55 protein-coding genes (2 of these 55 cut by a window edge) are annotated in these 57,671 nt (G+C 48.5%); 10 read left to right on the forward strand and 45 right to left on the reverse strand.

The annotated features are described in order from the left end of the window. The 11 genes from flgK to VN23_RS09835 form a co-directional block, all read right to left on the reverse strand. Nucleotides 1–358 carry the beginning of a flagellar hook-associated protein FlgK gene (gene flgK / locus VN23_RS09785; protein WP_052746515.1) on the reverse strand. The gene continues 1,880 nt to the left of window position 1, outside the view, so 358 of the gene's 2,238 nt are visible here — the first part of the coding sequence; its start codon is at nt 356–358; its stop codon lies beyond the left edge, outside the window. Between the two features lie 94 nt (nt 359–452). Beyond that, nucleotides 453–1,310, reverse strand: a complete 858-nt coding sequence (flgJ, locus tag VN23_RS09790) for a flagellar assembly peptidoglycan hydrolase FlgJ (protein ID WP_046351276.1) — start codon at nt 1,308–1,310, stop codon at nt 453–455. Between the two features lie 168 nt (nt 1,311–1,478). Continuing rightward, nucleotides 1,479–2,570 carry a flagellar basal body P-ring protein FlgI gene (locus VN23_RS09795; RefSeq protein WP_046351275.1) on the reverse strand — a complete coding sequence of 364 codons (1,092 nt, stop codon included), beginning with the start codon at nt 2,568–2,570 and terminating at the stop codon, nt 1,479–1,481. Nucleotides 2,571–2,621: 51 nt separating this feature from the next. Beyond that, complete coding sequence (locus VN23_RS09800; RefSeq protein ID WP_046351352.1) at nt 2,622–3,305, reverse strand: flagellar basal body L-ring protein FlgH; 684 nt, start codon at nt 3,303–3,305, stop codon at nt 2,622–2,624. A gap of 16 nt (nt 3,306–3,321) precedes the next feature. Further along, nucleotides 3,322–4,107: a flagellar basal-body rod protein FlgG gene (gene flgG / locus VN23_RS09805; RefSeq protein WP_046351274.1), complete on the reverse strand. Its 786-nt coding sequence runs from the start codon at nt 4,105–4,107 to the stop codon at nt 3,322–3,324. Nucleotides 4,108–4,230: 123 nt separating this feature from the next. Further along, nucleotides 4,231–4,971 (reverse strand): flagellar basal-body rod protein FlgF, encoded by a 741-nt coding sequence (flgF, locus tag VN23_RS09810; RefSeq protein WP_046351273.1) that lies wholly within the window; start codon nt 4,969–4,971, stop codon nt 4,231–4,233. Between the two features lie 59 nt (nt 4,972–5,030). Beyond that, nucleotides 5,031–6,323 (reverse strand): flagellar hook protein FlgE, encoded by a 1,293-nt coding sequence (gene flgE, locus VN23_RS09815; protein ID WP_046351272.1) that lies wholly within the window; start codon nt 6,321–6,323, stop codon nt 5,031–5,033. Between the two features lie 65 nt (nt 6,324–6,388). After that, nucleotides 6,389–7,060, reverse strand: a complete 672-nt coding sequence (locus tag VN23_RS09820) for a flagellar hook assembly protein FlgD (protein ID WP_046351271.1) — start codon at nt 7,058–7,060, stop codon at nt 6,389–6,391. 21 nt (nt 7,061–7,081) lie between these two features. Then, entirely contained in the window at nt 7,082–7,495 is a 414-nt protein-coding gene (flgC, locus tag VN23_RS09825) for a flagellar basal body rod protein FlgC (protein WP_046351270.1), read from the reverse strand. 11 nt (nt 7,496–7,506) lie between these two features. Further along, nucleotides 7,507–7,911, reverse strand: coding sequence for a flagellar basal body rod protein FlgB (gene flgB, locus VN23_RS09830; RefSeq protein WP_046351269.1), 405 nt, complete (start codon nt 7,909–7,911; stop codon nt 7,507–7,509). An 826-nt stretch (nt 7,912–8,737) separates the two neighbouring features. Then, nucleotides 8,738–9,061, reverse strand: coding sequence for a DUF2325 domain-containing protein (locus VN23_RS09835; protein WP_046351268.1), 324 nt, complete (start codon nt 9,059–9,061; stop codon nt 8,738–8,740). Nucleotides 9,062–9,532: 471 nt separating this feature from the next. Here VN23_RS09835 and VN23_RS09840 point away from each other — a divergent pair, with 471 nt between their 5' ends. The 3 genes from VN23_RS09840 to VN23_RS09850 all read left to right on the forward strand — a co-directional run bounded on the left by VN23_RS09840 (nt 9,533) and on the right by VN23_RS09850 (nt 12,478). Continuing rightward, complete coding sequence (locus tag VN23_RS09840) at nt 9,533–10,699, forward strand: Re/Si-specific NAD(P)(+) transhydrogenase subunit alpha (protein WP_046351267.1); 1,167 nt, start codon at nt 9,533–9,535, stop codon at nt 10,697–10,699. A gap of 64 nt (nt 10,700–10,763) precedes the next feature. Next, nucleotides 10,764–11,111: a proton-translocating transhydrogenase family protein gene (locus VN23_RS09845; RefSeq protein WP_046351266.1), complete on the forward strand. Its 348-nt coding sequence runs from the start codon at nt 10,764–10,766 to the stop codon at nt 11,109–11,111. Further along, nucleotides 11,111–12,478, forward strand: a complete 1,368-nt coding sequence (locus VN23_RS09850; protein ID WP_046351265.1) for an NAD(P)(+) transhydrogenase (Re/Si-specific) subunit beta — start codon at nt 11,111–11,113, stop codon at nt 12,476–12,478. Before VN23_RS09845 ends, VN23_RS09850 begins: the two co-directional genes overlap by 1 nt. 264 nt (nt 12,479–12,742) lie before the next feature. Here VN23_RS09850 and VN23_RS09855 read toward each other — a convergent pair whose 3' ends face one another. Beyond that, a complete protein-coding gene (locus VN23_RS09855) occupies nt 12,743–14,053 on the reverse strand; it encodes a dicarboxylate/amino acid:cation symporter (protein WP_046351264.1) in 1,311 nt (436 codons plus the stop codon). A 305-nt stretch (nt 14,054–14,358) separates the two neighbouring features. Continuing rightward, nucleotides 14,359–15,573, reverse strand: coding sequence for a multidrug efflux MFS transporter MdtH (mdtH, locus tag VN23_RS09860; RefSeq protein WP_046351263.1), 1,215 nt, complete (start codon nt 15,571–15,573; stop codon nt 14,359–14,361). Between the two features lie 93 nt (nt 15,574–15,666). On the opposite strand from mdtH, the gene VN23_RS09865 reads away from it, so the two are divergent. Next, the gene (locus tag VN23_RS09865) at nt 15,667–16,554 is read left to right on the forward strand and encodes a LysR family transcriptional regulator (protein ID WP_046351262.1); all 888 of its coding nucleotides are present in this window, start codon (nt 15,667–15,669) and stop codon (nt 16,552–16,554) included. A gap of 36 nt (nt 16,555–16,590) precedes the next feature. Here VN23_RS09865 and VN23_RS09870 read toward each other — a convergent pair whose 3' ends face one another. From VN23_RS09870 to VN23_RS09905, 8 genes are all read right to left on the reverse strand, one after another. After that, a complete protein-coding gene (locus VN23_RS09870; RefSeq protein ID WP_046351261.1) occupies nt 16,591–17,142 on the reverse strand; it encodes a dual specificity protein phosphatase family protein in 552 nt (183 codons plus the stop codon). 31 nt (nt 17,143–17,173) lie between these two features. Continuing rightward, entirely contained in the window at nt 17,174–18,298 is a 1,125-nt protein-coding gene (locus tag VN23_RS09875; protein ID WP_046351260.1) for an MGDG synthase family glycosyltransferase, read from the reverse strand. Nucleotides 18,299–18,456: 158 nt separating this feature from the next. Continuing rightward, nucleotides 18,457–18,945 carry a retropepsin-like aspartic protease family protein gene (locus VN23_RS09880; RefSeq protein ID WP_046351259.1) on the reverse strand — a complete coding sequence of 163 codons (489 nt, stop codon included), beginning with the start codon at nt 18,943–18,945 and terminating at the stop codon, nt 18,457–18,459. Nucleotides 18,946–18,967: 22 nt separating this feature from the next. Beyond that, nucleotides 18,968–20,845 carry a diguanylate cyclase gene (locus VN23_RS09885; protein WP_046351258.1) on the reverse strand — a complete coding sequence of 626 codons (1,878 nt, stop codon included), beginning with the start codon at nt 20,843–20,845 and terminating at the stop codon, nt 18,968–18,970. A 204-nt stretch (nt 20,846–21,049) separates the two neighbouring features. Next, a complete protein-coding gene (locus tag VN23_RS09890; protein ID WP_052746514.1) occupies nt 21,050–22,243 on the reverse strand; it encodes a hypothetical protein in 1,194 nt (397 codons plus the stop codon). 121 nt (nt 22,244–22,364) lie between these two features. Next, complete coding sequence (locus VN23_RS09895; protein WP_046351350.1) at nt 22,365–24,308, reverse strand: helicase-related protein; 1,944 nt, start codon at nt 24,306–24,308, stop codon at nt 22,365–22,367. A gap of 128 nt (nt 24,309–24,436) precedes the next feature. Continuing rightward, nucleotides 24,437–25,399 (reverse strand): TerC family protein, encoded by a 963-nt coding sequence (locus VN23_RS09900; RefSeq protein WP_442905434.1) that lies wholly within the window; start codon nt 25,397–25,399, stop codon nt 24,437–24,439. Between the two features lie 73 nt (nt 25,400–25,472). Next, nucleotides 25,473–26,291 carry a zinc metalloprotease HtpX gene (locus tag VN23_RS09905; RefSeq protein ID WP_197433076.1) on the reverse strand — a complete coding sequence of 273 codons (819 nt, stop codon included), beginning with the start codon at nt 26,289–26,291 and terminating at the stop codon, nt 25,473–25,475. A 401-nt stretch (nt 26,292–26,692) separates the two neighbouring features. Between VN23_RS09905 and nhaR the strand changes: the two genes are divergently transcribed. Beyond that, complete coding sequence (nhaR, locus tag VN23_RS09910; protein ID WP_335339393.1) at nt 26,693–27,625, forward strand: transcriptional activator NhaR; 933 nt, start codon at nt 26,693–26,695, stop codon at nt 27,623–27,625. Nucleotides 27,626–27,631: 6 nt separating this feature from the next. Here the strand turns inward: nhaR and VN23_RS09915 are convergent, their stop codons facing one another. The 5 genes from VN23_RS09915 to VN23_RS09935 form a co-directional block, all read right to left on the reverse strand. Further along, entirely contained in the window at nt 27,632–28,201 is a 570-nt protein-coding gene (locus VN23_RS09915) for an NAD(P)H-dependent oxidoreductase (RefSeq protein WP_046351255.1), read from the reverse strand. A gap of 54 nt (nt 28,202–28,255) precedes the next feature. After that, the gene (locus VN23_RS09920; RefSeq protein WP_046351254.1) at nt 28,256–28,630 is read right to left on the reverse strand and encodes a MerR family transcriptional regulator; all 375 of its coding nucleotides are present in this window, start codon (nt 28,628–28,630) and stop codon (nt 28,256–28,258) included. Nucleotides 28,631–28,741: 111 nt separating this feature from the next. Then, nucleotides 28,742–29,518, reverse strand: a complete 777-nt coding sequence (locus VN23_RS09925) for a ferredoxin--NADP reductase (protein ID WP_046351253.1) — start codon at nt 29,516–29,518, stop codon at nt 28,742–28,744. An 88-nt stretch (nt 29,519–29,606) separates the two neighbouring features. Further along, on the reverse strand, nt 29,607–30,533 hold the full coding sequence (locus VN23_RS09930) for an electron transfer flavoprotein subunit alpha/FixB family protein (protein WP_046351252.1): 927 nt from the start codon (nt 30,531–30,533) through the stop codon (nt 29,607–29,609). A gap of 1 nt (nt 30,534) precedes the next feature. Next, nucleotides 30,535–31,281 (reverse strand): electron transfer flavoprotein subunit beta/FixA family protein, encoded by a 747-nt coding sequence (locus VN23_RS09935; protein WP_046351251.1) that lies wholly within the window; start codon nt 31,279–31,281, stop codon nt 30,535–30,537. A 323-nt stretch (nt 31,282–31,604) separates the two neighbouring features. Between VN23_RS09935 and VN23_RS09940 the strand changes: the two genes are divergently transcribed. Both VN23_RS09940 and VN23_RS09945 read left to right on the forward strand, forming a co-directional pair. Continuing rightward, nucleotides 31,605–32,525, forward strand: a complete 921-nt coding sequence (locus tag VN23_RS09940; RefSeq protein WP_046351250.1) for a LysR family transcriptional regulator — start codon at nt 31,605–31,607, stop codon at nt 32,523–32,525. 86 nt (nt 32,526–32,611) lie between these two features. Then, nucleotides 32,612–33,073: a type II toxin-antitoxin system RatA family toxin gene (locus VN23_RS09945; RefSeq protein WP_046351249.1), complete on the forward strand. Its 462-nt coding sequence runs from the start codon at nt 32,612–32,614 to the stop codon at nt 33,071–33,073. 78 nt (nt 33,074–33,151) lie between these two features. Here the strand turns inward: VN23_RS09945 and VN23_RS09950 are convergent, their stop codons facing one another. Beyond that, nucleotides 33,152–33,517: a hypothetical protein gene (locus tag VN23_RS09950; protein WP_046351248.1), complete on the reverse strand. Its 366-nt coding sequence runs from the start codon at nt 33,515–33,517 to the stop codon at nt 33,152–33,154. A gap of 389 nt (nt 33,518–33,906) precedes the next feature. Continuing rightward, complete coding sequence (locus VN23_RS09955) at nt 33,907–34,389, reverse strand: GNAT family N-acetyltransferase (protein WP_046351247.1); 483 nt, start codon at nt 34,387–34,389, stop codon at nt 33,907–33,909. Between the two features lie 156 nt (nt 34,390–34,545). Between VN23_RS09955 and VN23_RS09960 the strand changes: the two genes are divergently transcribed. Both VN23_RS09960 and VN23_RS09965 read left to right on the forward strand, forming a co-directional pair. Further along, entirely contained in the window at nt 34,546–36,204 is a 1,659-nt protein-coding gene (locus VN23_RS09960; protein ID WP_231743391.1) for an electron transfer flavoprotein-ubiquinone oxidoreductase, read from the forward strand. A gap of 68 nt (nt 36,205–36,272) precedes the next feature. Continuing rightward, the gene (locus VN23_RS09965; RefSeq protein ID WP_046351246.1) at nt 36,273–37,007 is read left to right on the forward strand and encodes a dienelactone hydrolase family protein; all 735 of its coding nucleotides are present in this window, start codon (nt 36,273–36,275) and stop codon (nt 37,005–37,007) included. Nucleotides 37,008–37,060: 53 nt separating this feature from the next. Here VN23_RS09965 and VN23_RS09970 read toward each other — a convergent pair whose 3' ends face one another. The 12 genes from VN23_RS09970 to VN23_RS10025 all read right to left on the reverse strand — a co-directional run bounded on the left by VN23_RS09970 (nt 37,061) and on the right by VN23_RS10025 (nt 51,632). Then, entirely contained in the window at nt 37,061–37,726 is a 666-nt protein-coding gene (locus VN23_RS09970; protein WP_156455174.1) for a substrate-binding periplasmic protein, read from the reverse strand. Nucleotides 37,727–37,888: 162 nt separating this feature from the next. After that, nucleotides 37,889–39,301 (reverse strand): lipid II flippase MurJ, encoded by a 1,413-nt coding sequence (locus VN23_RS09975; RefSeq protein WP_046351244.1) that lies wholly within the window; start codon nt 39,299–39,301, stop codon nt 37,889–37,891. Between the two features lie 20 nt (nt 39,302–39,321). Further along, a complete protein-coding gene (locus tag VN23_RS09980; protein WP_046351243.1) occupies nt 39,322–40,143 on the reverse strand; it encodes an acyltransferase in 822 nt (273 codons plus the stop codon). After that, complete coding sequence (locus tag VN23_RS09985) at nt 40,140–41,540, reverse strand: O-antigen ligase family protein (RefSeq protein ID WP_062654871.1); 1,401 nt, start codon at nt 41,538–41,540, stop codon at nt 40,140–40,142. Before VN23_RS09985 ends, VN23_RS09980 begins: the two co-directional genes overlap by 4 nt. Beyond that, on the reverse strand, nt 41,540–42,646 hold the full coding sequence (locus VN23_RS09990) for a glycosyltransferase family 4 protein (RefSeq protein WP_046351241.1): 1,107 nt from the start codon (nt 42,644–42,646) through the stop codon (nt 41,540–41,542). Before VN23_RS09990 ends, VN23_RS09985 begins: the two co-directional genes overlap by 1 nt. After that, the gene (locus VN23_RS09995) at nt 42,630–43,898 is read right to left on the reverse strand and encodes a glycosyltransferase family 4 protein (protein WP_082752914.1); all 1,269 of its coding nucleotides are present in this window, start codon (nt 43,896–43,898) and stop codon (nt 42,630–42,632) included. Before VN23_RS09995 ends, VN23_RS09990 begins: the two co-directional genes overlap by 17 nt. Continuing rightward, nucleotides 43,898–45,187, reverse strand: a complete 1,290-nt coding sequence (locus VN23_RS10000) for a cellulase family glycosylhydrolase (protein ID WP_046351240.1) — start codon at nt 45,185–45,187, stop codon at nt 43,898–43,900. Before VN23_RS10000 ends, VN23_RS09995 begins: the two co-directional genes overlap by 1 nt. After that, entirely contained in the window at nt 45,174–46,373 is a 1,200-nt protein-coding gene (locus VN23_RS10005; RefSeq protein WP_046351239.1) for a glycosyltransferase, read from the reverse strand. Before VN23_RS10005 ends, VN23_RS10000 begins: the two co-directional genes overlap by 14 nt. A gap of 9 nt (nt 46,374–46,382) precedes the next feature. After that, nucleotides 46,383–48,353, reverse strand: a complete 1,971-nt coding sequence (locus VN23_RS10010) for an exopolysaccharide transport family protein (RefSeq protein WP_046351238.1) — start codon at nt 48,351–48,353, stop codon at nt 46,383–46,385. Continuing rightward, a complete protein-coding gene (locus tag VN23_RS10015) occupies nt 48,350–49,123 on the reverse strand; it encodes a polysaccharide biosynthesis/export family protein (RefSeq protein WP_046351237.1) in 774 nt (257 codons plus the stop codon). The genes VN23_RS10010 and VN23_RS10015 overlap by 4 nt, the downstream gene beginning before the upstream one ends. Nucleotides 49,124–49,129: 6 nt before the next feature. Continuing rightward, nucleotides 49,130–50,044 carry a glycosyltransferase family 2 protein gene (locus VN23_RS10020; RefSeq protein ID WP_197433077.1) on the reverse strand — a complete coding sequence of 305 codons (915 nt, stop codon included), beginning with the start codon at nt 50,042–50,044 and terminating at the stop codon, nt 49,130–49,132. Between the two features lie 697 nt (nt 50,045–50,741). Then, nucleotides 50,742–51,632: a DMT family transporter gene (locus VN23_RS10025; protein WP_046351236.1), complete on the reverse strand. Its 891-nt coding sequence runs from the start codon at nt 51,630–51,632 to the stop codon at nt 50,742–50,744. A 179-nt stretch (nt 51,633–51,811) separates the two neighbouring features. Between VN23_RS10025 and VN23_RS10030 the strand changes: the two genes are divergently transcribed. Next, nucleotides 51,812–52,234 (forward strand): GFA family protein, encoded by a 423-nt coding sequence (locus VN23_RS10030; protein ID WP_046351235.1) that lies wholly within the window; start codon nt 51,812–51,814, stop codon nt 52,232–52,234. Between the two features lie 49 nt (nt 52,235–52,283). Here VN23_RS10030 and VN23_RS10035 read toward each other — a convergent pair whose 3' ends face one another. The 5 genes from VN23_RS10035 to lpdA all read right to left on the reverse strand — a co-directional run. Next, the gene (locus tag VN23_RS10035) at nt 52,284–53,024 is read right to left on the reverse strand and encodes a substrate-binding periplasmic protein (RefSeq protein WP_046351234.1); all 741 of its coding nucleotides are present in this window, start codon (nt 53,022–53,024) and stop codon (nt 52,284–52,286) included. 104 nt (nt 53,025–53,128) lie between these two features. Continuing rightward, nucleotides 53,129–53,887 (reverse strand): substrate-binding periplasmic protein, encoded by a 759-nt coding sequence (locus VN23_RS10040; RefSeq protein ID WP_156455176.1) that lies wholly within the window; start codon nt 53,885–53,887, stop codon nt 53,129–53,131. A 109-nt stretch (nt 53,888–53,996) separates the two neighbouring features. Beyond that, on the reverse strand, nt 53,997–54,881 hold the full coding sequence (sucD, locus tag VN23_RS10045; RefSeq protein WP_046351232.1) for a succinate--CoA ligase subunit alpha: 885 nt from the start codon (nt 54,879–54,881) through the stop codon (nt 53,997–53,999). A 22-nt stretch (nt 54,882–54,903) separates the two neighbouring features. Further along, a complete protein-coding gene (gene sucC / locus VN23_RS10050) occupies nt 54,904–56,073 on the reverse strand; it encodes an ADP-forming succinate--CoA ligase subunit beta (protein ID WP_046351231.1) in 1,170 nt (389 codons plus the stop codon). Nucleotides 56,074–56,311: 238 nt separating this feature from the next. Further along, a protein-coding gene (gene lpdA / locus VN23_RS10055) for a dihydrolipoyl dehydrogenase (RefSeq protein WP_046351230.1) crosses the window boundary here: on the reverse strand, nt 56,312–57,671 show its 3' portion. Its footprint extends 77 nt past the window's final position; only the last 1,360 of its 1,437 coding nucleotides appear in the window; its start codon lies beyond the right edge, outside the window — the gene reads right to left on this strand; the stop codon is at nt 56,312–56,314.

Consider the following 57,671-nt stretch of genomic DNA (forward strand, 5'->3'; position numbering starts at 1 on the left):
CTTGAACCGCACTAAAAAACGACTGCAAAACAGGCGATACACCCGCTGCCGGATCGGCCACCAGATTATCCACTTGCTTAATTTCGGCCTGATACGTGCCGTAATAGCTGTCTTGCGATACGGCAGTCTGCACTTGCTTAGTTAAAAACTCATCATAAGAGCGCTGCACCGTATCCACACGCACACCAAGCCCAGTGAAACCACTGCCTGTATATTGCGGATATGGCGCACTTTGCTTAATGCTCTGGCGTGAATAGCCTTGCGTATTGGCATTCGCAATATTATGACCTGTCGTACTTAAACCCAAGCTAGCTGCGTTTAAGCCACTTAAACCGATACCAAATACACTGGCGCCCATGATGCAACTCCTTTGCTACTATTTATCGGCATAAACTGCCAATACTTAAAGGCAGCTCAAAACTTGTGGTTTTTGCAGCCGCAGGTTTAATTGCTTACGCAAGCTGGCGACGTAATTGCTCGGCCACTTGCGCTAATTTGTTAGCATATTGCGGATCGGTAGCATAGCCGCCCGATTGCAAGGCTTTGGCATAGCCCTGCGCATTCGCCCCTTGCCCTACAGCATCACTATAGCGGCGCTTAATCAGGCTGGCATAATCATGAAAAGCATCGGCATAAGAATCATAAACACGGAAAGTCTCTACCCGTTTTTGTGCCTGCCCACCCACAAACTCTGTTGTCACAATATCTGTGGTTTTGCCCTTCCAGTCTTTGGTAGCTTTAATGCCAAATAAGTTATGGCTATCGCTCCCGGCAGCATCTTTGATCGGCTTTTTACCCCAGCCCGATTCTAAAGCGGCGTGTGCCACAAGCACATGCGGTGACACGCCCAGCGATGCCGCAGCACCTTCTGCATTAGCCGCCAATTTAGAAGCAAAAGAATCACCGCTTAAAACGGCACCTTTTGCCGAAACTTCGGCGGCTTTTGCCGCAGGCAAACTGTTATGAAATGAAGGCGAAGATTTTTGATAGAGCGAAGGATCACGCTGCAATTCAATTTGCCGCACAATCGACTCAGCAAAGCCAACCCCACCCTGCTTAGACCACATTTGAGAAAGCTGCTGATCATGCATGCCACGGAACATATTGGCCGTACCTGATTCCATCTCATCGTATTGAGGTGTGGCTTCCCGCATAGATTTAAGCATCTGATTAGTCAGCAATGCTTCAAACTCACGCGCTACCGCCAGTGCAGCCTTGCCTGGATCTTGACGAGCCAGCTGGCGCAGGCTGTCTACACCGCGCACATCAATGGCAAGCTCATTACTGGATGGGGTAGCAGAGGAGGTCATACGGGACCGCGCTTAATAAAAGATTAAGCAGATATGAAGCAATAACTATGCCGGAGTCGGGAGTTGGGAGTTGGGAGTTGGGAGTTGGGAGTTGGGAGTTGGGAGTTGGGAAAGTGTAATTCAATGCATTCCTCAATCAAGTAGTGATTAAGGAATGCTCATCAGCTATCAAATCACTTCCAGCTCTGCTTTTAAAGCGCCGGAAGCTTTCATGGCCTGTAAAATCGCCAATAAATCCTGCGGCGTTGCCCCTACCGCATTCAGCGCCCGCACCACATCGCGCAAAGTACTGGATTTTGGCAATCGCACGATAGGCCCTTTATCAGACTGAATCTGAATATCGGCGTTTTGCACTTTAGTGGTTTTACCGCCAGCCAAAGGATTAGGCTGCACCACCGTATTTTCTGCCGTAATGGTCACAGTTAAATTGCCATGCGCAATGGCGCAGCTATCCAGCTTAACCGCCTGATTCATCACAATCGAGCCCGTGCGCGCATTGATAATCACCTTAGGGCTGGATTCTGCGGGGGTGACATCGATGTTTTCTAGGCGTGATAAAAACGCCACACGTAAATTATTATCCTGCGGTGCACGCACTTGAATCACTCGCCCATCCAAAGCCACAGCCGTGCTTGGATACTGCGCATTCACCGCATTCACCACGCGATTGGCGGTCGTAAAATCGGTCGTCAGTAGCTCAAGCTGAATAAACTCGCCATTGCCTAATAAAGTAGGCACTGATTTTTCAACTGTCGCCCCCGATGGAATACGTCCTGTTGCCAGCTGGTTAACCTGGGTGCTTGATCCACCCGCCGATGCGCCCGCTCCAGCCACAATAATATTTCCCTGTGCCATGGCGTAAATTTGCCCGTCGGCCCCTTTCAGCGGCGCCATCAGAAGTGTTCCGCCGCGCAAAGACTTGGCATTACCAATCGAGGAGATCGTCACATCCAAGGGCTGACCCGGCCTTGCAAAAGCAGGCAAAGTGGAGGTAACGGTCACCGCTGCCACGTTTTTTAACTGTAAATTGCCACCGCTAGGCACTTGAATCCCCAGATTGGTCAGCATATTCACCACCGACTGCACGGTGAACGGCGTTTGCGTGGTTTGATCGCCACTGCCATCCAGACCTACCACGAGGCCATAGCCCACCAACTGGTTATTACGCACGCCTGCAACCGATGCCAGCTCTTTAAGCTTTTCAGCATGAGCAGGTACAAGCGTAAATAAAAAACAGCAGATCAGGGCAAAACGAGACATACACACAACCTATTTAAAGCAACCAAACATGAAAGAAGTATCACTAATCAATTAAAACGGCATCACATTTAAGAAAAACCGCTGCAGCCAGCCTATGGTATTGGCGTCGGCCATAGAGCCAACTCCCAATTGCTCGATACGTGCATCCGCTACTTTATTAGATGAAATGGTATTGCCAGCCTTGATGTCAAGCGGGTTAATCACGCCTGTAAAGCGTAGCGTATTAATTTGATTATTCACTGCAACTTGTTTTTCACCACCCACAATCAAATTGCCATTTGCCAGCAAATCAACCACCGTCACTGAAATCGTGCCTTTAAACGTATTAGTGCTATTAGTCGCGCCCTTCCCTTCAAATTTATTCGTTCCTGCCAACTTGACCGCAGCATCACCCTCACGCGCAAAATATTTTTCAATATCGAAAGGCAACAGGGGAATATTGCCCTGGGTGCTGTAATCAAGCGATCCCGCTTTATTACTGCTGCTATTGGAGGTATTGACGGCAGAGAGGTTTTCTTCGATGGTGATATTGAGCAAATCACCGATATTGCGGGCCACTCTTTCTTCAAACAATAATCGTGAGCTATTAGGCTGAAAAATAGAGCCATTATTGATGCTGGCCACTACCGGCTGGGCAGGCCTTGCCGTAGTCGGCTGAGTAATCACTGAGGGTGGCGTAGTACAAGCGGCAAGCAACACGGCAATCATTGCCGCAACGGCAAGACGAGCAATCATTTCAATCCTTTTAAAACTAAAGCTGCGTAAGTTTTTGCAGCATTTCATCAGATGTTTTAATCGCCTTCGAGTTAATCTCAAAAGAGCGCTGAGCCTGAATCATATTAATCAGCTCTTCAGTCACATTCACGTTCGACGTTTCTACATAGCCCTGATTAAGCGCGCCCAAGCCATTAGTGCCCGGCGTACCGACCGTTGGCGCACCCGAGGCGGTGGTTTCCATATACAAATTTTCCCCAACCGATTGCAAGCCGGGCGGGTTAATAAAAGTAGCCAGCTGAATATTGCCCAGCTGCACTGGGGCCGCGCCATCATTATTCACAATGGCTGTAACCGTACCATCTTTAGCGATCGTCAACTTAGTCGTGCCGGTTGGCACTTGCAAAGCAGGCTGCAAAGCATAGCCACTGGATGTCACCACCGCGCCCTGGCTATCTACTTGAAAAGAGCCATCGCGGGTATAGGCCGTTGTGCCATCGGGCATGGAAATCTGCAAAAAACCCTGGCCATTAATCGCCACATCCAACGTGCCGTCAGTCAGCTGCAAATTACCCTGCATATGAATACGCGCAGTTGCCACTGGCCGCACCCCGGTTCCTAACTGCAAGCCAGTAGGCTGCTGGGTTTGCGCGCTGGTCGAGCCGCCGGGTTGGCGTAAATTCTGGTAAAGCAAATCTTCAAACACCGCACGTTCGCGCTTATAGCCATTGGTGCTGACGTTGGCCAAGTTATGCGAGATAACATCGACATTCATCTGCATGGCATCCATGCCGGTTTTAGCAATCCACAGCGAGCGCATCATGATGCGTACTTCCTATTATTTTTAGTTTGATATGCGATGGTGCGCACTAGGCAGCACCACGCTTTTTTTAATCTGTGAAACACGCTGTTTAATAAATTTTTCTATGAGCGACTTGAAATCCAATCAACCTGTCAGCGTTAATAGCTGCGAGGCACTTTTTGCATTTTGATCGACGGTTTGCATCATTTTAATTTGCAAATCGTATTGGCGCTGCGCGCTAATCATTTGCACTAATTGATCTACCGGGTTCACATTACTCACTTCCAGTGATTCTGAAGCAAGTTTTACGCCAACATCCGCCTGCGCCACTTCGCCATTTCTTTGGCGAAACAAACCATCACTGCCTTTTTCCAGCTCGCTTTCAACGGGGTTGACCAATTTTAGCCGGCCAATTTCTACTGCCTGAGCTGGGTTATCAAACGGTGCACCATTGATCGTGCCATCTTTTGCAATGGTAATACGCGTATTTTCTGGAATAGTCAGCGGGCCATTTTCACCCTGCACTACCAAGCCACTACGCGTTTTTAAGAGGCCTGCCGCATCAATTTCAAAGCCGCCATTGCGGGTATAAGCCTCCCCTGTTGGCGTTTGCACGGCCAGCCAGCCCTCGCCATTGACCGCCACATCTAAAGCACGGCCTGTTTGCTGCACAATACCGGGAGTAAAATCAGCGCCCGTAGTCTGCTCCACCACATAAGCACGGCTAGGTACACCTATGCCGCCAATCACCGGTACCGCACGGGCAGCGGTGAGCTCTGCCCTAAAACCCGGCGTGGCTACATTAGCTAAATTATTAGCGACAGACGCTTGCCTTAGCATAGTTTGCTTGGCACCCGTCATCGCTACATAGAACATTCGATCCATTGATTTTCACTTTTCATGTAAGGCGGCAAAAACGCGGGTTGCACCCGCCCTACAAATTATTAACGCAGATTTACAATCGTTTGCAAGATAGTGTCTTGTGCTTTAATCGTTTGCGCATTGGCCTGATAAGTACGCTGTGCGGTAATCAAATTAACCAGCTCCCCGGTGAGATCAACGTTTGCATCTTCCACCGAAGCCGATTGCAAAGCCCCCAGATCACTAGTACCTGGATCATTGGTTCTGGGCTGGCCCGAGGTAAAGGTTTCTGCCCAACGATTGTCGCCTAAGTTTTGTAAACCCTGCACGTTTGCAAAGTTAGTTAAAGTGACTTGCCCTACCGACCTGGACTGACCATTTGAATACTTACCTTGCACAACGCCATCGCGGTTTACCGAAATGCCGGTCAAAGTACCATCAGGGTAACCATCTTGCTGAATAGAATTCACCCCAAAAGGGCTGCCATACTGGCTGGTACCATCCAGAGAAACGTGAAATGCAAAGGGTGTTGTTGCGCCAGAGGTCAGCACGGTTGAAAACGCTAAGGGCGTATTACTCACTAATTTACCATTCGAATCAAAAGTCACATCAGGGTAAGGCAAGCCAGCCACATTAGGCACAGAAACCAGATCGCTATCAAAACGTGTACGCACTTCCCAAGTATTAGGTGCCGTCTTGGTAAAATACATGGTGAGATTGTGTTCAACACCTTGCGAATCATAGACTTTTGCCGAAGTTGAATTCGTAAATGTCTTAGGATCTGCTGGATTAAGCGCCCCTACATAATTAGTGGCCAATGGGTTGGTTCTGTCTTTTGCTAACTGGCTGGCATCTAAATTCATACCCAGAGAAAGACCTGCACTTACACCGCCGCCTGCTACCTCAGTCCAGCCTGTGGTTTTAGCACCGATATTGCCCACTGATAACTGCAAAGGAGAAGGTGTGCCACCTTTTTTCAAGGTATTGGCATCAATATCATAGGGCCAGCCAGTGAGCTTTTTACCGCTGGCACCTACGATATAGCCATCTTTATCCACTTGAAACTGGCCATTACGGGTGTAGCTCACCGAAATATCGTCAACCATGCGAAAAAAACCATTCCCTGTAATCGCAATATCCAGCGGATTACTGGTTGAGGTGATATTCCCCTGGCCAAACTGTTGAGTGACCGCAGCAGTGCGCCCACCCATCCCGGTAATCGTCGAGGAGGTAGCGAAAGAATTAGCATACATATCAGCGAATTCACTTCGGGACTGTTTAAAACCAACAGTACTGGAGTTGGCAATATTATTACCAATTGCGTCCAGGCTCTTGGACGACACACTCAAACCACTCAAGCCCTGCTGGAAACCCATAACCTTACCCTCAAATTGTTCTATTCCACGACTAACAGCCCGGCTGATTTAACAGCAAACTAGCGCTAGCGGATTTGTTTCACATCACCAAACGCCACTGTTGTCTGGTTGGATAGCATGACATTCACACCAGTTTTTGCCAGCTCAACGCTACTTGCTGTTTGCCAGGTCAGGGTATTTAAAGCAATTTCCTTGCCATCTTGCACGCCGCGCGCAGAAATAAAATAATCGCCAGCTGGAGCCTTCTCACCGTTTTCTAACTTACCATCCCAAAGTACACCCGCAGCACCGGCAGCTTGTTGGGGCAACGTAAGGTTGTCTACCACAGCACCGTTTTTATCTGTGATCGTCACTTTAATATTGCTCACGCCCGCAGGCAGATCCACTCTGGCATCGGCCGATTTTGTGCCATCAAATTTCATTTGATTACCAACAGTCAGCACTTCTTTACCAATCAAGGCCGCTGCTTGGAAGCTTTGCGCCGAAGCAAAACTCGCCATCATAGACTGCATGGTGGTATTGAGTTTTTCGATGCCGGTCACGCTGCTGATCTGCGCCATCTGGCTGGTGGTTGCTGCGTTATCCATCGGATTCATTGGATCCTGGCTCTGCAACTGCTTGACCAGCAACTTAAGAAAACGATCTTGCTGCTGATCTGCAGCAGAGGCCTTGTTCTCTGTTTTTTTATTAATTGCCGAATAATCAGTCGTCGAATTAATCGTTGTGCGGGGAACCATGATGCGTCTCCAGAGCGTTTATCAAGACTGACCGAGCGCTAACGTGCGCAGCAGCAGGGTTTTGGCCGTATTCATCACATCGGCATTGGTTTGATACGAGCGTGACGCTGAAATCATATTAGCCATTTCTTCAACCACGCTCACATTAGGCATCGCTACATAGCCATTGGTATCGGCCAGCACATTTTTAGGGTCATAAACAAGCTTAGGCGGTGATTGATCTTCGATCACGTCGCTTACCTGCACGCCCACTGCCCCTTTTCCGCCGCCTGCAATCGGAGCCGATTGAAACACCACCTGCTTGGCACGATAAGGCTGGCCATTTGAGCTGGTAATCGATTCTGCATTAGCCAAATTAGACGCCACCGTATTCAAACGCGTGGTTTGCGCATGCATTGCAGAAGAAGCAATATCAAACACCCTAAACATCGACATGATTTAATCCTTTATTGGCCCGTTAGCGCAGTGCGCATGCCTTCAATCCGCTTTTGCATAAACGTAACCCCAGCCTGATAACGAATGGCATTATCGGAAAACGCGGCCATTTCTGCATTCATATCCACCGTATTGCCATCAATACCTGATTGTCTTGGATTACGGTAAAGCAAAGCTCTTGATAAGGGATCAACGCTGTCTTTAGGCTGCAAATGACGCGGATCCGTACTTTGTAAGGGCTTAACTGGATTTTTTTGCAGGGCGGCTTCAAACGATTTTTTAAAATCAAAATCGCGCGCCTTGTAGCCTGGCGTATCGTTATTAGCGATATTTGAAGCCAAAACTTCCTGCCGCTGGCTGCGCAGCGACAACGCCGTTGCTTGCGGGCGGAAGTAATCGTCCAAACGTCCTAACATAGCCAAACTCCTTATTTGATCCCAGCCACACAATACGCGGCTTCACACTATCTGTAAGCAGGAAGCGTGCCAAGCAAAAAGCCCGCATTCAGCGGGCTTCAGAAGGAAATCAGGCAAGGCTTCGGCAATTATTGCCGCCTTATAATGCAACATCAGTAAAAAAACACGCGCAGACAATAACCCGAAAAAACGTTTACTTCTTATTTTTCACCTATTACTGCAGCATGCCGCTGCCGCTCGGCACTCATGCCAACAGCATTGGCACGTAAAGCCTCTCCATAGCTCTGAGCACTTATTTACCCTTGTTGATAGCGCTGAGCCTAAAAGTTGCGCCTGACGAATCACCCCGCAGCGCTCAATGGCGCCGCCATTGGCATTGGCCACAGGTAAAACAATCGGCAGACCAAGCAGTGATTTAAGCTCTAAAGCTCTAAAGCACCATCGGGTGACAAGCAATCGATCTGATAACGGTAAGCCTGATTAATCCCCTCGCTGCCCGTCACACGCTGAGGCAAAAGCTGCTCGCCCCAAGCTGCACCATCACCTAATTAGAAGAGAAACAAGACGCTGATCTTGATTAAAAGCGGCTGCGAATGAGGCGAGCAAATCTGTGGTGCTCATAGCAACAACCCACTGATGGCTGAAACCACAACATTACACCACGCTTTGCGCTTACGCACTCCATGATTATACATAGCATGGCGATATGTAAGTTAAACCACTTACCCATATTTCGGTAATGGGTAATTGCATACCGCAGCGACAAAAGGCGACCGGGCACCAGCAGCGATCCAGCACTCTTAATTGGAGCAGTTACACACGTCTTTTAGTGCGTCTTTCTATTCGGGCAGGCATCACACACTTTCGTACACTCTATTTTATCGAGCGATTGACTCAAAGCACAGACAGAGCGTCGGCAAGCGACAAAACGCACGTTTTCTTCATGAGCCAGATCGCGATAGGCGCGCATCACATTGTGGCTTAAAAAATCAGTAAACAAAATCAGTAGATCAGCGCCTTTTAAGCTGGCTGGTTTACGCTGATGTGCTGCATTACGGCCTGAAACGTGTTTATGCACCTTAATGCCATAGCTCGATAAAAGATCAGGAATATTGCCCAGTACATCTGCGCCAACCAAATATGCATTCATGATTAATACCCTAGGTGAGTGAATAAATTCATTCTCCTATAGTTGATAATGATTATCAATAGCATTTTTATTACAAGCTACATGTAAGCAAATAGTCCTTCCTTAGTCCCTCCTCCAAGCCAAGGTCATAGACTGTCATGCTCTTTAAAAAAATCTAAATAAATCATCTAAATAAAGATGATTTATTTCATACAATCATTTGAAAACTGGCCATTCCAAGCAAGAAAATGCTCAAAAATTGGGTTACCTTAGTTGTAAACATAAGGTAAACAACTTATGAAAATGAGGGTTTATTAAGCTGTTTTCACGCTAAATACAACACCTTCAAAGTAATTCATCATCCAACCCGATAAATTAATGTTGCACTGCGATAAGATCAAAAGCGGTCTTATTGACACAGACCAACACTAAGCCCGACATAAGCCTCCATTGTTTGCCTATTGCCCCATCTATAACCATGAGGAAACAGACATGCTGATTGCCATTCCCGCCGAAGCTTATCCTGGGGAATTCCGGGTCGCTGCCACGCCGGAGACGATAAAAAAACTGATCAAAGCCGGGCATACAGTCAGAGTAGAAAGTAAGGCAGGCTTGCACGCCGCCATTAGCGATGCCGCCTATACCGAGGCTGGCGCAGAAATAGCATCGAACCCGGAAGCGCTTTATCAAGGCGCCCAACTTATTCTTAAAGTTCGTGCGCCCCAAATGCATGAACTTCCGCTCCTGCCCGACCATGCAGCCCTTATCGCTCTGTTTGATATTCATCGCTACGCCCACCTGGATGCGCTCAGCAGCAAGCACATCAGCGCCTATGCCTTAGAGCTGGTGCCGCGCATTACCCGCGCCCAGTCTATGGATGTTTTATCGTCCCAAGCCAATATTGCAGGCTATAGAGCGGTGCTGCTGGCCACGCAATACTATCCACGATTTATGCCGATGCTGATGACCGCCGCTGGCACAGTTAAACCCGCTCGTGTATTGATTTTGGGCGCGGGCGTGGCTGGCTTACAAGCCATCGCCACCGCCAAGCGGCTCGGTGCGATTGTAGAAGTCTTTGATGTGCGCCCAGCCACCCGTGAACAGGTGGAATCCTTGGGCGGCAAGTTTATTGAAGTGCCGTTAAATGATGCCGAAAAAGCCGCCGCAGAAACTGCAGGGGGTTATGCCCGCGAGATGTCGGAAGACTACAAGCTGCGCCAAAGCGCGCTGATTGATCAACAAGCCCGACTTGCCGACATCATCATCAGCACAGCACAGATCCCTGGCAAAGCTGCGCCGGTATTGATCCCCGCAAACACTGTACTCGGCATGAAAGCAGGCTCGGTGATTATTGATCTGGCCGTGGATAGCGGTGGCAACTGCCCCTTATCCAAGGGCGGCGAAGTGGTGCATAGCGAAAACGGCGTGATTATTGTGGGGCACGGCAATCTGGCTAGCTTGCTAGCGGCAGATGCATCTGCGTTGTATGCCCGCAATATGCTGACTTTCCTCAGCCTTTTGCAAGATGCAGAGGGCGCTTATGCCCCGCACTTTGACGATGAAATCATCAAAGCCACGCTGATTAGCCATCAGGGCGAGCCTTTATTTGGCCAAGCGCCTACGCCCGCACACAACGTGACTCAAGCTCAAGCCGCTTGATGTAAATCCTGCCTAGCACTGCGGCGGGTTTCACCCGCCCTACAAATGACTTAAGGAGTACGCGATGTTTATTGAATCTGCCTCTGCCGTTGCAGAAGCAAGCAGCCACGCGCTGGCGGCTGATCCTTTTATTGGCAGCCTGACTATTTTTATTCTGGCTATTTTTGTGGGTTATCACGTCGTCTGGAATGTGACGCCTGCCTTACATACCCCGCTCATGGCGGTGACTAACGCGATCAGCGGCATTATCGTCGTCGGGGCCATGCTGCAAGTGGTGGATATCAATGCACAAGTCATCAGCGTGACCAGCATCTTGGGGGCGGTCGCGATTTTTCTGGCCAGTATTAATATCTTTGGCGGCTTTTTAGTCACGCAACGCATGCTAGCGATGTTTAAAAGGAAGGCCAAATAATGCAAAACTTCACCGCCATCCTTTATTTAGTTTCCGCCGTGCTGTTTATCTTATCGCTTAAAGGCCTGTCTTCACCCCTCTCGGCAAGACGCGGCAATTTATTCGGCATGCTCGGCATGGCGATTGCCATCGTCACGTCGTTCTTTGTGGCCGATAAACCGGTGATTTGGTTGATTTTAGCCGCCATGTCGGCAGGTGCCGTGGTCGGCGCTTACAAAGCCCGTACCGTCGCCATGACCGCCATGCCCGAGCTAGTTGCCGCCATGCATTCATTAGTCGGCTTATCTGCCGTCTTGATTGCTGTTGCGGCGATTTTCCATCTGGGCGTTAGCCACAGCAGCATTCAAAAAATCGAGCTATTTATTGGCGCATTTATTGGTGCCATCACCTTTAGCGCCTCGGTGATTGCCTACGGCAAGCTATCGGGAAAATTTGGCGCAAGGGCGATTAACTTTAAAGGCCAGCATGGTTTAAATCTGGTACTCGCCCTTGCCATGCTGGGCTTTGGCACGCTATATGTGGTGAGCGATAGCCAATCTTCCTTTCTGATCATGGTAGGGATTGCACTGGCGCTGGGTGTACTACTGATTATTCCCATTGGTGGTGCAGACATGCCCGTCGTGGTGTCGATGCTCAATTCCTATTCAGGCTGGGCGGCGGCAGGGATTGGCTTTACGCTCAATAATCCGGTGCTAATTATTGCCGGAGCCTGCGTCGGCGCATCGGGAGCGATTTTGTCCTATATCATGTGCAAAGCCATGAATCGCTCGATTATCTCGGTGCTTTTAGGCGGCTTTGGTGCAGCTGTGGTGGCTAACGGGCCAGCGGGCTCTGCGCAAAAAAACTATCGCACCGGTAGCGCGGATGATGCCGCTTTTCTGATGGAAAACGCAGAAAAAGTCATCATTGTGCCAGGCTACGGCCTAGCCGTTTCTCGTGCCCAACATGCTTTGCAAGAGCTGAGTGATTTGCTTACCGCGCGCGGCGTAGACGTTCGCTACGCCATTCACCCTGTGGCTGGCCGCATGCCAGGGCATATGAATGTGCTGCTCGCAGAAGCCGAAGTGCCTTACGACAAAGTGGTGGAGATGGAAGAAATCAACAGCGAGTTTTCTACCGCCGATGTGGTACTGATTATTGGCGCAAATGATGTGGTCAACCCTGCAGCTAAAAACGATCCGGCCAGCCCGATTTACGGCATGCCGATTTTAGAAGCCTATAAAGCCAAAACAGTGATGGTGGTCAAACGCTCGATGAACGCAGGCTACGCCGGGCTAGATAACGATTTGTTTTATATGGACAGAACCATGATGGTGTTTGGCGACGCTAAAAAGGTCGTTGAGCAGATGTTGCAGGCGGTGCATTAAGCGATTGCGAGGTATTGAAATACTTCGCAATTTTCAGTTTTAAGCTTCGTCAGCCAAACCTTGAACCACAGAATAAAACGAGGACACAGAGTGCCACAACCGCTTAAGCCTCATTTCTCTCTGTGCTCTCTGTGTCATCGAGGGTTCAAGGTTTAGCTCTCTATCAAGGCAAGCTGAAGAATCTTGTTAATCAGAAACCACTAACCAGCAAATAAAAACGGCCCAGAAAATCATCTGGGCCGTTTTTTTGTAACGCTCAAACCATCAAACCGTCACAGGCTTATCCAAAACCGGCGCAGGTTGAGCCACTCCTTCTGGCTCTGCCTCTTCCGGTAAGACATCCTGCTCTTCGCCCAGCTCGTTTTCCCATTTGCAAACCACACCGGTTGCCACGGCATTGCCGAGTACATTGGTAGCGGAACGGCCCATATCTAGGAAGTGATCTACACCGAGGATCAGCAAGAGACCCGCTTCAGGAATATTAAACTGTGACAGGGTTGCGGCAATCACCACCAAAGAAGCACGTGGTACGCCGGCCATGCCTTTTGATGTCAGCATCAAAATCAGCAACATCATGATTTGTTGCATCAGTGTCAGCTCAATGCCGTAAGCCTGAGCAATAAACAAAGTGGCAAAGGTGCAATACATCATCGAGCCATCAAGGTTAAACGAGTAACCAATTGGCAAGACAAAACTGGATATTTTCTTATTACAGCCAAATTTTTCCAGCTGCTCGAGCGTTTGCGGATAAGCCGCTTCGCTGCTTGCCGTGGTAAAGGCCAACAAGATTGCCCCGCGAATGCGGCGCAACAGACCAAATACACGCGTTCTCAGGAAAACAAAGCCCAGTAAAGTAATCACGCACCACAGAGCAAAAATACTTGCGTAAAAACCGACCACAAACTTGCCATAGACCGCCAGCACTTCAATCCCCTCCTTGGCAATCACGGCAGCCATCGCGGCAAAAACGGCCACGGGTGCAAAATTCATGATGTAGGTGGTGATTTTAAGCATGACATGCGCAACCACGTCGATCACATCAATCAAGGGTGTGGCCCGCTCGCCCAAAGCCGCGCCTGCTACACCAAAGAACAGAGAGAACACTACGATTTGCAGAATTTCATTCTTTGCCATTGCATCAAAAATGCTGGTTGGGAAAGCATGATGCAAAAAGTCTTTTAAATTCATTGCCCCTTTTGCGATACCGCTTTCGGCGCCAACTGCAGGTAAAGCCAAGTTCAGGCCAACACCCGGCTCCAGCACGGTCACCATCACCAAACCCAATACTAATGATGTAAGCGACATAAACATAAACCAGCCCATGGTCTTTAAACCAATCCGGCCAATTGCACCGCTATCACCCATTCTGGCAATACCCACCACCAGGGTCGAAAACACCAGTGGCGCAATAATCATTTTGATAAGACGTAGAAAAATATCACTGAGCAGCGATATGTAAGAGGCAAAAGAAACAAGGGATGCAGAATTATCCGCATATTGATTCACTGCATAGCCACAGATAATCCCCAGCACCATGGCGAGGATAATAAACAAGGTTAAATTTTTAGACTGCATAAAAGCCCTTTGTACTCTTACTAAGTAAACCAGTACAAAAACGGAGCACCACGGGAGTATATAAAACCCATGGTTTGATGCCCCCACCTTTTGAAGAGGTAGAAATGAGCGACCCCATTTAGATCTGAAACTTACTTAATTTTCTATTTTTAATCGGTGAAACGTTCTCATTCTCACCATGCGTCTTAAATTTCACGCCATTACACCGCAAGTCTTACTTGCACGCATGTGCAATATTTACATAGAGAGAAGTTAAGCGGCCGTTTCAGGCAATTCAATCCTACTGAAACATGCCGCCAAAACACTTATACAGACTGGGCTTTTAGCCAGTGCCAAAGCATTTTATGGGAAGGAAAAAATTGCTTATACAAACCCAGCAGCGTTACACACCCGATCAGAGCCAATACCAGCCAGGGCAAGCTTGGCATATTTAAGCTACGTGCATGATCCAGCAAAAAACCACCGCCGGTATAGCCAAACAGCCCGCCTACAGCCAGCCCCATACGCCCCATGCCCATATAGCTGGCGCGTGCTTTTGGCTGCGCATAGCTGGCTAACAAGGCCTCTCTGGCAGGCTCTGTAATTAAAGTGCCCAAATAGAAAAATGCCAGTACCACAAAAGCGCCCACAACCCCAGTGACCAAGACCATTGCGGCCATACTAACCGTCATCAACGTAATGCCTGCCAAGACCCGCACTTGTAAGCTAAAGTAGCGCTCCCCCAAGCGGGCCAGAGGATAAAGTAAGCACAATGCAAGCATAGCATCAAGGGTATACATCCAGCCCACGGCTTGCGCAGTGCCTGCTAACTGCTTTATCACCACTGGCAGGAGCAACATAATCTGCACACAGAGCACGTAATAGCCGCTCAAGGTAAACACAAACAAGAGAAAAGGTTTATCCGCCAAAACCACACGAATCGCCGTTAATGCTGCCGTACGTTTGGCCGCCACGCGATAAGCAGGCAAAAGTACCGCGTTGACCAGAGCAGCCAAAACAAATACCGCAGCCCCTCCCATCGCCACCCAGTAAAAATCAAAAGCCAGCAACCACGATCCAAACAAAGCCCCCACCATGGCTGCGGCACTCTCCTGCATCATCAGCAGCGAATAAAAACGATTGCGCTCATGCGGGCGAGTCAGCTTAATAATCAGAGCGCTCCTTGGCGGATCAAACAAAGTGCCACCAAGACCTGATAAAACACAGGAAAAAACCAAAATACTAGGATGAGTCGCCAGCGCCATCACCGCAAAGCCAGCGGCGCGCAGCAACATGCCAGACACAATTAATGGCTTGGCCCCAAAGCGATCCGCTAAAGAGCCGCCCAACAGGCCCAAGCCCTGCTGCGACAATTGCCTTATCCCCAAAGCCAGCCCCACTGCCGCAGCGGCCCAACCCAACTGATCGACAAAATGCAGGCTAATCAGTGGAAAAACCAGAAAAAAACCGCAAACAACCAACATATTGTCCAGCATAATAAAACGCCGCCCCAGCCGCCTTGCCCGCTCTGCCCCAGCCATTTTGCATCTCCCTTCATGATTAATGCATATTCTCAACTGTGGCCAGTTATTATAGAAGCCGTGAACTGCTAATATTTAATATGGATTTTACTTATGGCTCTGAATATTGATGATTTGCAATTACTGATCGATATTGTGGCCTGTGGCAGCTTTAGTCAGGCAGCAGCAAGGCGCAGCTGGTCTCAGCCCCAAGTCAGCCAACGCGTCAGCTTGCTCGAAGCCGATATTGGCGCGCAATTATTTCAACGCCACCGCCGAGGCGTGATTCCCACCGCGGCTTGCCTGTCTTTTTTGCCCGCTGTACAAGAAGCACTGGCCGCGCTGGAAGCAGGCAGAACAGCCATCCAGGGCGCACCAGCCCTACCCAGAATGACGCTCGCCTGCATGCCCTCTTTAGCTTCTGTGGTATTTGGCCCTATCTTGGTGGCCCTTGCCAAAGCACCGATGGAAATCCGCTGCAGCACCGATCACTCGCAAACCATTATGGAAAACCTGCTCAGCGGCAAGGCGCAGCTGGGCTTTATCATCAAATGCCCCGCCGTGGCTGGCATCCAAATGGAGCGCATCTGGCGATCGCCGATTATTGCCGTAGTGCATAAACGCCACCCTCTGGCCAAATCTGGCCAGCTAGTACTAACCGATATCGCCAACGAGCAATTAGCACCACAGTTTTGGGGTGATGGCTGTGATCAGCTGATTAGCCAGCTACGCAGCTTACGTAGCGTAAGCGGCCCCATTCACGCCATTCAGCCCGCCAGCGCCGCGCGTGAAATGGCAATGGAGCATGGTTTTTTAACTTTTATGCCCGAAGTGGCCGTAAAACGGGATTTACGCGAAGGGCGGCTGATTAAGCTAAACATCAGCGATTTGCCGCTTTGGGAATGGGAAGTGATGATGGCCTGGCGTAGCGGCAAGCGTGCAGATATAAGCAAGCAGCGGGTGATTGATACGGTCAGGGCGATGGCGCCAGATTGGGCCTAAGCCGCTAAATTAACCTAGACAGCACAGGCCCCACTATTATTTTTCAACAGCAAGACGTATTTTTTCTATATCTACGGTGTTTAAATACTTTGGAATATTGGTCCACATTGAATGATAGCCATAAGCCCCATTCATTAATTCCTCCAAAGCCTGCTCTTTGCTCCAGCCCTGATAAAGAATGCGGTACATGGCCGAAATCAAACCGGTACGATCAGCACCATGTAGGCAATGCAATAAAACAGGCGCCTCTGCCTGTTTTATTGCACGTAAAACAGCAATCACGTCTTTATCTTCAATATCCCAGGTATTCATCGGCACACGAACAGATTTCAGGCTTGTATTCTTTAATATTTTTTGATCAGAATGAAAAGCCCGCAAACTCACCACCGTTTTCACACCTAAAGACTGAATCAAGGCCACATCTTTAACATCCAGCTGAGCGCTGCGATAAAACTCGGGTGTTACCCTGAATAAATTGACCGAATGCTCAATAGGCGTCGCCCACTCGGCTTTACGTGCTGGCTCCACAGCATAGGCAGGCAAAACCAATAACATCACCATCAATAATTTAAATACCGCATTGAACATTACTCAGCCTTTCTTAAAAGAAAAATAAAATTTATGGCCGTTGGGCCAACACCGTATCAAGCACCTGCTGGCCTGCGGCAGGCCGCCCCAAAGCGCGTGCTTTTATGCTCATTTCAGCAAGCTTGGCAGGGTTGTCTAATAAATACCGAATCCGATACTCCAAAGTCACCGCATCAAATGCCTTCAAGGCCACACCTTGCTCTAGTAAGAAATCCGCATTGCGCTCTTCCTGCCCCGGAATCGGTGCATTCACAATCATCGGCAACCCCATCGCCAGGCATTCAGAAGTAGTCAGGCCACCGGGCTTAGTCACCACCAAATCCGCACATACCATCAGCCGCTCTACTTTATCGGTAAAGCCTTGTGGTAAAACGCGGCCCGAATAGCGCAGAGACAATGCCTGCAATGCCGCCAAAGCCGCCTCATTTTTACCCGCCATCGCGATCAGCTGAAAATCTCCTTCCATTGCCAATAACCTTGCCGCAATCGCATCCAGGCTACCCAAGCCTGCACCGCCGCCCATTAATAAAATGGTCGTGCGTTTGCCATCTAAGCCAAACTCGGCAGCGCATTGCTCGCGGCTGGCTACAGCAGTAAAACTTGGCATAATTGGTATGCCTGTTACGCTAATTTTTTCAGCTGCAATGCCTTGCGCCTGCATGCGGAAAGCCACCTCATCATTTGCAGCAAAATACCCTGCCATCCCCTCGTGTACCCACATTCGGTGCAAATCAAAATCAGTCACCTGCACCCACACAGGGCAATTTAATACTTCTTTTTTGAGCTGCCTGGATAAAATCTCGGCGGGCAAAAAATGAGTGCAAATAATGGCATCCGGGTTAAATGCCGTTATTTCTTTTAATAGTGCACGCGCATTCATCCGCTCTAGTTTTTGCCGCAATTTTTCTATTGAGCTGTCAACCTGAGCATCATTGCTAAAGTTATATAAATATCCCCATAGCGCAGGTGCTTTATTCACCAATTTAATATAAAAATCGGTATATATTTTTCTAAACCCTGCCGTTACATATTGCATCACATCTAAATGCAGCACTTCCAGATGGGCATCGCCGATATTTGCATAAGCGCGAATGGCCTCAGCCGCACGCACATGCCCGGCACCAGCAGAAACACTCAGTAATAATATTTTTTGCATAGGTTTAAGAAACACTGATTAAAAAAACAGAATAACGAGCATAGCACTTTAAAAGTACTGCTGCGAATAATCACTACACTCTATAAAAAAAGTGAAATTAAAGAAAAACCATGCGTATCATTTTTTTACAATCTAAAAGCTCGCCTAGGCCGGGCCAATCAGTGATTCATTTTAAGGATCATCTGATCGTCTTTTAGCGTCACCTCAAAGCGCTTAATCACATTCATACCGAGTAATATTTCATCACCCAGCTGCGGCACTACGCCTACGGTCACCTGATTAAACTCAAAAGGCCCAAATGAAAACTGCTCAAGCTTAGACTGGTATCCCTGCACCACGCCATTTGCAGTTTGCGACATAAAAGGCTGGCCTTCCTTAAGCTGTAAGCGCTTTGCCAGCGACGCGCCCAAAGTCATTGCTGTTGCGCCTGTATCAATAAGCAACACCACAGGTTGGCCATTTATGCGGCCATTTAAACGAAAATGCCCATCTCTGGAGCGCTTTAAAATAAGTTGCTGCCCCTGCCCTGAACTTAGGGATGTCCGTGTATTGGGATTGTATTGATACGCTAAAAAAGCATTAAATCCCCAGTAAATGCCACCTGCCACCAATAGCCACACTAAAACAATAGACAACGTCGAACGCATACCTTCCCTTATTACATACGATTTAATAATTATTTAAATCAAGCACATCGCCCATATAGCTGAGCGTATGCCGTCCTGCGGCTTTGGCCTGATACAAAGCGGCATCTGCGGCGGCTATCACCTCATCTATATTTGATCCGTTTTCAGGAAACCAAGCCAGACCAATGCTCATTCCTGTTTTAACTTGCTGTCCGTCAATAAACACAGGTTCATCAAAGCCCTGTAAAAGACGCTGACAAATGCCAATTGCATCGTTCCGGCTAATGGGCCCGGCAAAGATCATGGCAAACTCGTCCCCGCCCAAACGCGCCACCGTATCGCACTGGCGCAAAGCATCCATTAAGCATAAAGCAACCATTTGCAGCAGCTGATCCCCGGCACCATGGCCCATACTATCGTTGATTCGCTTAAAATGATCCAAATCAATGAGTGCCAATGCAAACTCGCCCCCCTGCTGCTGGGCTTTGCCAAACACGTGCAATAAGCGTTCTTGAAACATTCGCCGGTTAGGCAAGCCTGTTAAGGCATCGCTATACGCCATTTCTTCAAGCTTGCTTTGGCTGGCCCGTAACTGCTCAAATGTTTGCTGATGTTTTAATATTTCAAGCGATAGCTCTTTTGTTCTTTGATTTACTTTTTCTTCCAAAGTAGCACGATATAATTCGGCCTCTTGTAAACGCGCCGTTTTTTCTGCAACAGCCATATTAAGCGCAGCCGTTGTGGCTTTTTTAAGGCTATTTACTTTTTCAGCTAAAGCCTGCGAAAATAAAATGGCACTCCATGCCCCTGCAATAAAATAAAATATCATATTAAAGCGATTAGCTTCAATAACGCCCTGAGTCAACAATACCAATAAAGTGCTACCAATCAGCGTAGGCCCTTCACCCAGTAAATAGTATCTGGCCCATATCGAGCCCTGATAGCTAAGATATGCAGACATCGCCAATACCAAAGGCAGCCATACCGCCCCCGCCCATTGAGTGAACAGCTCAGCCCAGGAATATTCGTGGATAAATACCAGAAGAAATGCACATAAATAGACAACAACAACGCCATACAAAACATAATCAAACCATTTTCTTTTTTCTGCATCACCCAATAAAGAAATAGCAAATAATATCGAGAAAATACCCGCAGCTGCACTGATACATGAAGATAACCCCTTGTAGCGATGAAACTCACTCGTCCATAAAACATTTAAATCAAGACCATTCACATTGATCGCATAAAACATATAACTGAGTATGGCGAAAAAATACAATAAAAACATTTTATCTTTCAATCTTAAATAAATAAGAAGATTATAGAAAGACAACCCAAGCATAATTCCAAGCAATATGCCGTAAAAAAGATACTCACTCAAAGTTAAATCTATCCATTGTTCCTGCTGCCATATTTTCACAGGAAAAACAAAAGCACTATGCACGGTTGAGCGCCAATAGATCACCATGCTTTGATGTTGATTAAATTCAATAGGATAAAAAAATGGCCGACCGGACAAAGGGTGAGCCGAAAAAGGCTCATATTTTCTTGAGATATGCTCAATATACTGGCCATTTTTATCCGGCGCATAAAACAATAACTCAACAGGGCTAAATGTCTGGTAATCCAACCACCAGCGTTTTGGCGCATCGTGGCTAAGCTGCAGCTGAATACGAAACCAAACCGGGTGACGAATCTGCGCCAGCACATTACGCCCCCCCGCAGAGACAAACTCAGCGTGGCTACGCACATCGCCCAGCTTCATTTTTCCTGAAGTATCAATAAAGTATTCAATATTTGAATTGATATATTCAGCGCTACTTTGGCGATGCAAAAGAAAAGACGAGGTGGGGTCACTCGCCTGGCCCACAGAAAACAGGCCAAATAAACAAACAATGAGTATGAAGACTTTAAGCATTCTTAGTGGCTACACGTTTTAGAAAACATAAGTTCAACACTCTATAGACAGGTAATTGGTGTAAATATAACAAAACTCCACACAAATTTCTGTCTTTGTTCTTACTTGACAAGATAGAATTACTAAAGCACAAAGTTATGCCAACACACTAAACACGGCCATTAGCCCAATTACCTGCTCACTCAGATGCAGGTAAACCATCCATCACAAACCAAAAATCCCTTTTAATAAATCCACCGCATCCGGTGACTTTGGCTTGTCCTGTGGCGGCCGCTCGCCAGGGGCTTGCTCCATCCCTAGCATGCCCACCATGCTAGTCGCCATTGATTTCAGCCGTATTTTTGCCGCCCACTGTGGATTCCACACGGCTTTGGGATCTTTAGGGCGAGGAGGATAAGCAAGATTGAGCTCATCACCGTAAGCAATCAGCCGCAGCATGCCTTGGCCTAGCGCTTCTTTGGGGGCTTTGCATTCTGTACTTTGGGCGGGAAGTAATACTTTTTCTTTCAGCCAGCGATCTATCGCGGCATTAGGCTGGTAATCGAGCAGACCAAAGCCCGCATCGGGCAGCTCGCTAGACGTCCAAAACACCATTTCATCTTGATTCTTCATACTCATACTGGCCATAAACCACGCCCTAGCTTGCGGCATGGCCTGCCAGTTAAACACCACCGCCTGCCCTTCATCCCGCTGCTTTAAATCAATCGCGGGCATTAAATCATGCTGGGCATCCAGATTAAACTTAAAGCCTTCCGGCACACCATCGCCACTCAATTCATGCTCACCTTGCAAAGACGCACCATCGGGAATCATGCGGCTATCGCTTTTATTGGGCCAGACCGGGCGACCCGGTGTGCTGTGCGTACCCCGTGTTGTGGCACGGCGGCTTTGAAAGACCTTGGCAAACTCGGCCATATTCGCCGTCGCCATATCTAGTACACGCGGCTGGCCTTTACGCACCTCGCTACCACAGCCCCAATAGAGAAAAATTTTACCCTTAGGGCGTTGAAACTCGGGAGGAGGAAGCTCTTCCTCTGATTCAGTCAGCGGCACAGGCTTGCCTTCTTGTGGACTTAGCAAACTCAGCTGCGGCGCAAGCTGGCTGCCCTGCGGCACTTTTTGCACGCCCTCTTGCAAGCTTGGATTTTTACGGGTGGAAAGCGTGACATCCATCCAGCGCCCTGCTGAAGCGCCTTGAGTATTTCCAAAAGTATTCCCCCCCTTGCCCTGCATCCCACCAAGCAAGCTACCTACAGATCCCATACCAATAGGCATCATGGAGCCAGAATAAGTGGCTAAATCAATCCAGACTTGAGCGACAGGTGGTGTAGATTTAGGCGGCGTGGCAGCAAACGTCATGCCTACACAGCCCAGTACACAAAAAGAGATGGCACGCATAAAGACCTCGACTCAAGAGCAGGGATTGCTCCTAGTTCTAGTCGAGAATAGGCAGGGGGTAAAGAGAATGCTCAGGGGGCATGCCGCTTACCCCCTACAGATCACCAGCTAGAGCGCAAGCTCACTTAGCCCAAGCGCCACGCCGTGCCTTGCCCACCTTGGCGGGTTTGCGGCTGGTGTTTTGCTTTTGCAAGAGCTTATCGATCTCTTCAGAGGTCGATTGCATCAGTGACTCGGCCATTTCGCCACTAGGGAAGGTATCTGGCATTCTGAAACCCAGCCATGCGTAGGCAGAATACAGCTTGCAAGTGTCTTCCAAGTATTGCAATTCATTACGCCCACCCATACCATCCATGCGTAAGAGTGGCACGGCACGGCACTTGGCACGGGCTTGCGTCCAGTCTTTAAACGCCGATTCCAGCATGGCAAACTTAGTGGAAATAGGGCAAAGGCTGAATACAAAGCGATCGGTCAGCGGCAGAGTCAGCGTATCCAACCAGCGGGCTTTTTCTATTTGCTCGCTTAGATTAGCAGGCAAGAAGAATTCATCGTGCACATTAATATGCTTGGCAAATAACTCCAGCAGGGGTTGCAATTTGGTCTCGCCGGTTGCACCAGAAATTTGCTGCAGATAATCCAGATTTGGCGACACAAAGAAGCCGGTGCTGGGCAATGGCTCTGGCGCTTGCTTGAGTAATGCGGCAATCATCTGGTGCGTTTTCGCGTCCAGCCCTGCCACAAAGCCAGATTCGTGCTCGCCAAAGCGCCCTGCCCGCCCGGCAATTTGCTTCGCCAGCGAGGCGGCAATGGTGCCTTCGGCGTAGCCATCCCATTTATTGGCCGTGGTAAAAATAATCCGTCTAGCGGGCGTGTTGAGGCCCATGCCGATAGCGTCTGTACCCACGACAATTTTGGTGGTCCCATCGATAAATCGCTCAGCCTGCGCTTGGCGCACTTCAGGGGATAAATTGCCGTAAATCGCCGACACTTTAAAGCCCTGCTCAATCGCCTGATCGCGCCAGTTCAATACTTCTCGGCGCGAAAATGCAATCAGCACATCGCCAGCCTGCAAATTAGATAAAGAACCTAGCGGTTTTTTCTCCATTTCCAGCGGCGACATGCGCTGCAATTTGCGCACTTCTAATGTGCCGCCCACCCGCTTAACCAAAGATTCAATCGCGGGCTGTGCCTCCAGCGCGCCAAGCAAATACACGGTGCTAGCGGGCACGCCACACACCGCTGCCGTCCAAGCAGCGCCTCGGTCTTGATCTTCTAAGAGTTGGATTTCATCGATCACCGCGACTTCAATCACACGATTAGGGTTGAGCATTTCTACTGTGCTGGCCACATGGGTGGCTTCGGGGTGCAGCTTTCTTTGCTCGCCAGTAATCAGGCTGACCGCCACACCCGCGTCTGTTAAACGACGGTAATTTTCTAAAGCCAACAAACGCAGCGGGGCCAGATATACGCCAGACTTGGCTTTCATCAAATGCTGCATGGCCGCGTGGGTTTTACCCGAATTGGTCGGGCCAAGAATGGCAATAAAGTGCCGTGGCATGGCTTGCGCTACGGTAAATGATTCGGGATACAGCGATAAATTCACTGCATTATGGGTTTTGTCTGCCTGGCGCGTGGCCGCCTTGCCGCCTTTCAGCGCATCGATCCGATCCAGTGCCAGTTGGCAACGGAAACGCGCCAGCTCGTATTTAGCCTGAAACGCCGTCAGCGTTGCGGTGGGGTCGAGATCAAAATCGCGGGCAATCGCCAGCACTTGTTCGGCACAGTGCGCAAGCTGCGCTTCTAACTTGGCGCGGGCCTCGTCATTCCAGCGCGCTTTAAGCATGGCAAAACGTGCGGCAGTATCGAGCTTGCGCCACTTGCTGCTTTTTCCCAAAAAGCCTTCATCAGGAACCAGATGATAAGCAATCTGCCGCCCAGCCAGCTCGATTACCCCCTGCACCGAAACAGCGTAACAGCCATCAGTCGTCACCAAGGTAGCGTGATAGCTTTGTAGATAATCGTTAATTAAGGAAAGGTCCGGGGAGTCGATCAGGGATTCAGTCATGGCTTCGCTATGGTCATATAAAAGGTGGCTAAGAGCCTTGACCGCAGTATACAGCAGCAAAGACGGCGGCTCTGTATGAGCCGCCGTCAGTTTCACATCCAATCTAGCGCCTTAAATCAAGGCGCTACTTACTTGGCCTGATTACGTGTCATATACAAACTAGCAATCACGCTACCGCCAATTAAGCCCGCAACCACCGTTAATGAAACGGCAATAGGCATATGGAACCAAGGCATGATCAGCATTTTGGTACCGATAAAGGCCAGCACCAAGGCCAAACCATATTGCAATAAGTGAAAGCGATCGGCCATATCCGCCAATAGGAAATACAAAGCTCGCAAACCCATAATCGCGAATATATTAGAAGTAAAGACAATAAATGGATCGGTTGTAATTGCAAAAATAGCCGGAATAGAATCAACCGCAAATACCACATCCGAGATTTCAACCAAGATCAGCACCAAAAATAGCGGCGTGAAATAGCGAATGCCATCTTTCTTCACTACAAACTTTTCGCCATGATGGTCATCAGAAACACGCAGATATTTACGCGCAATCTTAAGCACTGGGTTCTTAGTCATATCCGGCTCTTCTTCTGCCACAAACAACATCCGAACACCTGTTACCAGCAAGAATGCGCCAAACAGATAAAGCACCCAGCTAAATTCTTGCACAACCCATGCGCCAGCCAAAATCATCACTGCCCGCATCAGCAATGCGCCCAGCACGCCATAAACCAAGACGCGGCGCTGAAATTCAGCAGGTACATTAAAGGCTGTAAAGATCAGCAAGAAGACAAAGACATTATCAACAGAGAGCGATTTCTCGATCAAATAGCCAGTAAAGAATTCTAAAGCCTTGCGATCAGCAATCTCTGCCCCTACCGTGCCATTTAAATACCACCACATGCCGGCATTAAACAGCAGCGCTAAGCTCACCCAAACCAAAGACCAGCTTAAAGCTTCTTTTACGCTGACTTTATGTACCTTGCTGCCGCCAAAAACAAATAAATCAAGGGCAAGCATCACCAGCACAAAACCTATAAAGGCGGCCCACATCCACGGCTCACCTATTGAGATGGCTGCATTCACATTGATACTCCTCTTTAAAATACATTATCAAAAAGGCCGGAAGGCCCTTACTCAAACCACACCTAACTGCAATTTAATACCCACGTTTAAGCAGGCTAATACGCTCACCCAGCGTGGAGTGCGACATCAATAAATGTCTTAGCCCGCTACTGATGCTGCCTTTAATGCCACATACCGCCATTTTTTCCGGCGGAGGCCACCAGCGCTCGCTATTTAAGCGCTCCAGCGCTGCAATCATTGCAGCTCTTTTGGATAGCGCCGCTCCTCCTGCATCAGCCCGAAACTCCAGTTGGCGGGAAAAGCGCATCAGCAGCAACACCACCAAGACACTAAAAAACAGCTCAGCACCTAGCATCATCATCAGTAAGGCCATTTCGCCAGTCTGATTAAAAAACAACCCTGATATGCCGTAAGCACTTAATACGGAAAAATAAAACAGGCCTAGGTTTAGCGCCCCCTGATACGCAATCAGCCTAGACATATCATGTCGCGCAAGATGGCTGATTTCATGCCCTAGCACCGCTTCGGTCTCATCCCTTGGCATAAAGCACAACATGCCGCTTGATACCGCAATCATGCTGCGGTTTATGCCTGAGGCAAACGCATTGATATCCACAGAATCATAAATACCCACTTTGGGGCTGCGAATTCCAGCCTGCCTGGCTTGTTGTGCAACGATGCCTAACAACCAGTCTTCCATCGGGTTACGGGGCGTTTCGATAAATTTCGTGGCGAGTGATTGCCGGGCTTTGTATCTTGAAATAAAAAAAGCACAATAAGCGCAGAGCAAAGACGCTCCAGCCAAAGCAATAAAATTCAATAGTGATGGTAGTGCAGACCCGTATAAATCAAGGCGAAGGGCGTAAAAAGCAAGCACAAGCAAAAGCATCATAGCCAAATTGCTTAAAAAAAATGCCCCCATCCTTTTCATGGATAACCCCTTACCTCTCCTCTGCATGCTTTTATCAGACAAGCCAACACAGAGCAGCTTTAATTCACATAGCCAAACGTAACTCAAGCCCAACAATAAGATTTACGCTTTCCCCTTACCCCATCAATAAACCTGCCTGTAGCAACAAGCACGATTCCACACATAGGCTAAGCTGTAAGCTTACCGCGTTTATCCTTCCCCCTTACAAGCCATGCCTTCGGATATACGACCGGTCATTTCAAGCATCCGCCAGATTAAGGCCTCTGTATCAGAGCGGACCCTACTGCGGCCTTAAAAGTAATAAAGGAAAACAACTTAGTCATTCTAGCCTTGCTTTTACACAAAGAAAAACAGATTATTCTTTGCGTATTAATCGTAAAAACTTGATGGAAAAAGCCATTATGCTCAACTATAAGCAGCTTTATTACTTCTGGAGCGTTGCCAAAGCAGGCAGCATTACCCGTGCAGCCGAACAGCTACACCTCACCCCGCAAACCATCAGCGGCCAGCTGGCAGAGTTAGAACGCTCCTTAGGCACAGATTTATTTCGCCGCACCGGTCGCCGACTAGAGCTGACTTCAGCCGGAAAAATGGCCAATGAGCATGCCCGGGAGATTTTTCAGATTGGTAACGAGCTAGAGCAAACACTCAAGAGAGGTAGCACCGAGCAATCATTTCGAGTCGGCGTGGCCGATGCCGTACCAAAATCCATCGCCTATCAACTCCTCGCCCCCGCCATCGCCTTGGCTGAGCCGGTGCGGCTGATTTGCTATGAAGACAAGCTGGAGCGCTTATTTGCCGAGCTCGCCATCCATAAATTAGATTTAGTCATCGCCGATCAGCCATTGCCATCCGAGCTGGGCGTAAAAGGCTATAACCACTCACTTGGGCAGTGCGGCATTGCCCTCTACGCGGTGCCAGAGCTTGCGGCCCGTTATCGTGAAGGGTTCCCTCGCTCGCTCAATGGCGCCCCCTTGCTACTACCAGGCGATAAAGTAGCGGTGCAAACGCCGCTGCTGCGCTGGTTTCAAGAACAAGATCTGCAGCCGCGAATTGTCGGGCAATTTGATGATAGCGCCCTGATGAAAGCATTTGGCAGAGCCGGTGCAGGTGTGTTTCCTGCTCCGGCCATCATGGAAGAAGAAATCCAAAAACAACAAGGAGCCGAGCTAATCGGCCATATCAAGTCTGTAGTCGTAAATTACTACGCTATTTCAGTAGAAAGACGCCTCACTCATCCGGCGGTGCTGGCGGTTAGCGAAGCCGCCAGGCAATCCATATTTGCAAAAAAATAACTTAGCCTAGGCGGCAGCTGCACGCCGCACCTCGCCCAGCCATTGTTCTCGCCGCTTAATGGTCGAACCCACCACAGGCCCAAAGCTAGAAATGCGCACTGGCTTGACACCGCTAAACTCCAGGATGGTTTTCTTCATCTGATGATGGCCAGGCATGCGGTAAATCCAGCGAAAATACCAAGGCGGTGAATCCATCGTCACTAATAAATGCGCGCTGCGCCCTGCCAGCAATTTATCCCATTGCAATGAATTGACTCGATACTTGAAAGCGAATCCCGACAAGAAAATTCGATCGATAAACCCTTTCATCAAGGCAGGCATGGCCCCCCACCAAATCGGGTAAACAAACACCAAATGCTCAGCCCAAAGTAGAACTTGCTGCGCCGCCAGCAAATCAGGCTCCAGTGGCTGAATCTGCGTGTAGCCTTTATGTAGCACGGGGTCAAATTGCAAATCGCCCAGCCTAATCTGCCGCACCTCTTTGCCCGCCTGAAGCGCTGCCTGTGTATAGGCCTCGGCCAAAGCGCCGCACAAACTATCCGCTGAGGGATGACCAAGAATCACTAAGGTTTTCATTGCACTGCCCTTTTCAAAAAAAGGACATGCTAAAGCTTGCCCTCAGGGGCAGAGTCAAGCAATACAATCTGCTAGGCTAGCCTGTATTTCCGGGCAGGCGCTGATTTCCAAACTAAGTGCCTCTAGCTGGCTATCCAGCTGCTCAAGACGCTTTATTTCAGCAACAATACTAAGCCGCTTACTGGCCAGCAATTGCTCTAATTGCTGCCAATCTGGCTGACTTTGAGTGCTTTTTAAAAAATGTAGCTCAGACAACTTAAACCCCAGCCCCTGCGCCTGCCTGATTAAACGAAGCAACAACACATCGCGATCAGCATAAACCCGATAAGCCCCAGAGCGCTGTACCGCACCCAGCAAACCCAGCGCCTCATAGTGCCGGATGGCCTTGGGCGATGCACCCGTCAACTTAGCAAGCTCTCCAATATACATAAGCGACTCATCTTAAATAAATTATCAGTAGGCTAGATGATAAGCCCCTCTTTGTACGCCACAAAAAAAATGGCCACAATGTGGCCATTTTATCTCTGCTTTAAATCCTGCTTACTTCTCTACAAAAGCACGCTCAATCACGTAATCACCAGGCTGGCCGATGCGCTTAGAGACTTGGAAACCACGCGCATCGAGTAACGCGCAAGTGTCTTTCAGCATGGCTGGGCTGCCGCAAAGCATGGCGCGGTCTGTTTCTGGGTTGAGCGGTGGCAGGCCGATATCGCGTTCCAATTTACCCGATTCAAACAAATCAGTTAAACGACCTTGGTTACGGAATGGCTCACGCGTCACCGTTGGGTAGTAAATCAGCTTCTCTCTTACGGCATCGCCAAAGAACTCATTGTGTGGCAGCTCTTTTTCAATAAAGTCGGCATAAGCCAGCTCGCTCACTGTGCGCACACCGTGTACCAAAATGATTTTTTCGTATTGCTCGTAAGCGTCTGGGTCTTGAATCAAGCTCATAAATGGCGCAAGACCGGTACCTGTTGAAAGGTAATAGAGATTCTTGGCGGGCTTTAAATCGCTCAGCACCAAAGTACCTGTCGGCTTACGGCTAACTAGGAGTGGGTCGCCTTCTTTCAAGTGTTGCAGACGGGACGTCAGCGGGCCGTCTTGCACTTTAATACTGAAAAACTCCAAAGTTTCGGAGTAATTCGGGCTAGCAATCGAGTAAGCACGCATCAGCGGCTTGCCGTTTACTTCTAGGCCAATCATCACAAACTGGCCATTCTCAAAACGCAGCGAATCATCGCGCGTAGTGGTAAAGCTGAACAAGGTATCGTTCCAGTGGCGAACCGATAACACGTGTTCGGTAGCAAAAGCGCTCATGTTTTTCTCTTTTCAATAACGTAGGGCGGGTTGGAACCCGCCGTTTCAAATAAGTAATACGCTGGCGGCTTGCTCCCGCCCTACACGTTTAAGCCAGCGCAGCAGTCAGCGCAGGCACGGCTTCGAATAGATCGGCAACTAAACCAAAATCAGCCACTTGGAAAATCGCTGCATCAGGGTCCAAATTAATCGCCACAATCACTTTACTGTCTTTCATCCCGGCTAAATGCTGGGCTGCGCCCGATACACCTGCGGCAATATATAGCTCTGGCGCAACAACTGTGCCGGTCTGGCCAACCTGAATCTCATTCGGTGCATAGCCTGCATCCACAGCGGCACGCGTTGCACCAATGGCAGCGCCTAGCTTAGCGGCCAGCGGGTTTAAAATCGCATCAAAGCGTGTTTCTAGCGGACGGCCGCCGGTAATCACCACCCGAGCAGAAGTCAGCTCAGGGCGATCGCTCACTGTATGGGTTGCAGATACAAAACGCGCTTGTGTTTGAGCAGCAGGTGCAGCGTGATCCACAATATTTGCGGCAGGGCCATTGCCTGCGGCATCAAAACTTGTTGCCCGCACAGTAAGTACTTGCACCCCATCGCTGCTTTCTACCGTAGTGAGCACACTACCGGCGTAAGTTGGGCGGATATAAGTCGCTGGGGCGCTAATGCTGATCACATCAGAAATCATGGCCACATCAAGCAGCGCAGCCACACGTGGCAGGGCATTTTTTGCGGCAGCTGAATGCGGCGCTAAAATCACTTGGTACTTTGGAGCCAAATCAAGCAGCAGCGCTGCCACATCTTCGGCCAGCGCGTGCGCCAGAGCAGGTGCATCCACACGAATCACTTCGCTGACGCCTGCGATGCTAGCGGCTTCTGCCGTTACTGCATCCAAGCCATGACCCAGCACTACCAGATGAATAGGGGCGTTCCATGCCGCCGCAGCCGTTACGGCTTGGCGAGTGGCTTTTTTAATTTGCTTGCCGTCGTGTTCGGCCAGAATCAATACAGTCATTTTAGATAGCCCCTACTTCACGCAACTTGCTGACTAATTCAGCCACATTGGCAACTTTAATACCCGCTTTACGCTCCGCTGGCTCAGCGGCTTTAAGCAGCTTTAAGCGCGGCGCGGCGTCCACGCCCAGATCGCTAGCGGCAATGGTTTCAATCGGCTTTTTCTTCGCCATCATTAAATTAGGCAGTTTTACAAAGCGCGGCTCGTTCAAGCGTAAATCTGCAGTAATCACCGCAGGCAATTTAAGCGCCACGGTTTCTGTACCGCCATCCACTTCACGCACTACCAGCGCTTCGCCATCGGCTACGGTAATGCTGGAAGCAAACGCGCCTTGGCCTGCATTCATCAATGCCGCCAGCATCTGGCCAGTTTGGCCCGCATCATCGTCAATCGCCTGCTTGCCTAAAATCACGAGGCTTGGCTGCTCTTTATCGACGATTGCTTTTAATAATTTGGCCACGCCTAGCGGTTGCAGCTCAAGATCACTCTCAAGCAAGATCACCCGATCTGCACCCATCGCCAAGGCATGGCGTAATACATCCTGACATGCGACCGTACCAATAGTGACGGCCACAATTTCTGTAACCACACCGCGCTCTTTCAGGCGCAATGCTTCTTCTACGGCAATTTCGTCGAAGGGATTGATGCTCATCTTAACGCCAGCAATATCCACATCCGATCCATCAGCCTTGATGCGTGGCCTGATGTTGTAATCCACTACACGCTTAACCGCGACGAGAACCTTCATAAATCCCTCCTATTTGCCGCACATTGTAGGGCAAGGTAGAATATCTGGTAAATACCAATCTTTGATAAAGATATTCCATTTTCCAGATATGCATGCTTTAAAGGCATGTATTATAAACAATGCAAAAATCTTAGGACACAGAGAACACTGAGAAATAAGACAAGAAAACCAAGAGAAACCCGAGAAAAACACATTTAAACGAGGCTAAACAGGCTGCGCCTCGATTTTAAACTCAGCCTTTCTCTGTGTTCTCTGTGTACTGCTTTTTTCCTCTGTGTCTACAGATCTTTTTCAGATTTTAACGCCGCAAATCCAGATACCCCATGAACTACACCCTCAGACAGCTCGAAGTATTTACCGCCGTGGCCCGTGCAGAGAATGTTTCTCGTGCGGCGGAGCATTTGGGGATGAGCCAATCGGCCACCAGCACCTCGCTCACCGAATTTGAGCGGCAGTTTCAGATCAAACTGTTTGATCGAATAGGTAAAAAATTACAACTCAATGAGCTGGGGCATATTATTTTGCCGCGCGCCATCGAGCTGCTCGATCGCGCCCATGAAATTGAAGCACTATTTGAAGGGAAAGCAGGCTTTGGCCCAATGCGCATCGGGGCGACGTTGACCATCGGTAATTACCTCGCCACGCTCTTGATCGGCGAATTTATGCAAAACCACCCCGGTTGCCGCATCGATCTGGACGTGCACAACACCGCCAATATTGTTAAAAAAGTCGCAGAATTCGAGCTGGATTTTGGGCTGATCGAGGGCGATTGCTCGCATCCTGATTTAGCGGCGCAATCCTGGGTTGCAGACGAGCTAGTGATTTTTGCCGCACCCGACCATCCGCTCAGCCACAAGGCGGTAGTGACACTAGATGATCTGGTCGCCACGCCATGGATTGCCCGCGAAACCGGCTCGGGCACACGGCAAACGTTTGAGCACGGCATGCGCCATGTTTTATCTCAGCTCAATATCCGCTTGGCGCTGGAGCATACCGAGGCGATTAAACGCGCAGTGGAGTCCGGCATGGGCATCGCCTGTATTTCGCGCCTGGCTTTAAAAGAAGCTTTCCGGCGCGGCAGTCTGGTCGAAATCCCCGTGGCGGGCTTAGATTTTAAACGGCAATTTCACTTTATCTGGCATAAGCAAAAGTACATTACCCCCGGCATGGCGCTGTTTATTGAGCGCTGCAAAGAAGTTGCGGCTGGGGTGACGAGCAGTGATCAGATTATTCTAAAGCCCTAAAAAAGGCTTATACCTTGACGGCTAAAACAAAAGAATGGGTAAAAATGGATTTTCCTAGATTGGCAATACCGCAGTAAGGAGCTCTTATGAAAACCATAAAACGCCAAATTGAGATAAATCGACCACAAGAAGAAGTGTTTGATCTGACGCAAGACTATGCAAAACGCCTTGATTGGGATTCATACCTTGCTAAAGCTTATCTGCTTGGCAATGCTAACGAAGCGGATATTGGCGTCGATTCATTCTGCCAAAACCGATATGGATCAGTGATGATCTCACGCTATATTTCGTTTAACCGCCCCCACGTAGCCGCTGTCACGATGATCAAAGGCCCATTTATCCTTAAACGGTTCAGCGGCGCTTGGAACGTAAAGGAAATCGACAAGCAAAGGTCAAAATTAACTTTTACATACCACTTTGAATTAAAGGGTGGTGTTATTGGTCGTTTATTACTGCCTATTGCTTCTCACTTCTTTTCAAGCGACATGAATAAAAGGCTATTTGCAATAAAACGACACCTCGAATCAAACATAAAACGGCCCTTCTAACGTGAGCCGCATAGTTCATTGATAAGCTATAACGTTCAGCTCAGATAAACCGCTAGCTCCAGCCCCACCTGAACCGTTTTACCTTTTTTGCGCGTCAATATCAGCCAAAGACTCTGCGCCCTTAGGCGTAATCTCGTAACCTACTGCGCCTTCAATCGAGCTGATATGGGATTTCTTGAGCAGAAACTCTTTAACATTGGCATCAAGCAACGCAATAGGATTTGCTGCAATTTTGCGCAAGCCATCGATGCAATGCTTCATAAACAGCGTTTGCGTGCCTCTTTCGGTGATTTTCATAATGCCGTTACGGCCGTAATCTACGTATTTAAGGCCCGAAAGAAGCTTGGCATGCTTCAACACCAAGGGGCTCAGCCTTTTGCTTTTTAAGCCACGGCTTACTTCTTTAAGCGCTTCAAATTCGTCGTCTGTTAATCCAGCATTCATATTGTCATCCTGCCTGTAAGGCTTAAGGGCGGCTATGGTACGCGTCCTGTGTCTGTTGCGTAAACGATGTTGTACAACAATTGTTTTTTAGTGCCTTCGGCACGTTAATTTTGGTGCGGGCGTCCCGCTGGACCTTCCTTTCTTGCGTCGCCAAGAAACGAAGCCAAGCGACTCGAAGTAGCGCCCCGCTTCGCGCGGTTTCCTCTCTGCGGATAAACGAGTCGGCGTCAATTCAACTCGCTTCGCTCAAACACGAATTGACGACCCCTCCGCCCCGTTTATTCCTCGATCGGCTTGTCTCAGGGGAGATAAAAACACCGACGCCACTATTCGTGATTTAAACAAGGATTAGCTGACTACTAAGCAACGTCTATTGCCTAAAAGAACGATTAAACTAACTTTAGCTGCATCATCAATGCGTGGCCTAGTTTTGGGTTTAGTTCATAATTTACAAAGCCAACTGCTTTATAGAGTGAATAAGCAGGTGCATTGCCTTCCAGTACTTCTAAAGTAATTTTGCAACAAGCTAGGCCACGCGCAATCTCTATCACCTTAGCCATCATCAGCTTAGAAATCCCTTGCCCACGAAAATCAGGATGCACCGCAAAATCATGAATATTAAGCAGCGGCATGCAGGCAAAGGTTGAAAAGCCCTCCATACAAATAGCTAAAGCGGCTGGAGCACCATCGTTAAACGCCAGTACGATATGCACGGTGCTGCGCTTTTTTAATTCGGTAATCAAATGGGCCTGAGCAAAGGATGACAAAGCCTCATGGCCGCCCATAGGATCGAGCGCATATTGGTTTAATAAATACACCACCGCCTCGGCATGCTGTGGGTGGGATAAATCAGCCTGAATGATTTCCAGCATAAGACTTCCTTTATGAGTAACAAAGAGTTTGCCATTTAGTTTGACGCTAAGCAAAGCGCCGCCGCTCAACAAGACTTCGCCTTGTGCGATAATGCGCCCCCTGTTGCAGGGAAAACGCCCTGCCATATATTAAATACAATGCAACAAGGAACACCCATGCAAGCAATCACCCGCGATGTGATGGAATACGATGTTTTGATTGTGGGCGCTGGCCCGGCTGGCTTATCTGCGGCAATTCGCATTAAGCAGTTGGCAGCCAAAGAAAACCAGGAAATCAGCGTCTGTATTTTGGAAAAAGGCGCAGAAGTGGGCGCGCATATCCTCAGCGGCGCGGTGATTGATCCAATTGCACTGGATGAGCTGATCCCGGATTGGAAAGCACTGGGCGCACCGCTTAAAACGCCGGTCACAGATGATCGCTTTATGTTGCTGGATGAAGACCAAGCTTTCCGCATCCCCAACCCACTGCTGCCACCGCTAATGAATAACCACGGCGCGTACATCGTCAGCCTTGGCAATATTTGCCGCTGGCTTGCGACACAAGCCGAGGGCCTTGGTGTAGAAATCTACCCAGGCTTTACCGCCGCCGATGTGCTTTACCACGAGAACGGCGCAGTAAAAGGCGTGGTAACAGGGGATATGGGATTAGATAAAGCGGGCAAGCAAAAAGCCGATTTCGCACCCGGCATGGAGCTGCACGCTAAATACACACTGATCGGCGAAGGTGTGCGTGGCTCGCTGACTAAGGTGCTGGAAGCGCAGTTTAATTTGCGCGATCACGCCGATACGCAAAAATACGGCATCGGCTTTAAAGAGTTGTGGCAAGTTGCCCCCGGCCAGCATCAAGCGGGCCTTGTCAGCCATACACAGGGCTGGCCGCTGGATAACAGCACTGGCGGTGGCTCTTATATTTATCACTTAGAAGACAACTTGGTGGCCGTTGGCTTTGTAGTGCATTTGAACTACAGCAATCCGCATCTCAGCCCCTTTGATGAGTTCCAACGTTTTAAAACGCACCCAAGCATTCGCGGCCTGTTTGAAGGCGGCAAGCGCTTAAGCTACGGCGCAAGGGCGATTTCTGAAGGCGGCCTGCAATCGATTCCTGAGCTGACTTTCCCCGGTGGCGCGCTGATCGGCTGTGCGGCGGGCTTTTTAAATGTGCCACGCATCAAAGGCACGCACAATGCCATGAAGAGCGGCATGCTGGCTGCCGAGGCCGTTGTTGAAGCGCTGGTTGCTGGCCGCAGCAGTGATGAGCTAGTTGCTTATCCGGCAGCGATTAAAGCCTCTTGGGTTTGGCAAGATTTAGATAAAGTCAGAAATATCAAACCGGCTTTGTCAAAATTCGGCAATATTTTTGGTTCAATGTACGGTGGTTTCGAGATGTGGCTGGCCAGCTTCGGTGTGCGCCTGCCTTGGACTTTTAGTCATAAAAAACCAGACCATGCCTGCCTGAAGCCTGCGAACGAATGCACACCGATTAACTATCCTAAGCCGGATGGCAAGGTGAGCTTTGATAAGCTGTCGTCAGTTTATATATCAAACGTAAACCACGAAGAAAACCAGCCCTGCCATTTACGTCTGGCCGATGCGAGCCTTGCAATCAGCGTTAATTTAAAAGACTACAACTCACCCGAAAGCCGCTACTGCCCGGCGGGTGTGTATGAAATCATCAAAAGCGACAGCAGCCCGCGCCTGCAAATTAACGCGCAAAACTGCATTCATTGCAAAACCTGCGACATTAAAGACCCCATGCAAAACATCACATGGGTTACACCAGAAGGCGGCGGCGGCCCGAATTATCCGAATATGTAATAGCTTATGAAAACGCAGGTCTGCAGGTACAGACCTTTTTGGTTTTTATATTACACGCAGGAAAAACCATGATTATTCAGAAACACGTTGTTGATCTGCCTACTCCAACCGGCATGATGCGCACTTATGTGCATCGCCCTGAAGGCGATAAAGCCTATCCGACGATTTTGCTTTATTCAGAGATTTTTCAACAAACCGGCCCGATTGAGCGCTCGGCGCGGCTCATGGCGGGGCATGGTTATGCGGTTATCGTGCCTGAGATATTCCATGAGCTAAACCCCATCGGCACAGTGCTCGCTTATGATCAGGCGGGCAGCGATAAGGGTAATGGCGACAAGGCGAGTAAATCAGTAGAAGGCTACGACAGTGACAATCAAGCCATGATTACATGGCTGGCCAATCAGCCTTGGTGTAATGGGCAAATTGGCGCAATGGGTTTTTGTATTGGTGGCCACTTAGCTTTTCGCGCCGCCTTGCAGCCCCAAGTGAAAGCCACTGCCTGCTTTTACGCAACAGACCTGCATTCCAATGCGATTCCAAACCAGCCCGGCCAACACAGCATGGATAAATTGGCAGATATTTCTGGCGAATTGATGATGTTCTGGGGCAAGCAAGATCCGCACATCCCCGCTACAGGCCGTGCCTTGGTTTATCAAAAGATGAGCGAAGCTGGGCTTAATTTCAGCTGGCACGAAGTGAATGGTCAGCATGCTTTTATGCGTGATGAAGGCCTTCGCTATGACGCGCAATTGGCGATGCGAGGCTACCAGTTAGCTCTGGATTTATTTGGCCGCTGCCTATAAGTGCGCTATAGCACTCCTTGTTAAATAACCAGTGGTGCACACAATAAAAAATTTCAATCACTGGTTTCAGGAATAATTTTTTTAAGTTTGGCATCGGCAATAGATTGATTAAACAATTGCAAATACTTAAGCATATTCATATTCTTTGCAAAGCCAAGATATAAAGTATCTTTAACCAGCGGTTGTTTTAAAATCACAAATTGCGCTTTATTGGCTTTTAACTCCGGGTCTGCATCCACAATACTATCAAGACCAATTTGGCCACTCCCAACCAAAGCACAATCCACTCTGCCATGAAGTAATTTTTTCAACCTCACGGCCGGCATTGCACTCACATCAGCGTTCAATATTTTACTCGCAACGGCTTGATCAAAGACCTCGCCATAGCTTGCCCCCAGATGGACACCGACCAATTTACCTTTTAAGTCTTCTATTTTGCCAAAAGGAAATTCACGGCCCTTTTTCACAACAATATTAATATTGTCGTCAAATAGAGGATCTGAATAATCAAACAAGGCTAATCGCGCCGAGGTTTTAGATAAACCAATTACACCACCACGCCCCTGTAATGCAAACTCATAAGCTCTTCGCCACGAGGTATGCTCAATCTCTAATTTTGTACCCGTTATTTTCGCATGATGCTGTAATAACTGATACAAAACCCCTGCAGATTGCCCCTCCTTATCCTTATAAATCACAGGAAAATAACTATCATCCATATAAATAAGCGGCTCGCCTGCTAATACAAAAAAAGGAAAAAACAAAATAAGTAGTAGTAATTTCACAATCGCCTCACACTAAACCCGATACTGAACCGAATACAGCCCCTTTTGCACCCGTTTGGATGCTTCGAATATCAGCATAGTGTTTAGCTCTGATTTTTATACCTCTATTTTGCTCAGTTTCTTTTTTAAATGATAAGCCCCAAAAATAAACAATAACAGCGCGCTGATCGCGGCCACACTCAGCTGAGCCATATAGCTAGGTGCGGCCCATGCAAAACCTGCCAGTGCACACAACAAGAGCGCTAGCATAGCCCACCGGATAACATCCCTAAGCAGGGCCTGATCGATATAGCGGCACAGCATCCACCCCGTGCTCAATACCCCACCCATCACCGCCCCGGCAATCCCCCAGATTCCCCATAGATACGGCAAACACAACAAAAGTACAGCTTGCACGGCGCTACCACTCAGCTCACAAATTAACGGTGTGCGGGTGTCCGCTGCGGCATAGTAATAGCGGGCGAGCAGCGCATTCCACGCACCAAAAACAATAGACACGGCAAATAAAGCCAATAACGCAGGCAAAGGCCCCAGCGCTAAACCATGCGGGAGAAGTAAATCGACTAAGGCAGGCGCAGCAGCAATTAGGCCCACGGCAGCAGGCAGCGTTAATAATGTGCAGAGCAGCAAACCTGTATCGAGCATTTTGCGTCTGGCAATAGCCCCTTCGCCGCTCATTTTGCCCAGCAAGACTTGATTCAAGCTCATCAGGGCAATCAGTGGAATATTGACCAGTTTACGCGCCAGATTGAGCAGGGTAATGGAGCCCTCGCCCAGAAAAGACGCCACTAGCCGCTCAAGCAGAGTGAGGCCCTGGCTGGCTGCACTGCTGCTCAATAGCGGCCAAAGTTGCCGCCATACCGCGGTATTGTCGCCACGCGAGGCGCGATACCAAGGCCGCCAGCCCATGCGCAAAACAGGCGGCAAGAGCAGCAATACCATCAGGATACTGCCCAGGATAAAACACTGGGCCAGCGTAATCGGGTCGGCATCTTTTTTGGCTAAGCCCAGATAAATCACGACTGGTAAATTAAACAATAAGGAGCCAAGCCCCGGCAGTACAAAACGGCTATTTGCCTGCATGGGGATCGTCAGTATCGCCTGCAAAAACAAACCCGGAATCACCCATGCCAAATAACGTAAAGCCTGCGTGGCTTGCAAACCATCTGCTGCCGATAAACCCAGCCCGATCATTTTCACCAGATAGGGCGCACCCAGCGTGATGCCCAGCGCCAGAGCCAGCCCCAGCAATAAAAAATGCCTGACTTGCCCAGCCAGCCAGTAAAGCTGTGTCTGGACGGGCTGTGCTTGCCACAAAGGCAAAGCAGCAGCAGACAATAAACCGCCTGCCAGCATGGTACGTAATGCCTCTGGCAAAAAAAGCGCGACCAGATAAGCATCTGTTCGCGCCCCCGCGCCCCAATCCGCCACCAGCAGCCATTCACGGGCAAAGCCCGCAAACAAGCCCGCCAGCGTGGCTAAGGTCAGTAAAAGCGTACTACTCAGCACAGCAACACATGGCCTTATCCTTAATAAAACAACGTAAACAGGCCTTTACCGCCCACTTTATAAGCTAAATCATGCGGGCGCTCGCCCATCACTTTGGCTCCCGAGCCACCCACAATTTTATATGGGGCAATTTCTTTGCTAACCAGCGTATTAGCTGTCACCACAGCACCACGGCCAATGCGCGCACCATGGGCAATGAAAGCGCCTGTGGCAATCCATGCGTAATCCTCAATATAAATAGGAGCAGCCACCGACCAGAACTCGGGCGAAGTTAAATCATGGCCACCGGCAATAATTTTGGCATGCGAGGCTACCGCCACATGGTCTCCGATAATCAGCCCTGCACGTGCATCAATCTGACAATGCCATGCAATGCAGCTATCGTCGCCAATCACCAAGTTTTCTACACCTATGATCTCTGTAGTGCGCCATACCGCCGAGCCTTTACCAATTTTAGCCCCCCCCAGACGCAGCCAGGCCAGACGCAAATGGTGGCTGGGGATTTTATTAATCAATATGTTGTAACACTGCTCCCAAGCCCGCAGCCAGCGGTCTTTAAAAGTGGGCCAATTAATGCCGTAGAGGGGAACCAGCGTGGTAGGGATTTCATCACGCAGCAGAGCATAAAAACGCCGAGCCAAAGGAGGATCGATCCGCGTTTCAATATTCACCGAACAAATCGATACCCGCGGGTTGGCCTCGTCGCCTTCTTCAAAAGCCACTTCATTGGCGAGCATCCAGTCATAGCTATCCGTAAGCTCCCCAAGAGAAACACCTAGTTGTTGCGCGTAAATTTCTAAACGGGCCCGCAGCGCGGTGGAGTGATAAATACGATGTCTCATGCTTCTGTTTTCCTATAGGGCGAGTCACCCAGCAACGGATCTTGGCTTTGCCGCAAGCTGCGTGCAGACTGAAGATTGATCGCCATCATCAGCCAGAAAAGCGCAATCAAGACCATGGTAAAACTGTAATAATGATCAAACAGGCCAGTAAGCAATGCCGCCAGCAGCCCTGCTCCCGAACCGATCCAGATGCCCCGTTCCGGGCTCATTTCGCTTAATTTGGCCTGTGGCCTGCACTCGCGCCACCATGCCAGCGTAACCGCAATAAACAACCACATGCCGGGGATGCCCAATTTATAAATAAAGTTGAGCCATAAATTAGAAATGCCCAGTAAATTAGTTTTAGGCGGTGGCGGGTCAACCTTAAAGCCAATTCCAAAGGGATAACGCGCCATGGCTTCAGGAAATCGGCGGTATTCATCCATGCGGATCTCGGTACTGGCATTACTGCTTGAAAAAGTCGTTGCCAGCCGTGCTTGCAATGGCGGATAAAACAGCACCAAGGCAAGCCCTAAGGCCAGCGCTACACCGATCACCCGCCCTGCATAGGGCACTCGGAAGGAGGTGAGCCACAAGAGCACCAAGACCAAACTCACAATCGCTCCGCGTGAGCTACTAAACAACAACCCCGCAGCCCCCAGCGCCACCACGCTAAACCCCAGCAACCTGCGCCAGCCTTGCTGCACCAGCGCATAAAAAAAAGCCAGCGGCAGAAATAAAACCAGCACGCCGCCTGTTAAATTCGGATGCACCCAAGGGGACGCCATGCGTGAAAAATTAGCCGAAAAAATATCTTTAACCGCCTCAGGATGAGCGTATTTCAGCTTTTCTAAAACCACAATAAAGGTATTGGCATCGTGATCTTTTAAAAACATCCCCACCGATAGCAACAACATCACTAATGAGCCCAACAGCAGAGAAACAATGAGCTGATCGCGGCGAAAGCCATTGTCAACCAAAATGGGAAAAAGTAATAAAGGTGATAAATTTAATAACCATCGCACCCAGTTCACCGGGCCGTTGCCTTCTGCGCCACTCATGATGAGCTGGCCGAGTAAAAATGGCAGCGCGCTGTAAAACATTAAATAGCGTAAGCGCTGCTCTGTTTTGCCAAACTGCCAAGCTAAACGACCTTGCATCATTTGCCAAAAACCCCCTAGCCACACCAAGCCCAGGAGCGCCTCGGAAATCGTGACGCGTATCCCTAGATTGACTGTGCTATAGGGAATAAACGTTGCCACAAAACCAAATAGAATCAGCCCCAAAAAAGGCAGCCTTACAATATTGAGCGCCAGCACAATAGCTACTAAGGCCAGCACCATGGTAGCCGCCGAAGTAAAAGTGAAAAGAATAGAAAAAACCAGCGCGCAAAACAACGCCAGCAGCAGCCGACTCATCAAGCGAATCCCTGCAAGGCCGCAAGCAACTGCCCTACTCGCTCGCTATATACAGGCATCGCAAAACGTGCCGCCCAAGCTTGCCGGGCAGAGAGATCCTCTACCTGAGGCATCAGCGCTAAATCCAGCATCAAGCGCTGTAGAGCCTCACTATCGTAGGGAGAAAAACGTGGGAAATCTGGCGGGGTAATTTCATCCAGCGCCGAACCACGGGCAACCGCCACCGACGCGCCCTGAGCCAGCGCCTCAATCACCGGCAGACCAAAACCTTCAGCCAAGGAGGGCTGCCAAAGACAAGCAGTGCGGGCGTAAAGCGCCATTAATTCAGCGTCGCTAATTCCTGATATAACGATCAAGCCATCCAGATGGCGCTGAGGCACAGGCAAATCATTGATATTCCCCACCAGAACCAAGGGTGGCACCTTGCTTTGTTGCTGGCGAGCCACCTGCCAAGCGGCCACAAACCAAGGAATGTTTTTACGTGGCTCACGTGTGCCCACCACCAGCCAGTATTGCGCCGGAATTCCCGCTGGCAGAGTCAATGGCTCAGCAGGCAATACGCCAGGCACGGCATTAGGCAGCACCGCAATTTTTGCAGCAGCCTGCGGAAACAATCTGGCTACTTCTGAGGCCGTAAAGCGTGAGGGTGTCCAGATCGCATCGGCTAGCGCCACCGAACGGCTCATTCCAACACGGTCAATTTGCCGATAAACCATGGCTTTTAAACGACTACCGTGATGATTATCCATCGTGAGCTGAAACACATCGTGCAGCAGCAAAACATAGCGGGTATCGGCTGGCGTTTGCCACACCGGCAAGCCGGTATTGGCCGTTGCAATATACACATCCAGCTCGCTGGCTTTAATGGCCTGCGGCAAAAAGCCAAGCTCAAACTTCACGCGCTCACTCGGGCGATGCAAGCCATGGGCTGGGCTGGCCGCTACTGGGCAATGCGCAATGTGGCGATGGGGGTGATCTACAGGCGCTGCGGTAAAACGTTGCACTTCGCCCACGGCTTGTAACGCCTGCTCCAGCGCCAATACTTGCCGGGCAATCCCCGAATAAGGCGCTGCCGTTACCGGGCGATAATCAATTCCGATCCGCATGATTTATTTTCTGGTAAAGAGTTTCAAGTTGGCTGGCACTGATCTGCCAATCATTATTCTGGCAGGCGTAGCGGCGGCCCGCCTCGGCCATTTCACGTGCGGCCTCGCCTTTATCCAAGAGATCAATCACCGCCTGAGCCAGCTCATAGGCCGTTTGCCCCGCGCTATAATCCTGCCCCGCCTGCAAAGCCAGCCCTGAAACGCCTTGCAAGGTACTCACCAAGGGCAGACCTGCGGCTAAAGCCTCCAGCACTTTTAGCTTAGAGCCGCCACCTTCGCGCAGGGCCGCTAAAAAGAGCGCTGATTTCTGCTGCTCCAGCGTTAAATCAGGCACAAAACCACACCATTCGATTCTTGGATCTGGCCAGCGTACGCGCCATGCTTCAGGCATGGCGTAGCCACAAATCACAAACCGCGCACCGGGCCGCTCTGCCCATACTTTGGGCATAATTGCATCCAAACTCCATGCCACAGCATCCCGGTTCGGCGGGTATTCAAAGTTACCAATAAACAAAATACGCTGGCTGTTTAAATCGGGCAGTACATGGGCAAAAGCGGCGGTATCGACACCATTAATCACCACATCGACTTTACGCTGAGCAATTTGCGCCATACGCAGCGCATCCTCAGGCGTCACCGCAGCCACACACTTTGCCGCAACCAGAACTTGTTTTTCCCAACGGCGGTAGCGCCATTGATCAAAACACACATAGGGCCGCATCCAGAAAGGCATTTGCTGATAAGTAGCCGCCCCAAGCGAGGATTCCACATTATGCTCAGTCAGTAAAAAGGGTTGGTTTTTAGCTTGTAACTGCCGCAAAAAAGGCTGCAAGCCATAACTATGCTCAATTTGCACCACATCCCAATCACTTTCTAAAAGTGCGGCAAATACACGCTCCAGCTTAGGCGCAAAGCCATTCACACTGGCCAATAAGGGATAGGGAGCAAATGCAGCAGCGGCTAGCGTAAGCGGGTGTTTTAAAGGCCGGCGAGGCAAAACAATTAGCCGCTCAACAATGCCTTCTAAATGTGCTTTTACTTCAGGCAAAAGCCGCTCTTTGCTTTGCACAAGCAAGGTAATGCGATGCCCGCGATTCGCCAGCGTGCGCAATAAATGATATTGACGCAACTTGCCGCCGCTGGTGGTTGGCCACGGCAAATAAGGTAAGGCCCAAAGGATGTTTAATGGGGTATGCGCAGAAGAAAGCAAAACAGCACTGATCGCATGAGATGCATTCGTTGAAGTAACCATCAGCGCCATTCCAGTATTTGCAATTGACGCGTTACGGCAAGAGTCGATGATTTCAGTGCCGTCTTAGCCCCAGTTAAAGGCTGATAAAGCGTGATCTCCCCCGCCGTAGCAAGCTCCAGCTTACCGGGCTGATTGGCCCAGAACATCCAGAGATGCGTGCCGTCGGGCTTTTTCCAGGCAATGCTATAAAGGCCCTCCACCGATCCTTTATAGGCAGGCGCTTCACCCGGCAAAAGCTTGGGCCCGCTAATTTTTAAAAACCGCGCCAAAGCGGTATAAGCAGGCTTGGGCTTGCCTTGCAAATTTAAAAGCCCATAGCTGCGATCCCGAACCCCGGCACGGCTGTCCAGATCAGATAAAGCAAATAAAAATACCCGATCAAAATCAGACACACTCATCAAGGCCAGACGTCGCAAAAGATAATCTGCCTGCCCCGCCTCACCAATGATATTTTGCTCTTCCTTGGGGCCGGCATAGCTGGACCAGCCCCATTCAGTCGCCCAAATTCCCGGCACTTTCATGGAACGTAAACGCTGGTTTATTTCTTTAGAGCGCAAAATAAAATCGCGCTCTTTCACCTCATCGCCTTCCGGTTCCTGGCTATAGGGGTGATAAGCCACCACCGCGCCTAAGCCCAGCGCGCCCATTTTGCCCAGCTCTTCCAGCATCAAACCCTTTTTGACCGGCATTTGGCTGTAATACGCCATCCCCGCCATCAGTACGGGCTTGCTAGGTGCAATTTGCTTTAACACCCGCACCGAAGATTGCAAAAGCCTGCCGTAATCGGCTGCATTTTCAACGGGCCGCCAAAAGCTAGGCAAATTAGGCTCGTTCCAGATCTGCCAAGCATCCACAGATGGATAGCGATGCGCCAAAATCCCCATACGCTTCGCAAACACTTCATTATCTTTTGGAGGGTATTGATCTTTATTACTCGCCGAAGCAGGCGCACTGCTGGCAAAGGGGGCTGAGCCTACTAAATAAAACACGGATTTCAACTGCTTTTCTTTTAAAGCATCCACCACATTATCAATCGGCTTAAATAAATACTCATTTTCTTTGGCTTCGTGCCTATCCCAATGCAAATCAACGCGAGTCCACTCCAGCCCCAGATCGCGCAGGCTATCCATTTGTTGAGCAGCTTGTTGCGGGCTAAACCATAAAAAATGCGCATTTACACCTAGAAAATCACGCCAGATCACAGGCTTTGAAGAGAGCAGCTTGTTTTCTACCCCCCAAGCCGGGCCAGCCAACAAGGCGGCGAAGAGGCAGCTATCAATCAAGCGCATTTGTTTTTCCTTGCTTTTGACCCGCAAATAATTTTTTAAACTGCTGAGCAGTATGAGGCCAGCGGCGCATTACGCCCAAGGCCTCTGCACTTGCGCTTCTTTGTACTAACAGCTCTGGCTCATCCAGCAATTGCAACAGCAGTACAGCTAAAGCCTCCGTATTACCTTGGGGGTAAACCGCCCCGTTCCCAAAAGAAACTTCTTCTGCAAAAGAGCGTGCATCCGAGCTAATCACACTTCGCCCGCATGCTGCAGCCCAGGACAGCACGCCGCTGGTGCCACGCATTTGCCCCAGATAAGCCAGTTTTTTAGATTCCTGATAGGGCAAAATCAGGGCGTGATGCGACTGAATCAGCGGCACAATCTCTGCAGTTGGCACATCCAGCTGCCAGCTCACCATATGCGCGGGCAAGCCTGCTGCTTGCAATTGCGTTTTTAATTCATCTAAATAAGATGGCCCATTCGCAAAGGTCATTTCTGGTGCCGTACCCCCTGCAAGGGTCAGCTCCACAAGCGCTGCCGGGCGCTGCGCCATCAATAAAGCCAACGCAGCAATTAAATCTTCAATCCCTTTGCCTCGATAAATAAATCCAAAATACAGCAACTTTAAAGGGCCATGCGGCGGCAACAGGGGTAATGCCAAAGGAGCAATAATCTGATTGCCATGCGCTATTTGCTGCACCTTTGCTTCGGGCAAGCGCATACGTAAAGCTAAGCGACGCGCACCTAAAGCCGTTAGGGTGATTAAAATGGTTAGCTTTGTGGCTAGGCGGCGCTCACGCGCCAATGTCCAGGGATCGCACAGCAAGACCAACGCCTGATAAGCACGACGTGGCAGATATTGACTCAGCATATTAGGCCAGCCCAGCGGCCGCCAGATTAAGCGCTCAGGATCATGCACAGTGGCGCTTAAGGGCAACAAGGGGTGGTGCCGGGCCAGCCATTCCAAAGCCAAAAACTCACCATTACGCCCACCACCTAACTCGGCATGGACTAAATCCATATCCTGCCAATGAATGCTTTGCATCTGCGCATCAATTTGCTGTGCTGTACTGCCCAAACGCTGACCTTTAAAAGGCAAAACCATCTCTACGCCTTCCTGGCATAGATAATTTTGAAACGCATCTGCGTAATCAGCAATCCCACTTTGCTCTGGTGGCAGGGGCGCAATCAATGCAATACGCATAAAACCCCTTTAGCGAGAAATACGGCTGAGTAATCCGGAGGAAATCTCAAATTGCCGACGATTAATAATAATGCCATCTACTTTTTTAAACGCCGTATTCAAAATAGACAGCGTATTTTCAACCATAGGCACCGTGGATTGCCTAGCCTCGACCACCAATAGAATTAAATCGGCCTGCTTAAGGCGAACAAAAGCAGCCTGGTTACTTAATAAGGCCGATGCATCAATCAAAACCACTTCGCCCGGATGAGCACATTCATCATCGGCCATGCGATTAGGAATGCCCCGCTCGTTCAAAATACGCTGAAATTGGCCGATCAGAAACCCAACCCCTTCGCCATGCCGTGAAGAAGTCATTCCAATATTCAAGCCCTGATCTTTAAGCGTTGCCAAGGGCAATTGGCTATATAACCGGTAAATACTTGCTTCAAAAGATGCGGATAAAGCGCTGTCTTTCTGCTCCATCACCGTCGTCCATAAAGGCACGCCAAAATGGCACTTTACTCTGCCGCCATCATGAATACGCTGATCTAATAAATAGCAGAGATACACCACAAATAAGCCCACAGCCAAACCTGCTGGCAGCGCCATAAACAACATCATTAAGCTTTTAGGAAAAACCCGCGCAGGGGTAAAAGTAGCTTGCTCAATAATGGCAATATTGCTGATGCGGCTATTATCTAATTCTCTATCGATACGAGCTTTTTCTAAGCTATCGATATAAAGCCGATAATTTTTCTCTGCTACTGATAAATCACGCTCTAAACCAGATAGCTCCGGATCAATAGATAAAATGCGCTGCCTTTCTTGTTTAAGCTTCAATAATTCCCCATCATAAGCAATCATTTGCGCTTTTAGCTCACTCACCCGCGTATCACGCTCTAGTGCTGAGCGCTTTAGCATAGTGACTAATTCATTAGGTACGCGATTTTCAGAGCGCTGTATGCTTTCTTTTTCTTCGGCAATACGCTCTTTAAGCGCGCTAATACTGCGATTAAGCTCCAAAATCGGCGGAGCTTGATCTTGATAATTTTTTAATTTATCTAAGCGCTCTAATACCAAACCACTTAATTTAAGCTTTAAATCTTGCTGAGTAGGATTTAAACCCAGCTCACGCTCCTTGCTGACTTCCTGCGGCAAATCGCCCGCCCTGCGGCTGGCACTCATTATGCTTTTCTCTAAACCCTGCTGCTCAGCATAAGCTTCCGCCCGCTGTGCCGATACTCTATTAATTCTATCGGTCAGGCTTTCTAATTTTTCCTTACTGCTTATGCCATCAATCTCTTTTAATTTTTCAGAAATTCTGGTTTTATTAGCCGCTATTTGCTCAGCGATACGCTGGCTTTCTACTTCATAAAAACCATAAAGGCTGTCATTGGCTAATTTTTTACCCCGCTCAGTTTGATAAACCTCTATCCACTTATTGACCACCCGCTGTGCAATCAATGGATCATCCCAGGTAAAGCTGATTTCCATTACCGATGAGCCTGCCTCATGCACTACGGTAAATTGCTTTTCTAATTTACTGGCTAAACGATCCAAGGGCGTTTGCGTTTCAGAAATACCAATAAATACCAAAATAGAGCGCACACCATCAATGATGCTGCCCACGCCTTTTTTGATATAAAACTTAATCAGTTTCCAGCCATTTTTTTCAGAAGTGTCGTTCACTTCATTTAAATAATATTCAGCGACTTGCCGGATAATCGGCCGGCCAGTTAGCATTTTTTCTTCGTCAACGATCGGGTCACGCTGGGTGCTGGGAGCAACCAGTGTTTGTCTATCGCTATATTCAATCGGTACCGTGCTCATCGCCCTACCGGGCTTCACGAGCAGACGCGATTCAGAAACATAGCGGGAAGGCAAAAGAAAAGCCCCCAAGACAATCAAAACAACGGTAGCAATAAAAGCCCAGCGAAACTCTCTTTTAAAAATAAAAAACAGGCGAATAATATCGCGAAAAGAGCGGATTTCTATCATGGCAGTGTTACCGTGGTATTCGAGCCTGAGCTTTTACTCAAATCGTAGCTAAACCCAATCCCGATTCCCTTAGAAAAAGGAATCAGCTGGTTAAAATACAAATCCACGCCTTCAATGGCATTGCCTAAAGCAGATTTAGGCACAAAAACGATATCACCTCTTTGTAGCATCACCCCGCGGCGCTGAGGTTTAGCCAGCAAAAACTGGCTAAAATCAGTAAAGTAAACATGATACAAACCTTTGGCATCCATTCTCAGTAAAGCAATATGCTCGCTATCTGCGGTGGGCAAAATACCGCCCGCGCCAATAATCGCCTGCTCAATACTGGCTGCAGCTGTTAATTCAAAAGCCGAAGGGTTACGCACCGCACCGCCAACAAAAACGCGGTTTCCTGGCGCAATCGCGATATTGACCGTGACTTTGGGATAACGATAAATAGCCAACAATTTATCGCTGATTTCCTTAGCAACTTCTTCAGGCGAGCGTTGAGCGGCCTGAATCAAACCCACAAAAGGATAGGAAAATGTGCCATCCGGGCGAACAAAGAACAAAACCATTTCGTCATTTTCGGCAGGCGTTTGTGCATCTCTCACAATTCTGAGGGTGTCCCCATTCATAATTCGGGTTACCGGAGGGGGAAGTTGACTGATGTCATGAAGCTCAATACGGCGCTCGTCTAAAACACTTTGCTCAGGCAATAACAGGCTACTCGGTGTGGAACAAGCGCTTAAGCAGAATAAAAGCATGCAAAGCACGGCACTATTTTTCATAAACGATCATTTCCAGTAGCCCGCAAACATGCCGATATGGCGTTTTACATAGCGAGGTAAATATTTTTCTATATGCCCCAAACGATAGCCTGCCAGCTTGCACACCACCCTGAGCATGACCTCCGGTTGACGCCAGCCCTGCCCGGCACGCGATAAAGCGTCCAGCTCTGATGCAAGAAATCGTCGTCCTTCACTGCCTGCTTTGCCAAAAAGCTCGCCTATCCATGATTCACGGCCATAAAACACCCCAATATCAAAGTAACGGCGAAACTCTTGCAATAGGGTGTAGTGATGAGAGTGGTAAACCTCTGCACTGGCCTCATAACGAACACCCCAATTCTTTAATAGCATTTTTCCCGCCACATAAGCGTCCTCAGTGCCGATAATGTCCAAAGGAAAGCCACCAACGGCATCAAGCGCCGCATTGCGATAGGCCGCAAATGAATCCGAACTAAAACATGTTTTAATTCCTAATTCCGGCGCATCACTTAAACGTTTAGTCCGGCTTTGTGCAGGATAATTAAAACTGCGTGAATGCCCCTCCAGCACATCAGCGCCTAATCTTGGCAATTGACGGCCATACGCTGCGGCAATCGAGTCATCAGCCAAAATAGCATCGCGTAAATTCTGCAAGGCATGCGGATTAGCAGGAATCGCATCTTGCGTCATATAAATAATAATATCGGCATCAAGCTGCTTACGCCCCCACTCTCTTGTGCCGCCATGATTAAATTGCTTTGCGTCTATTATTTTCACTCTTGCGCCCGCCGCAGAAAAACGCGCCACGGTATCGTCTGAAGATTCACTATCAATCACAAACCACTCATCAACCTTAAGCGTTTGTTCTGCCAAAGCAGGCAGCAAACGATCCAAGTAGGGCCCCGCATTACGAACAGGCAATATAAGCGCAGTACGAATCATGATATTAATTCCAACACGTAACGTAAGAATTGAAAATATTTCAAAAATAAATAAAAAATCAATTAAATAATATTTAATAAATCATTAAATACTTAGCTACCAATGTAGCAAGAAACACTAAAATCAAAAAATAGAAATTCACCTTATATACACTGAAAAACCCCACGAATAATTAATTAAACCCATCAACAACAAGCAAATAAAACAATATCATCAATACCAGTTAAAACAGAAAATTATTATTTTCTAATGTTAATAAAAAGCACAGCGTAATAAGCAAGAAACCATAGCGAAAGAAAAAAATAAACAATCAAAAAAACATGTGAACCTAATCACACATTTTCATTGGTTTACATTAAAAGAAAATTGATTACGCATAAAGAAAGTACCAAAAAATAAAAAAGTCAAATACCAATCACCTCTTAAACAATAAATAAAAAATCAAAAAAATAGCGACTAGATTTTCACCTAGTCGCTACTCAATAAATAAAATAAATACAAAAAGTGCCATCTATCGGCAAATTACCAACAAAAAATCCAATAAAAACAATGTAAAGCACAGAAAAATCGCATCATTTCACACAGAAAAATGATAGGCAATAAGCCGATCATCCACAATCAGCGCTAAAACACCCCACCAGCATAGGTCCATGTGGCTGCAAACAAGCATGACACCGCACCTTAAAACACGCTGAAGTCAGCCTATCATTTCTGAACGTGGCAACTTTTGGATCAGCAGACCCAATAAAATAAGACCCAAACCAAACAAAGTAGAAATAAAAATACGCTCACCAATTAAAAACCAAATGAAAAACAATGAAATCAAAGGAGATAAGAAAATAAGATTCGCAATTTTAGCCGTGCTCTCTGTAAGCTTCATGGCAAACAACCACAATACAAAAGTAAAGCCCATTTCAAACGCCCCCACATAAATTGCCCCCGCTAAACCTTGCCAGCTCACACGGGTTAACTCACCATGAATCGCACACCAAATCAAAGTAACAGGCAGAGAAATTGCAAAATTAAGCGCCAAACCTAATACAGGCTCACGCTGATCTTTAGTATTAAAAATCCAATATACTGCCCACAACAAAGTAGATATCAAAGCTAAACCTACTCCATTTAAATTTGAAAAATTCAAATGGAGTAGGTCTCCCCGGGTAGCAATAACCAACACCCCCGTATAGCAGAATAAAGCAGCCCAGATATCATTCTTTTTCAACACCTGTTTTAAAAATGGCACGGCCAGCAACGTCATTGTTAAAGCCCACGTATAGTTAATTGCCTGAGCTTCTTGAGCAGGCAATAAGGCATAGGCTTTAAATAAAATCAAATAATAGGCAAAAGGATTAATAATCCCAAATACTAAAGAAATACGCCAATTTTTAAAAAAAGCAGGCAGCAGCTCTTTTAAACGCCCTTGGTAAAACAAAATGGATAATAGTGCGAGTAATGAAGCGGCACTGGCATAAAGTAATAATTGAGCTGGGCTTAAATGCGCAAGGCTAAGCTTAAATGCAGTGGCCACTGTAGACCATGCCAAAACAGCAGCCAAACCACAGGCATACGCTTTTTGCTGTTGAGTCAAAACAAACCCTCCTTATTTGAGAAAGCCAAGACTAGCAATGATTTAGGCCCACTGGCTATTGTGTATTGCTCTCTCTGATCTTTAAAAATAGCAAATAGCGCTTTATTCATACAAAATACATACATGAAATTTACGCAAAGAGATAGAATTGGAACTCCAATCCTTCTTAAGAGAGCATCATGGCTAAAGAATACAAAGGCGCATGCTTATGCGGTGCAGTGCAATTTAGCGCGAAAACAATGAGCAATAAAGTAGGGGCTTGCCACTGTGCGATGTGCCGAAAATGGACTGGCGGCCCGTTTTTAACCGTCGATTGTGGCAGTGAAGTGATGTTTACAGGAAAAGACGCAATCAACAGCTACGCCTCATCTGAATGGGCTGAACGTGGATTTTGTAAAAAATGCGGCAGTCATTTATTCTATTTATTGAAGGAAGCACAGCAATTTATTATGCCGGTGGGCCTATTTGATGAGCGAGATGATCTGGTCTTTGATCATCAGATATTCATCGATAAGAAACCTGCTTTCTATGATTTTAGCAACGCAACGCACAATATGACCGAAGCTGAAGTATTTGCTTTATATGCACCAAGCGAAAAATAACAGCCGAGCGAGAGATTTGAAGTAAAACTCAATTCTCTCGCTATTTCCATTAATCTTTGGCTTTTAACAGCAAGCCACTATTTTTAGCGGCTTTAATTGTCTTATTAAACTCAAGAAGAAAACCCTTCATCTTCATTGATTTATGAAACCCAAGGTATAAGGGATCATAAGCTAGAGGAGGCTCTAGCAGTACAAATTGCTCACGATGAGCTTGTAACTCCGGGTCTGCACTTAAAGCCAGCAAAAGCCCCTGCCGTCCGGTAGCAAGTACCAGACAATCCACGCGATCATGCAGTAATTTTTTAAACCGAGCGCTGGATGAATAATTAAAATCAGCAGTAAATATTTTCTGGGCAAGTGCTGAATTAAAATCCGGCCCATAGCTAGCACCATTCGTGACGCCCACTAATTTCCCTTTTAAATCGTTTATTGAATGAAGAGGGAATTCTCTGCCTTTTTTTACCACAATGCTAATTGCAACTTCAAAAAAAGGATCGGAGTAATCAAATATTGCCGAGCGCTCTTTTGTTTTAGATAACCCGATAATGCCACCACGGCCCTTTAATGCTAACTCATAAGCCCGCCGCCAAGAGCCCATTTCCCAAGTCACTTTAGTGCCCGTCTGTTGCTCGTGACGCAGCAATAACTCATAAGCAACACCCGAAGCTTGCCCCTGAGCATTCCTATAGATAATGGGTCGGTATTCCTCATTAGCATAAATCGTAAGCGCCTCAGCATAGGCAAGCGGCGTAATCAGCAGTACAAACCAGAGTTGCTTCAAATACTTCATATTCCCCTCCTTACGCCATCAGCCCATGCTTCATCCAGACTAGCAGATCATCCTGCTTTTAAATTCAGACATGATTATAAAGCGCCGACTAAACGACAAAATAATCAGGGGTTAGGTATCACACCTTTTAGCTTTGCATCTTTTATCGCGCGATTAAACTCTATTAACCAGCCCTGCATCTTCATTGACTTATGAAAAGCAAGGTAGAGTGGGTCCCGTACTAATGGCTTGGACAGATAAACAAATTGATCACGTTTATTCAACAAATCAGGATCTTTTTTTAAAATGACTTCTAGCCCCTGATCGCCATTATTCACCACAGCACAATCTACCCGATCATAAAGCAGCTTTTTAAGACGAACATCAGATGCATAATTCACATCAACGGAAAACAAGCCAGCAAGCCGCGCATGATCAAACTCTTCCCCGTAACTGGCGGCATTGGTAACGCTAATACGTTTTCCTTTTAAATCTGCCACTGAATTAAAAGGAAATTCCCGGCCTTTTTTAACCACAAGCCCCACAATGGACTCATAAAAAGGCTCAGAATAATCAAATATTTCTAATCGCGCTTTGGTTTTGGATAAGCCAATAATGCCGCCCTTGCCTTTTTCTGCCAGCGAATATGATCGTTTCCAAGATGCCATATCTAAATAAACTTTATTACCGCTCAATTGCTCATAGTGTTTGATAAGCACATACGCTATGCCATCTTCTTTGCCCTGCTCATTTCTAAAAGTGATAGGTTGGTAATCATCACTGGCAAAAACAGTGACTTCATCTGCATATAGCGTCGTGCTATATAAAATACAGAGTAATAAACATAGAGCGATTCTCATTGCCAGCCTCTGCCCCGCATTCACTTAGAGCTATCAGATTAGCCCAATAAACACGGAATCGCTCTGATGATCGGCCAAGAAAAAACCCCGGAATTGCTTCCGGGGTTTTGAAATATTTAATTCAAAAAGAGAATTAAATCATGCCTTTAGATTTCAACAGCTCAAGCATGGTTGAACCTAGTTCAGCTGGGCTACGTGTGTAGGCGATGCCTGCACGCTCAAACGCTGCGAATTTTTCTTCTGCAGTGCCTTTGCCGCCAGAGATAATCGCACCAGCGTGGCCCATGCGTTTGCCCTTAGGCGCTGTAACACCAGCGATATAACCAACCACTGGCTTAGTCACATAAGACTGAGCAAATTCAGCGGCTTCTTCTTCAGCCGAGCCGCCGATTTCGCCGATCATGATGATCGCATCGGTATCAGGATCGTCTTGGAATAAGCGTAGTGCGTCGATATGGCTCAAGCCTGGAATTGGATCGCCACCGATACCGATACATGTAGATTGACCCAAGCCCAGCGCGGTAGTTTGCGCTACAGCTTCATAAGTCAAAGTACCGGAGCGGCTTACAATACCAATACGGCCTGGCTGATGGATATGCCAAGGCATAATACCGATCTTGCATTCGCCCGGAGTGATAATACCTGGGCAGTTAGGGCCGATCAGACGGATGCCGGCTTCATCAACCGCTTTTTTCACGTACAGCATATCCAGTGTTGGCACGCCTTCAGTGATACATACGATCAGCTGAATACCCGAATCAATCGCTTCCAGAATCGAATCTTTAGCGAACGGAGCCGGTACGTAAATCACTGTTGCATCCGCTTGGGTTTCGCGCATCGCGTCTTTCATGGTGTTGAACACTGGCAGATCAAGGTGACGTGAGCCGCCTTTACCTGGTGTTACACCGCCAACGACCTTCGTGCCACACTTCAATGCTTGTTCTGCGTGGAATGTACCGTTTTTACCGGTGAAACCTTGCACCAATACTTTGGTGTTTTTATTGACTAAAACGCTCATTATTTTTTCCTTTCAGCAAGTGTTACAGTGCGGCAACAGCAGCAACGATTTTCTCGGCTGCGTCGTTCAAGCCTTGAGCCGATGTCAGCTTCAAGCCTGATTCGTTCAGAAGCTTAGCGCCCAATTCCGCGTTATTGCCTTCCAAACGCACCACAACCGGCACAGTCACATTCACTTCTTTCACTGCCGCAATAATTGCTTCAGCAATCATGTCGCAACGAACGATACCGCCGAAGATATTGATCAGCACGCCCTTCACCGAATCATCAGCCAAGATCAGCTTAAAGGCTTCGATTACGCGATCTTTAGTTGCACCACCGCCTACATCCAAGAAGTTAGCCGGTTGGCCGCCTTTCAGCTTGATGATGTCCATTGTGGCCATTGCAAGACCAGCGCCGTTCACCATACAACCGATATTACCTTCCAGCGCAACGTAGTTCAGCTCGAACTCAGATGCTTTAACTTCGCGCTCGTTTTCTTGCGATTTATCGCGTTGAGCCAGCAATTCTGGCAAGCGATACAGCGCGTTAGAATCAAGGCCAACCTTAGCGTCAACGCAGCACAATTCGCCGTTTTCACGCAAAGCTAGTGGGTTGATTTCAAACAGCGCGAAATCATTAGCGATAAATGCCTCAGCCGCGCCCAACATCATTTTAACGAAGTGAGCAACTTGCTTGCCTTCTAAACCCAAAGCAAACGCGCAATCACGCGCTTGGAATGGCTGCATGCCAACCAATGGATCTACGGTTACTTTGATGATTTTTTCTGGGGATTCTTCAGCAACAGTTTCGATCTCAACACCGCCTTCGGTGGAAACCATAAACACCACGCGCTGGCTTGAGCGATCAACCACCGCGCCAAGGTAAAGCTCGCGCTGAACCGGGTACATATCTTCACAAACCAATACTGAATGCACAGGCTGACCCGCTGCATCTGTTTGGTAAGTCACTAGGTTTTTGCCGATCAAGCCTTTAGCAATTTCAGCGGCTTCTTCACGGGATTTAACCACTTTAACGCCACCCGCTTTACCACGGCCACCCGCATGAACTTGCGCTTTAACCACCGCAAATTTACCACCCAGTGCATCGTAGGCAGCAGCTGCTTCTTCTGGAGTGTGAGCCAAAATACCGCGTTGTACTGGAAGACCGTATTTAGCCAATAATTCCTTGGCTTGATATTCATGAAGATTCATCTGAGACCCTTTGTAAGGAAAGAGGATATGCAAATCGGCCGCATACCGTAAAACATATTGAGTGATGAAAACGATCTAAAACTTCTAAAAATTCTAAAAACTTCTGTAGACACAGAGAAAACCAAGAGAACACAGAGCGGGCTGAGAAAGCGGCAAACCATACACAGGTCATTCTGTTTTTCTCTGTGTACTCCGTGTCCTCATTTTGCTCTGTGTCTACAGGTTTTTCATGCCTTTTTTAGCTATGCAACCCACGCTTATCACATGCTAAAGCCGCTTCGTGCAAGGCTTCAGACAAAGATGGATGAGCATGAACAATACGGGCAATATCTTCTGACGATGCGTTAAATTCCATCGCAACGACCGCTTCAGCAATCAACTCTGAAGCAAATGGCCCAACGATATGAACACCTAAAATACGATCGGTTTTCTTATCCGCCAGCATTTTAACAAACCCCTTAGCCTCCCCTAGCGCTAAAGCACGGCCATTGGCGGAGAACAAGAATTGACCTTTCTTGTATTCAACGCCAGCGGCTTTAAGTTGCTCTTCGGTCTGCCCTACCCAAGCAATTTCTGGGCTGGTGTAAATCACCCAAGGGATATTGTTAAAGTCGATATGTGGATGCTGGCCAGCAATACGCTCAGCCACAGCCACGCCTTCGTCAGACGCTTTGTGCGCCAGCATCGGGCCACGAACCACATCACCAATCGCCCAAACATTAGGCAAATTGCTTTGGCAATCGTCGTTGACTTCGATCTGGCCGCGCTCAGTCAGTTTCAGGCCAACGGCATCTGCGTTCAGGCCAGATGTGTTTGGCACGCGGCCAATCGCCACAACCAGCTTATCAAATACGCTGACTTGCTCGCTACCTGCTACATCGGTCCAGTTTACGGTGACGTCTTTTTTACCGGCCTTGATTTCGCCGATTTTAACGCCCGTATTGATCACCAGACCAGTTTCTTTAGTCAGGAATTTCTTAGCTTCGCGGGCCACTTGCTCGTCCGCGGCACCAAGGAAAGTCGGCATCGCTTCAAGAACAGTCACTTCACTACCCAGACGCTTCCAGACCGAGCCCATTTCTAAGCCGATCACGCCAGCACCAATCACGCCAAGGCGTTTTGGCACAGCAGGAATCGCCAGCGCGCCTTCGTTATCCAGCACCAGATGATTGTCGATGGTCACACCTGGCAATTGGCGAACGCTAGAGCCCGTCGCAATAATGACGTGCTTAGCGGTGATTTCTTCAACCGACCCATCGGCAAGCTTGGCTTCCAGCACGTAAGCTTCGCCCGCTTTGGCTTTAAATGCGCCCATGCCGTGGAAAGACGTCACTTTGTTCTTTTTGAACAGGTAAGCAATGCCGCCGGTGTTTTTGGTAATGATGTCTTGCTTACGCGCCAGCATCTTGGACACGTCCATTTTTAGCGTGCCGGTAGAGATACCGTGATCGCCAAAATGATGCGCCGCATTGAAGTAGTTTTCTGACGATTGCAGCAGTGCCTTGGAAGGGATACAACCCACATTCAAACACGTACCACCCAAGCTCGCCTTACCATCTTTATCGCTAGTTGCATCGATACATGCAGTATTAAAGCCC

Source organism: Janthinobacterium sp. B9-8 (assembly GCF_000969645.2).
Taxonomy (GTDB): Bacteria; Pseudomonadota; Gammaproteobacteria; order Burkholderiales; family Chitinibacteraceae; genus Iodobacter.

Coding starts and splice junctions, on each gene's coding strand:
- flgE (WP_046351272.1), bottom strand. CDS start 6,323: ATGGGTTTCCAGCAGGGCTTGAGTGGTTTGAGTGTGTCGTCCAAGAGC.
- sucD (WP_046351232.1), bottom strand. CDS start 54,881: ATGAGCGTTTTAGTCAATAAAAACACCAAAGTATTGGTGCAAGGTTTC.
- flgC (WP_046351270.1), bottom strand. CDS start 7,495: ATGTCGATGTTTAGGGTGTTTGATATTGCTTCTTCTGCAATGCATGCG.
- VN23_RS10000 (WP_046351240.1), bottom strand. CDS start 45,187: ATGCGCTTGATTGATAGCTGCCTCTTCGCCGCCTTGTTGGCTGGCCCG.
- mdtH (WP_046351263.1), bottom strand. CDS start 15,573: ATGGCTGGGGCAGAGCGGGCAAGGCGGCTGGGGCGGCGTTTTATTATG.
- VN23_RS09980 (WP_046351243.1), bottom strand. CDS start 40,143: ATGAGACATCGTATTTATCACTCCACCGCGCTGCGGGCCCGTTTAGAA.
- VN23_RS09870 (WP_046351261.1), bottom strand. CDS start 17,142: ATGTTCAATGCGGTATTTAAATTATTGATGGTGATGTTATTGGTTTTG.
- VN23_RS10035 (WP_046351234.1), bottom strand. CDS start 53,024: ATGAAGTATTTGAAGCAACTCTGGTTTGTACTGCTGATTACGCCGCTT.
- VN23_RS09965 (WP_046351246.1), top strand. CDS start 36,273: ATGATTATTCAGAAACACGTTGTTGATCTGCCTACTCCAACCGGCATG.
- VN23_RS10015 (WP_046351237.1), bottom strand. CDS start 49,123: ATGAAAAATAGTGCCGTGCTTTGCATGCTTTTATTCTGCTTAAGCGCT.
- VN23_RS09990 (WP_046351241.1), bottom strand. CDS start 42,646: ATGCGGATCGGAATTGATTATCGCCCGGTAACGGCAGCGCCTTATTCG.
- VN23_RS09845 (WP_046351266.1), top strand. CDS start 10,764: ATGTTTATTGAATCTGCCTCTGCCGTTGCAGAAGCAAGCAGCCACGCG.
- VN23_RS09940 (WP_046351250.1), top strand. CDS start 31,605: ATGAACTACACCCTCAGACAGCTCGAAGTATTTACCGCCGTGGCCCGT.
- VN23_RS09945 (WP_046351249.1), top strand. CDS start 32,612: ATGAAAACCATAAAACGCCAAATTGAGATAAATCGACCACAAGAAGAA.
- VN23_RS09855 (WP_046351264.1), bottom strand. CDS start 14,053: ATGCAGTCTAAAAATTTAACCTTGTTTATTATCCTCGCCATGGTGCTG.
- VN23_RS09840 (WP_046351267.1), top strand. CDS start 9,533: ATGCTGATTGCCATTCCCGCCGAAGCTTATCCTGGGGAATTCCGGGTC.
- VN23_RS09865 (WP_046351262.1), top strand. CDS start 15,667: ATGGCTCTGAATATTGATGATTTGCAATTACTGATCGATATTGTGGCC.
- VN23_RS09905 (WP_197433076.1), bottom strand. CDS start 26,291: ATGATGCTTTTGCTTGTGCTTGCTTTTTACGCCCTTCGCCTTGATTTA.
- VN23_RS09995 (WP_082752914.1), bottom strand. CDS start 43,898: ATGGTTACTTCAACGAATGCATCTCATGCGATCAGTGCTGTTTTGCTT.
- VN23_RS09800 (WP_046351352.1), bottom strand. CDS start 3,305: ATGATTGCTCGTCTTGCCGTTGCGGCAATGATTGCCGTGTTGCTTGCC.
- sucC (WP_046351231.1), bottom strand. CDS start 56,073: ATGAATCTTCATGAATATCAAGCCAAGGAATTATTGGCTAAATACGGT.
- flgG (WP_046351274.1), bottom strand. CDS start 4,107: ATGATGCGCTCGCTGTGGATTGCTAAAACCGGCATGGATGCCATGCAG.
- VN23_RS09920 (WP_046351254.1), bottom strand. CDS start 28,630: ATGTATATTGGAGAGCTTGCTAAGTTGACGGGTGCATCGCCCAAGGCC.
- VN23_RS10010 (WP_046351238.1), bottom strand. CDS start 48,353: ATGATAGAAATCCGCTCTTTTCGCGATATTATTCGCCTGTTTTTTATT.
- VN23_RS09835 (WP_046351268.1), bottom strand. CDS start 9,061: ATGAATGCATATTTGGTTGGCGCAGATGTACTGGGCAATATTCCTGAT.
- VN23_RS10020 (WP_197433077.1), bottom strand. CDS start 50,044: ATGATTCGTACTGCGCTTATATTGCCTGTTCGTAATGCGGGGCCCTAC.
- flgB (WP_046351269.1), bottom strand. CDS start 7,911: ATGTTAGGACGTTTGGACGATTACTTCCGCCCGCAAGCAACGGCGTTG.
- VN23_RS09930 (WP_046351252.1), bottom strand. CDS start 30,533: ATGACTGTATTGATTCTGGCCGAACACGACGGCAAGCAAATTAAAAAA.
- VN23_RS09925 (WP_046351253.1), bottom strand. CDS start 29,518: ATGAGCGCTTTTGCTACCGAACACGTGTTATCGGTTCGCCACTGGAAC.
- VN23_RS09875 (WP_046351260.1), bottom strand. CDS start 18,298: ATGCAAAAAATATTATTACTGAGTGTTTCTGCTGGTGCCGGGCATGTG.
- VN23_RS10005 (WP_046351239.1), bottom strand. CDS start 46,373: ATGCGTATTGCATTGATTGCGCCCCTGCCACCAGAGCAAAGTGGGATT.
- flgF (WP_046351273.1), bottom strand. CDS start 4,971: ATGGATCGAATGTTCTATGTAGCGATGACGGGTGCCAAGCAAACTATG.
- VN23_RS09850 (WP_046351265.1), top strand. CDS start 11,111: ATGCAAAACTTCACCGCCATCCTTTATTTAGTTTCCGCCGTGCTGTTT.
- VN23_RS09915 (WP_046351255.1), bottom strand. CDS start 28,201: ATGAAAACCTTAGTGATTCTTGGTCATCCCTCAGCGGATAGTTTGTGC.
- VN23_RS09885 (WP_046351258.1), bottom strand. CDS start 20,845: ATGCTTAAAGTCTTCATACTCATTGTTTGTTTATTTGGCCTGTTTTCT.
- VN23_RS09795 (WP_046351275.1), bottom strand. CDS start 2,570: ATGTCTCGTTTTGCCCTGATCTGCTGTTTTTTATTTACGCTTGTACCT.
- VN23_RS09970 (WP_156455174.1), bottom strand. CDS start 37,726: ATGGATGATAGTTATTTTCCTGTGATTTATAAGGATAAGGAGGGGCAA.
- VN23_RS09890 (WP_052746514.1), bottom strand. CDS start 22,243: ATGCGTGCCATCTCTTTTTGTGTACTGGGCTGTGTAGGCATGACGTTT.
- VN23_RS10030 (WP_046351235.1), top strand. CDS start 51,812: ATGGCTAAAGAATACAAAGGCGCATGCTTATGCGGTGCAGTGCAATTT.
- VN23_RS09960 (WP_231743391.1), top strand. CDS start 34,546: ATGCAAGCAATCACCCGCGATGTGATGGAATACGATGTTTTGATTGTG.
- VN23_RS09895 (WP_046351350.1), bottom strand. CDS start 24,308: ATGACTGAATCCCTGATCGACTCCCCGGACCTTTCCTTAATTAACGAT.
- VN23_RS09880 (WP_046351259.1), bottom strand. CDS start 18,945: ATGCGTTCGACGTTGTCTATTGTTTTAGTGTGGCTATTGGTGGCAGGT.
- VN23_RS09935 (WP_046351251.1), bottom strand. CDS start 31,281: ATGAAGGTTCTCGTCGCGGTTAAGCGTGTAGTGGATTACAACATCAGG.
- VN23_RS09955 (WP_046351247.1), bottom strand. CDS start 34,389: ATGCTGGAAATCATTCAGGCTGATTTATCCCACCCACAGCATGCCGAG.
- VN23_RS09820 (WP_046351271.1), bottom strand. CDS start 7,060: ATGGTTCCCCGCACAACGATTAATTCGACGACTGATTATTCGGCAATT.
- flgJ (WP_046351276.1), bottom strand. CDS start 1,310: ATGACCTCCTCTGCTACCCCATCCAGTAATGAGCTTGCCATTGATGTG.
- VN23_RS09985 (WP_062654871.1), bottom strand. CDS start 41,540: ATGAGTCGGCTGCTGCTGGCGTTGTTTTGCGCGCTGGTTTTTTCTATT.
- VN23_RS09950 (WP_046351248.1), bottom strand. CDS start 33,517: ATGAATGCTGGATTAACAGACGACGAATTTGAAGCGCTTAAAGAAGTA.